The sequence below is a fragment of the Micromonospora yasonensis genome (assembly GCF_026013475.1).
Lineage (GTDB): Bacteria > Actinomycetota > Actinomycetes > Mycobacteriales > Micromonosporaceae > Micromonospora > Micromonospora yasonensis.
This window is the reverse complement of the sequence record NZ_JAPDPH010000031.1, coordinates 1-47,563: the sequence shown is the minus strand read 5'-3', so window position 1 is coordinate 47,563 and position 47,563 is coordinate 1. Positions and strand designations below refer to the sequence as shown.

Below are 47,563 nucleotides of genomic sequence, written 5' to 3'. Positions count from 1 at the left end.
GCGCCCCCCCCCCCCGGCCGCGACGGCCGCCCGCCGGTCCGTGGCCTGCAGCAGCTCCGCCACCACGGACGCGAGCTCGACCGCCTGCCGGTGGTTCAATCGGGGATCGCAGGCCGTCTCGTACCGGCTGGGCAGGTCGCTCTCGCGGATGTCCTGCGCCCCACCGAGGCACTCGGTGACCTCGTCCCCGGTCAGCTCCAGGTGCAGACCGCCCGGGTGGGTGCCCAGCGCCCGGTGTACCTCGAAGAAGCCGACCACCTCGTCCACCAGGTCGTCGAACCGGCGGGTCTTGTAGCCGCCGGCCGTCTGCACCGTGTTGCCGTGCATGGGGTCGCACTGCCACACCACCTGGCGCCCGGTGGCGGCGACCGCCTGGACGAGCTCCGGCAGCACGTCGCGTACCCGCTTGCTGCCCATCCGGCTGATCAGCGTGATCCGCCCGGGCACCCGGTGCGGGTCGAGCCGCTCGACGTACGCCACGGCGGTGGCCGGGTCGGTGCCGGGCCCCAACTTCACCCCGATCGGGTTGGCCAGCAGCTCGGCGAAGGCAATGTGAGCGCCGTCGAGGTCCCGGGTCCGCTCCCCGATCCACAGGAAGTGGCCGGACAGGCCGTAGAGCAGCGACTCTCCCCCGGAGTCGTCCAAGCGCAGCATGGCCCGCTCGTAGTCCAGCAGCAGCGCCTCATGGCTGGCGAAGACCTCGGGGGCCTGCCAGGCCAGGTCGTGCGGGTCGGCGTCGGGCCGTCCCCGCAGCCTGCGGGCGCTGATCGCCCGCACCAGGTTCATCGTGGAGCTGGCATTGGCGTACGCGCGCAGCATCCGGCTCGGGTCGGCCATCCGGGCCCGCGTCGTCTGCGCCGGTGAGTTGACCATGTCGCCGCGGTAGACCGGGAACCCGCTCTCGTCGGTCGCCGCCGAACGGGGCTTCGCGCACTGCCCGGCGAACCGCCCGACGGTGACGACGGGCCGCCCCGACTCCCCGGTCAGCACCGCGCCCATGTGCAGCAGCGCCTGGATGTTGCCCCGCACGTGGGCCTCGGTGTTGCCGATGAAGGTCTCCGCGCAGTCCCCGCCCTGGAGCACGAACGCCTCACCGGCGGCGGCCCGGGCGAAGTAGTCCCGCAGCCGGTCCACCTCGTCGGGGAAGGCGATCGGCGGGACCTCCCCGAGCATCCACCGAATCGTCGCGGCCAGCTCGGGATCGGGCCAGGACGGCTGTTGTTTGGCGGGGCGGGCCAGCGCGGTATCCAGCCGCGACCGCACCTCGGCGGGCCATTTGCCGTAGGCGTGCTGCGCCCCCGGCACCCCCGCGAGGTTCAGAAGGCCCTCCGCGTCCGACGACGGTTCCGCGGCGGGCGGGTGGTTCGAGACCTTAACCATGGATATGCACCTCGTCTGTCAGCTGATCGACGGCATCGTTTGGGGTGACCCGCCCTAGGCGCCGGATCAGCGCCCGTTGCGACCACGGCGCCGGCGGCCCGCCCTGGGCCGCCGGCGCCGTCGGCCAGGGTCAGACCCGGACCCGGATGTGGTAGTTGTCCAACCAGGCGTTGAACTGCAGGAGCATCTCGATGTTGGACCGGGCGGCGAAGGCCGCCGAACCGCCGGAGAGCTTCTCCGGGTGCCGGATGATCTCCCGCACCGCCTCGACGTTCATCAGCGGCGTCACCGGGGCGTCCGGGTCGGCCAACAGCTCGGTCAGCTCGACACAGAGCGCCTCGCCGTACTCGGGGTTGTGGGTAACCGGGAACGGCGACTTGTGCCGGTTGAGGATCGACTGCGGCAGCAGGTCCGCCGCGGCCGCCCGGAGCAGCCCCTTGCCGCGCTCGTCGGTGTCCTTCATCGCCCACGGGACGTTGAAGGCGTACTCCACCAGCTGGTGCGCCGCGTACGGCCAGCGCACCTCGAGCCCGACCGCGCCGCTCATCGTCTCGCTCTGCCCGAGCAGCACCTCCAGCCACCGGGTCAGGTGCAGGTAGGTGACCTCGCGCATCTTCCGGTCCAGCCCGGTCTCCCCCTCCAGGTACGGGACCTTGGCCAGCGCCTGGTGGTACATGTCCACGCAGTAGTTCGCCAGGTCCAGCTCCTTGAGCAGGGTGGTGTCCAGCAGGTCGGCGCCGAAGCCGACCCGGCCGCCCGCGGCGTGCGCCCTGGCCACCCAGGGCAGCGTGTCGGCCTCCATGATCTGCGGCTGGAAGACCCACGGGAAGCCGCCGAAGATGGCGTCCGACGGGTCGCCGTGCAGTACCACCCCGGCCTGGTGGCGTACCGCACGGCAGAGCAGGTAGAGCGAGGTGTTCATGTTGCCCAGCGGGCTCGGCAGGTCCTTGGCGTACAGGGTGGCCAGCCGGGGCAGCGGGTCCATCAACTCGGCGGTGTCCAGGGTGACCGTGGTCAGCTCGATCCCGGCGTGCGCCACCAGGTCGGCGACGAAAGGATCGTCCCGGGTGGCCCAGGTGGCGTCCGGCTTGAAGGTCTCGTCCTGCTTGGCGAAGCTCACCGTGAACGCCCGCGGCGACCGGCCGCCCCGCTCGGCCTGCTTGCGGGCGGCCAACGCGGTGACGGTGCTGGAGTCCAGGCCACCGGAGAGCATGGTACCCAGCGGGGCCTCGTCGGTGAGGTGCCGGTCGACCGACTCCTCCAGCAGCTCCCGGATGGTGGCGACCGTGGTGGGCAGGTCATCGGTGTGCGGCCGGCTGGTCAGCTCCCAGTACAGCTGGGTCCGGACGCCGCCCAGGGAGACCCGGACCAGGTGGCCCGGCGGGACCTGGCGCATGCCCTGGAAGACGGCCTCGCCGGGGGTCGCGGCCAGCGAGAAGAGCTCGCGCAGGCCGCCCGCGTCGACCGCCGCGGTGACCGACGGGTGGGCCAGCACCGCCTTGCGTTCGGAGCCGAACACCACCCCGGCGTCGGTCTCGACGTAGAACAGCGTGCGCATGCCGATCCGGTCGCGCACCAGCACCAGCTCCCGGGCCTGCTCGTCCCAGACCGCCACCGCGAACATGCCGTCCAGCCGCTCGGCGAAACCGGCGCCCCATTCCAGGTACGCGTGCCCGATGACCTCGGCGTCCTCGCCGCCACGGAACGCGTGCCCACGGCTGACCAGGTCACCGCGGAGCGACCCGGCGTTGTAGACCTGCCCGGCGTACGCGACGACCACGCGCCGGCCGTCCCGGCCCTCGACCACCAGCGGCTGCACGCCCCGGTCCCGTTCGCCGAGGTGCAGGCCCCGGCGACCGATGACGGCGTCTCGGCCGGTCCACACGCGTTCCTCGTGCGGACCCCGGTTCGCCATGGTGGCCGTCATGGCCCGCACGACGACGTCCTGGCCCGACAGGTCCCGGTCGAAGTCCACCCAACCCGCGATGCCCGACATTGCATCCCTTCCTTCCTGACAGGGTCAGTTCGTACGTTCCAGAGGCGCAGCCAGCCGGGGCCACGACGGGTTCCGGCCGGCTGCGCTGGCGCCGGCGGCGCCTCAGGGGTTCACCAGCTCCACCACGCCGGAGCTGCCGTCGACTGTGACGACCTGGCCGTCGTGCAGCCGGCTGGTGGCGTTCCCGGTGGCAAGCACGGCGGGTACGCGGTACTCGCGGGCGATGATCGCCGGGTGGGACAGCAGGCCCCCGTGGTCGGTGACCAGCGCGCCGACGCTGGGGAAGAGCATCGCCCACTGTGGGTTGGTCTCGGGGCAGACCAGCACGTCGCCGGGGCGCAGCCGGTCGAAGTCCGCCTCGGTGCGGATGACGCGTACCGGGCCGGTGTAGCGGCCCCGGGAGCCGGCGATGCCGCGTAGCACCGAGCCGTCGCCCTCGGTCGCGGTGCCGTGGGCGCGCTCCCCGGAGACCTCCCGCCACGCCCAGAGGCCGATCTCCAGGATCCGCCGGGCCTCCGGCGGCAGGCTCGCCATTCGGGCGGCGATGTCGCCGCCGCCGTGCGAGGCGTCGCCGTACCCCTTCGGGCCGGGGTGCGTCAGCGCCCAGGCCCGCTCGGCGCGCCGGTCCCCGGCCAGGCCCCGCTGGTCGGCGCCGTCGCGCAGGGCCGCCTCGACCTCCGCGCGTTCGAGCAGGAAGACGTCGTCGCGGTCGGCGATCAGGCCGCGGTCGACCAGGCGCGCGCCGAACTCCAGCACGGCCTGGCGGACCAGTGCTCCGGCCAGCTGGGTCAGGTAGTGGCTGTCGTCCCGGGCCGGCGCCGCCCACTGGGCCCGGCCGAGCAGCCGCTCGAACCGGTCCCGGTCCTCGTCTGGGTGGTCGGCCAGCGCGGTCCGCGCCGCCGCCTCGGCCCGGGTACGCTCGCGCACCAGCGCCACCCGGTCGGCGGCGGGGTCGAAGTGCTGGTCGAGCTGGCCGCGGATCAGGTTCAACACCAGCGCCGGCCGCTCCGCCACGGTCGGCTCGGTGATGTCCATGCCGAGCGTGCGGTGGCCGTACTCCCGCTGGTAGGTAACGAAGGCCGTGGCGAAACCGGGGTCCACGGCCGCCAGCCGCTCGACCAGGTCGTCGCCGGGCTCCTCGTCGGCGAGCCGCTCGACCAGTTCCCGCAGCTCCGCCCGTTCCCGGACCAGCCCCACCAGCTCGGCCAGGCGGTACGACGGCTCAGTGGTCTTGCCCTGCAGACCGAGCAGCAGGTTCAACGTCTCCGGCGCGTCCCAGCCGAGCAGGTCGCGGGCGGCGATGCCCAACTCGCCCAGCACGAAGGTGCCGGAGCCGCCGGTCTGGAAGTGCGCGGTGAGTGACGCCCGCCAGACGGCCATCGTCTCGTCCAGGTGCTCGGCCAGCTCGCCGTCGGTCATCACCGGCAGCTGGCGGTTGTCGCGCAGCTCGGCGATCGAGAGGGTGAGCTTCGGCTCGACGGTTCCGTAATAGCGGCGGTAGAAGGTGGACGGTTCGTCGGCCCGGGCCGCGGCGACCGCCCGACCCAGCTTCGCCTTGATCCGCTCCGGGTCCTTCAGCGGCACGAACTGCGCGTAGAGCCAGCCGCCCAGTTCACAGAACTCGATCTTGTCGCCGATGCTGTACGGAAACAGGTTCGAGGTCAGTTCGTGCAGGTCGGACAGCATCAGTGAGCGAAACATCGGCGACAGCGGCTCAGGGGCGTAGTTGCTGCGCTCCCACACGCCCGGCGGCGGCTCGACCCGCGCCGGGGCCGCATCCGCCAGGTACTCGGGCAGCGCGGTGATCGGCCGGGCCTGCACCAGCCAGGGCACCCCGCCGGCGAGCGCCCACTCCACGTCCTGCGGCGCGCCGAAGTACGCCTCCACCCGCCGGGCCAACTCGGCCACGGCCAGCGCCTGTTCGGCGGTGATCGCGTCGTCAGCGGTGTGCGTACGGGTGGCCACCCCGCCCCGCACCGACCACTGGTCAGGGGTTGCCTCGCCAGCGACCAGCCGGTCGCCGAGGCCGGGCACCACGTTGATCAGCACCTCGTCGCGGTCTCCGGTGACCGGGTTGGCAGTGAACGCGACGCCCGCCGCCTCGGCGGGCACGAGCTGCTGAATCAGCACGCTCATCCGGGTCTGCGCGTGGTTGCCCTTCGCCTCCGCGTACACGCCGACCCGCTCGGCGAAGGCGGAGTCGACGCAGAACAGTACGGCTTGGACCAGCTCGTCGGCGCCGACCACGCCGAGCACCGACTCGTACTGGCCGGCGTACGAGGCGTCGGCGGTGTCCTCGGCGGCGGCGGAGGACCGCACCGCCCAGGGCCCGGGGTTCGCCGCGGCCAGCCCGACGAGCTCGTCGACGAGCTCGTCGGGCAGCCGCGACCCGCCGTCCGCCGTCGGGGAGATCCCCCGCAGCTGATCGGCCTCGATCACGACACCGTCGGGCACCGGGAAGCGGGCGCGCAGCAACTCGCCGAGCACAGCCGCCTTCCGACCCACGCGGTCGGTGTCCTCCTGACCGACCGCGACGAGCGGCCGCACGACGTGTGTGGGGGCAGTCATCTGAAGATCTCCCTCGGAATTGGTGGCTACGAGCCGCCCGGCCGCTACCGCTCGGCAGTGGACAGCTGCGAGATGCAGGTCAGCAGGCTCTTCGCGAAGTGCTCGCGGAACTTTTCCGGCGAGCTGGTGTCCCGCGGCGTGGCGAGGTACGGCTGGAGCTTCTCCTCGAGGATGTGCACCCCGCGCTGCTGGCCCATGTGCCGGCCGACGTCGGCGAGCTCGCCCTCGTAGTGGATGAACCGGACCAGGGTGGCGTCCTTGATGAACACCGCGGTGCCCAGCAGCCGGCCGACCTCGTTGCCCTCGTCGTCGGTGAAGACGGGGGTCTCCGCCCGCTTGAAGTTGCTGAACAGCTCGGTGATTTCCTTCTCGTATCCCGGTAGGACGTCGTAGGTGATGGCCGCGTACGGCATGGCTTTCCTCCCTTGTCAGTAGCTGGCGACGACTTCGTAGAGGCCGAACGGGTTGCCCCGGCGGCGGTCCTGGTAGGGGCGCAGCGGTGCGGTGGTGTCCCGGTGGTTCGGCCCCTCCTCCCAGGCATGGAAGGCGGTGAGGCTCTCCCACTCGCTCATCACGATGTAGCCGGCGGGTTCGGTGACCGACCGCATGAGCTGGTTGGCGACCAGGCCCGGGGTGCCCGCGAGGTCGCCGCTGATCCGGTGGTACGCCTCGTTGACGGCGTCGGGCTCGGTCTCCGACGGCGCCAGGTAGAGCAGCACCTTGACCCGTGGCTCGGTCACCCCCGGGCTCCCGTCCCGGTCAGCCCGTGGAGCAGGTGCATCGTGGTCATCGAGCCCTTCGCCCGGTACGGGTGCAGCTTCTGCCGGTGGACCAGGTGCTCCTCGCTCTCCTCGTAGGTGCGGAAGCCCGGCTCGTCGGTCCAGTCGCTGACGATGTAGTAGACGTCCTGCTCCTCGGCGCTGCGGGACAGCCACTGGCCGAGGTTGGCCGGCTGGTCGGTGATGACCGACGCGCCGTCGCGCCACGCCTGCTCGAACTCCGGTCCCATGCCGGGGCGGATCTCCATCCGGAGGGTCACCCGGAAGGCGCTCTGCTCGGTCATGATCAGATTCCTCCGTCCACATTCAGCGTTTCGCCGGTGATGTAGCTGGAAAGGTCGCTGGCCAGGAAGAGCGCGGCGCCGGCGATCTCGTGCGGCCGGCCCAGGCGGCTCAGCGAGGTCTTCTCCTCGTACCGGGCCCGGATGGTCTCGGGCAGCGGCGCGTTCTCCGGCTCGATGACGCCCGGTGCCAGCACGTTGACCCGGATGCCCTTCGGGCCGAGCTCCTTGGCCAGGGATCGGGCCAGGCCGACCAGGCCGGCCTTGGAGGCGGTGTAGTGGGCGCGCAGCGGGATGCCGATGAGGGCCGAGCGCGAGCCGATGACGATCACCGAGGCGCCCGGGGCGAGCAGCGGCAGGGCGCTCTGGATCAGCAGGTAGTTGGCGGTCAGGTTGGTGGTGAGCACCCGGGTCCAGTCCTCGGCGCTCAGCTGTGCGAAGGGCACGTGCGAGATGGCGCCGGCGTTGCCGATGATCACATCCAGCCCGCCGAGGCGGGTCCGGGCGATCTCGATCAGCTCGTCGACGCCGGCCTGGGTGCTGATGTCGGCGGCCACCACGTGGTGGTCGCCGCCGATCTCCTTCAGCTCGGTGGCCAGGCTCACCGCCGCCTCGTCCTGGCTACGCGAGCAGGTGAGCACCTGCGCGCCCGCCTTGGCGAAGGCGAGGGCGATACCCCGGCCGATACCCTTGGTGCCGCCGGTCAGCAGCACCCGCTTGCCGGTCAAGCCGATGTCCATGACGTCTCCTTGGCTTCGTGGTGGAAGGTTGTGGGGGCCCCGCCGGCGCCGGCTCGGGGGGTGACCGGCGGCCGGCGGGTCCGGTCCGAGTGGCGGTCAGGCGGAGGTGAGCGCGGCGGCCTCGGCCTCCAGCAGCCCCTTGATCCGCTCCATCTGGATGGCCGTGTTGCGGTTGAGCCGGTCCTGCATGGCGTCGTCGCCGATCGGCGCGGTCGGCTTCATCTCGAAGTCCTGCACCCAGCGCATCCGCACGCCGTCGCCCTCCGGCAGGTACTCCCAGAACAGAAACATGTACTTGAACGGGCCGGGCTCGACCCGCTGGGAGCGGGTGGTCCGGGTGGCCAGGTCGGCGGTGCGCTCGGAGACCCAGCTCCACATGATCCCGTTCTCGTCCGGGTGCATGGTCAGCCGGAACCGGACCGTCGCGCCGTCCCGGGCGATGACCTCGGCGGCGGCGTACTCGCTGAACAATTGCGGCCAGCCGGCGATGTCGTTGGTCCGCTCCCAGACCAGGTCCATGGGCGCGGCGATGAAGACCGAGTTGTCGGTGTGGCCAGCCATGTCAGGCCACCCCGACCGGTGCGTTGACGAAGTCCAGCAGCTCGCGCGGTGTCTCCAGCTCAAGGACCTTGTCGTCGGCGATGGCCACCGCGGTCCGGTCCTTGATCAGCGCCGCGATCTGGAGCCGGGCCAGCGAGTCGTAGCCGAGATCCTCCATCGGGACGTCGGTGATGTCGGCGTACAGGTCGACGCCGTCCTCCACCCCGCAGGTCGTCATGATCTCCCGTAGGTCGTCCAGGGTCAGCATGTGCTCCTCCTTCGTGTGCTCACGGGGCCGTGACGACGACCGCCGAGTTGAATCCACCGAAGCCGCGGGCGAGCACCAGCACCGTCCGCAGCCGGGCCGGCCGGGGCTGCTCGCCGACCAGGTCGAGCCCGTGCTCCGCAGCCGGGTGCACGCGCGGGGTGGGCGGGATGACCTGGTCGCGGATCGCCAGCAGGGCGGTCACCAGGTCGAGGGCGCCGCCGCCGGCGTACAACCGGCCGGTGGTGACCTTGGGGGCGGTGACCGGCACGCCGCGCGGGCCGAACAGCTCCCGCAGCGCCGCCGACTCGGCCGCGTCGAGCTCCGGCGTGCCACCGGCGTCCGCGAAGACCGCGTCCACCTCGGTCACGTCGACGCCTGCGTCGGCCAGGGCCAGCCGGGCCGCCCGGCCCAGGGTGGGACCGCGACCGCTGTCCGGACGCGGGTCGAACGTCGCCGCGTAGCCGGCGATCCGCCCGTACACCCGGGACACGCCGCGCGACCGGGCGCTCTCCTCGTCCTCCAGGATCGCCATCCCGGCGCCCTCGCCGGGCACGTAGCCGGACGCGTCGGCGGCGAACGGTAGGTAGCCGGTGGCCGGGTCCGCGCCGGTGCTGAGCAGGCCGTTGGCCTGCTGGCAGACCACCGCGTACGGGGACAGCGGCGCCTCGCCGCCGCCGGCGACCACCAGCCGCGCCCCGGCGCGCAGCACCCGGCGGGCGTGGCCCACCGCGTCCAGCCCGCCGGCCTGCTCGCTGACGAGCACGCCGCACGGTCCCCGCATCCCGTGCCGGATCGAGATCTGGCCGGTGGTCGCCGCGTAGAACCAGGCGATCGACTGGAACGTGGTGACGTGCTGCGGTCCCCGGCTCCACAGGCTGCCCAGCTCGCCCTGGCCGAACTCGTTGCCGGCGCTGGAGCTGGCTGTCACCACGGCGAGCTCGTAGTCGGAGATCCCGGTGTCGGCCAGCGGCAGCGCCGCCGCGTCCTTCAACGCCTCCTCGGCGGCGACCATGCCGAAATGCGTCCACCGGTCGGTCTGCACCGTCAGGCGGCTGGACATGTGATCGGTGGCGGTGAAGCCGACCACCTCACCGGCCAGCCGCAGCTGGTAGGTGCTGGCGTCGAACCGGGAGATCGGCCGGATGCCGGAGACGCCACGTAGGGTGTTGGCCCAGTACTCCTCGACATCCGCGCCGGTCGGCGCCACCACGCCGAGCCCGGTGACCACTACCGTCATCTCGCCCTCCCCGGATGGGTCAGAACCATCGCGGTCTGGAAGCCGCCGAACCCGCTGCCGACGCTGAGCACCGCGTCGACCGGGACGTCCCGGGCGGTCAGCGGCACGTAGTCCAGGTCGCACTCCGGGTCCGGCGTGTGCAGGTTGGCCGTCGGCGGGACGACCTGGTTGTCCAGGGCGAGCGCGCAGGCGGCGAGTTCGATCGAACCGATCGCACCGAGCGAGTGGCCGACCATCGACTTGATGGAGCTCACCGGCACCCGGTACGCGTGCTGGCCGAGGCTGGCCTTGAACGCGGCGGTCTCGTGCCGGTCGTTCTGCCGGGTGCCCGAGCCGTGCGCGTTGACATAGTTGATGTCCTCGGCGCGCAGCCCGCCCTGCCGCAGGGCGATGCGGATGGCCTCGGCCATCTCCCGCCCGTCCGGCTTGAGCCCGGTCATGTGGTACGCGTTGCTGCGGCTGGCGAACCCGGCGATCTCGCCGTAGATGTGCGCGCCGCGCTTGCGGGCCTGCTCGTACTCCTCCAGCACCAGCACCGCCGAGCCCTCACCGATGACGAAGCCGTCCCGGCGCAGGTCGAACGGGCGGGAGGCGTGCTCTGGGTCGTCGTTGTTGGGAGTGGTGGCCCGGATCGCGTCGAAGCTGGCGAGCGAGATCGGGGAGATCGGCGCCTCGGTCGCGCCGGTCACCACCACGTCCGCGGAGCCCTCCCGGATCAGCTCCGCCGCGTAGCCGACGGAGTCCAGGCCGGAGGTGCAGCCGGTGGAGATGGTGGCGACCGGCCCCTCCGCCCCGCACAGCCACGCCACCTCGGCGGCGAAGGTGCTGGGGACCAGGTACTCGTACAGCTGGGGCACCCTCGGCGTGGGGTCGACCACCCAGTCCCGGCCCGAGGAGCTCGCCACGACGAACTCGGTCTCCAAGCCGATGGTGCAGCCGACCGCGCTACCGATGGCCACCCCGGTACGCTCCGGCACCAGCGAGCCGAACTCCAGGCCGCTGTCCGCGATCGCCTCCCGGGCGCTCACCACGACGAACTGGGTGGCCCGGTCCATCCGGCGCGCCTCGTCCGGGGTCAGTCCCTCCTTGACCGGGTCGAAGTCGCACTCGGCCGCGACCCGGGAACGGAAGGCGGAGGCGTCGAAGCTGCTGATGGCCCGGGTAGCCGTGCGGCCCTCGGTGAGCAGGTTCCAGAACGCCTTGGTACCCACCCCACCCGGCGCGGTGACGCCGATCCCGGTGATCACCGCTCGGCGGTCGGTCATCTCTCGCCTCCGACCAGCACCTGCGGCTGTTCGGTGTCCAGCACCGACTCCGTGTCGACGTGGCCGAGCTCCGGCTTGGGCGCCAGCGGGCACAGGTGGAAGACCACCTCCGCCGGCTCCTGGCCGTGGTTCTCCACCCGGTGCCGGGCGTTGATCGGCACCAGCAGCCCCTCGCCGGCGGAAACCTCCACCGGCTCGTCGTCGACCCGCACCACGATGGCGCCCTTGACGACGTAGAGGAACTCCTCGGAATAGGGGTGGTAGTGCTCGGTCACGTATTCACCCGGCTGCAAGGACAGGCAACCGAGGAATCCGGTGGTGGCGCCGGCGGTGGCGGGGCCGAGCACGACACGGATTTCGCCACCCCGCCGCCGGTTCACCGCAACGTCGGCTGCGGCGACCTTGGCAACCTTGACTCCGGACATTGCGTTGCTCCTTATCTGACGAGAAGACATGGACGGGGAAACGGCGTCCATCAGGATGCCTGCCACGAATAGAAACGGTTCGCCATCGCGTCCCGCGGCCCGCGCCAGGTCGCCGGGTCGTACGGCTTGATGTGGTCCGCCAACTTCTGGTTGACGTCCTGCCAGAGCGGGTTGCCCCGGACCGCGTCGATCCGTGGGTTGAGGTCCTGCTCCGCCTCGATGAGTTGGAAGTACAGACCTTGGAAGTGGAACAGCGAGCGACGTTGCACGCCGACGAGATGGGGCAGCTCCGTGGCGTCGGATTCCCCCCAGATCTGTGCCACCGTATCGATGTCCGACTCTTTCATCCTGGCGACGATAAGCACACGCTCCACTTGCGCTCCTTAGGGCCCGGCGCGCTCAGCTCAGCGCACGATGTGGTTTCACCGAACAGTGCCCAAGGCCTCTCGGGGGCCGATGGAACACATATAGGGCCGCCCCTCATCGGGCTCCTGCCCGGAATTCAGCCGGCCTCGGTCGACCCCGTACAGGATCGGGAGCCGAAGCTGCCAGCCGGCAGACGAGTTCGCGTCGGAATACTCGGCGGAGGAACGAGATGACTCAATTCCTGTTACCCATCGTGCTGGTGTCGAACGGCATGGCCGCCGGTGGTCTGATGATCGCGGTGCTCGGTGGCGCCCCGCTGATGTTCGTGCTGCCGGTCGGGCAGTACATCACCGTCGAGCAGTTCCTCACGACCCGGTTCGATCCGTTCATGCCGATCTGCCTGGTCACCACGATCCTGCTCGACGGCAGCCTCGCGTTCGTGGCACCGGACGCCCCGTCCCGTCGGTTGTTCGCCCTCGCCTCGCTGCTCACCGCGTGCGCGATCACCGTCTCGATCACCCGGAACTTCCCGATCAACCGCTGGGTTCGCACTCTCGACCCTGAGCGGATTCCGGAGAACTGGGACGAGGTGGACCCCCGCAAGCGGTGGCGGAACTGGAATTTCGTGCGCGCGACGCTCACCATCCTCGCGCTGCTGGTCAACGTCACCGCCGTCAGCGTCCTGGTCTGACCGCCGGCCAAACGGAAGGAGTGTGTGCAGATGCAGATCGACCTGTCGGGCCGTAACGCGCTGGTCACCGGCGGCAGTCGCCGGGTGGGCCGGGAGATCGTGCTGGCGCTGGCCGGCGCCGGCGCGAACGTGCTGGCCTGCTACCGCAGTGACGAGGACGCCGCCCAGGCGGTGCTCGCCGAACTGGACGGCACCGACGGCAAGCACCGGATGGTGCGGGCCGACGTGACCGACCCTGGGGATGTGGCCGCGCTGATCGGCGAGTGCCGCTCGCACCTCGGCACCCTCGACATCGTGGTCAACAACGCGGGCAGCTTCGGCTTCGCCCCGTTCGACCGGCTGCCGCTGGCCGAGTGGAACCGGATGCTGGAGATCGGCCTCAACGCCGCGTACCGGGTCACCCAGGGAGCGCTCCCGCTGCTCAACCCGGGCGCCTCGGTGGTCAACATCGGGTCCGCCGCGGCGCTGTACGGCGGGGCGATGCGCACCCACTACACGGCCGCGAAGGCCGGGCTGATCGGGCTGACCCGCTCACTGGCCAAGGAGCTCGGCGGCACCGGCGTACGGGTGAACCTGGTCGCGCCGGGGGCGATCGCCGCCGACGACCTGGCGCAGACCGATCCCGGGCAGTACCGGATGCTCATGGAGAACTACGGCAAGCTGACCGCCCTGGGCCGGATCACCCGGCCCGCCGACGTGGTCGGCGCGGTGCTGTTCCTCGCCAGCGACCTGTCCAGCTACGTCTCCGGGGAGACGGTCAACGTGGACGGAGGGCTGTGACCATGCTGGTCGGCACCCTCAGCGTGGCCGTGCTGGTGACCACCGGGCTGATCGCCGGCGTCTTCTTCGACGTCGCCATCGCGCTGGTCCCGGCGTTCTTCAAGATGCCTCGCAGCCGGTTTGTCTACGTGAACAACAAGCTCGTCGATGGCTACCACCCGACCATGCCGATCCTCTGTTCCAGCACGGTGCTGGTGAACCTGGGGCTGGCCGTGCTCACCCCGGCGCCCTCCCGCTGGCTGTTCCTCGCCGGGACGCTGCTGATCGTCGGCACGATGTTCGTCTCCGAGTTCGGCAACATGCGGATCAACCGCCGGCTGCTCAAGGACGACCCGGAGAACCTGCCCCGGGGCTGGTCCGATCCGCGCCGCCGGTGGCGCGGCTTCCACCTGGCACGCACCGCCCTCGCCCTGCTCGCCGTCGTGGTGAACGCCACCGCGGTCGCGCTGGTCGGCTGATTGCCCGCCACCCCCCACGCTTTCCGCAAACCCTGTCGTACGACCAAGAAGGAGACATCATGTCCGAGCGCACCGAGTACGTCGACGGCGCCCCCGCCTGGGTCGAGCTCTCCGTGACCGACCTGGACGCCGCCAAGGAGTTCTACGGGCGGCTGTTCGGCTGGGAGTTCAAGACCGACGAGGACTCCGAGCGGAAGTACACCTACGCCCTGCACCAAGGGGCCAAGGTGGCCGGCCTGTCGCAGATCCCGGCCGGCTCCGGCCAGCCGACCGTGTGGGCCACCTACCTCGCGGCGGCGGACCTGAAGTCCATGGTGGACGGCGCGGTCCGGCGCGGCGCGACCCTGCTGGTCCCGCCGTTCGAGGTGGCGGGCCGGGGCCGGGCCGCGGTGCTCCGCGACCCCTCCGGCGCGGTGGTCGGCCTCTGGCAGGCCGGCGCCCACATCGGCGCCGAGCGGATCAACGAGATCAACACCACCTGTTGGCACGAGGTGCTGACCAACGACGCCGAGGCGGCGGACGCCTTCTACACCGGCCTGTTCGCCATGCACCGCCGGGAGATCGACGACCAGACGGCGATCCTCAGCATCAACGGCGAGCGGGTCGGCGGCCGGCGCAAGATCGGCCAGAACCTCCAGGGTGTCGTCCCGCCGCACTGGCAGACGTACTTCTGGGTCGCCGACGTCGACCAGGCCGTGGAGCGGATCCGCGAGCTCGGCGGCAAGGTGCGCTTCGGTCCGGTCAACACCCCGCACGGCCCCCTGGCCGGCGTGACCGATCCGTTCGGCGCCCACTTCACGGTCATCTTCTCCACCGAGCGCTGACCCGGACCGCCGGGGAACGGAGGCTGCCATGTGTGGCATCACGGGTTGGGTCAACTGGGAACGGGACCTCACGGCGGAGGGTGACACCGTCCGGGCCATGACGAGCCCGATGGCGTGCCGCGGCCCGGACGCCGAGGGGATCTGGCTGTCCCCGCGGGCGGCGCTCGGCCACCGGCGGCTCGCCATCATCGACCTCGAGGGCGGCGCACAGCCGATGGGCGCGCCGTCCCCGGACCAGCCGGTCGCGGTTGTCACCTTCGCCGGCGAGATCTACAACTTCCAGGAGCTGCGGGCGACCCTGGTCGCCCGTGGCCACAGCCTACGCACCCGCTCCGACACCGAGGTCCTGGTGACCGCGTACCTGGAGTGGGGACCGGAGTTCGTCAGCCGGCTCAACGGAATGTTCTCCTTCGCCATCTGGGACACCCGGACCGAGGAGCTGCTCCTCGTCCGGGACCGGCTGGGCGTCAAGCCGCTCTACTACGCCGAACTGCCCGACGGGGTGCTGTTCGGCTCCGAGCCGAAGGCCATCCTGGCGAACCCGGCGTTCACCCCGGAGCTGGACGAGGAGGGCATCGCGGAGGTCTTCGCGGTGCCCGGCGCGCCCACTCCCTGGCACGGCACCTACCGCGGCATGCGGGCCGTCCGGCCGGGCACCACCATCCGGTTCGGGCGGTCCGGCAGCCGGGAGTCCCGCTACTGGGAGCTGGAGAGCCACGAGCACACCGACGACCTGCCGACCACCATCGGCACCGTCCGGGAACTGCTGGCGGACATCGTCGAGCGGCAACTGGTCAGCGACGTGCCGCTGGGGGTGCTGCTCTCCGGCGGCATCGACTCCAGCGCGCTGACCGCGCTGGCCGTCGGGATCGTCAGCCGGCAGGGCGGCGGGAAGGTCCGCAGCTTCTCGGTGGACTTCCAGGAGAGCGAGGAGCACTTCCGGCCGGACATGCTCCACCCCACCCTCGACGCGCCGTACGTGCGGATGGTCGCCGACCACGTGGGCACCGTGCACTCGCCGATCGTGGTCGACAACGAGGACCTGATCCGGGAGCGGATGGTCGGCTTGGCCGCCCGTGACCTGCCCAGCTGGGGCGAGATGGACCTCTCGCTCTACCTGCTGTGCCGGGGAGTGGCGCGGCACTCGACGGTCGCTCTCTCCGGCGAGTCGGCCGACGAGGTGTTCGGCGGCTACCCGTACTTCTACCGACCGGAGAGCCTGGCCGCGGAGACCTTCCCGTGGATGGTCGACGACCGGCTGGGGCCGGCGGGCCTGCTCCGGCCCGAGGTCGCGGACCGGGTCCGGCCCGGCGACTACATCGCCGACCGGTACGCCCAGGCGCTGGCCGAGGTGCCGCACCTGGCCGGCGAGCAGGGCCGCGACCGTCGGCTGCGCGAGGTCTTCTACCTGGCACTCACCCGCTGGCTGCCGGCGCTGCTGGACCGGAAGGACCGGATGAGCATGGCGGCCTCGCTGGAGGTGCGGGTGCCGTACTGCGACCACCGGCTGGTCGAGTACCTGTGGAACGTCCCGTGGGCGATGAAGAATGCCGGCGGGACGCCGAAGGGCCTGCTCCGGCAGGCGGTCGCCGACCTGCTGCCGGACGAGGTGGTCAACAGGCGCAAGAGCGCCTACCCCACCACCCAGGATCGGCGCTACGACGTCGCCCTGACGGCGTGGGCGCGCGAGGTGCTCGCCGACCCGTCGGCGCCGCTGTTCGACCTGGTCGACCGGGCCCGCCTGCGCGAGCTGGTGGACGCCGGACGGCCGGTGCCGGGCCCGTGGATGTCCGGCATGGCCTACCTCCTGTACGTCAACGAGTGGCTCACCCGGTACCGGGTGCGCCTGGTCTGACGCGCGCCGCTCGGCGGCCGAAAGCGACATCGCCGCCGCGCTACTCAGCACTTCCGCTTTCCACGTCGAATAGAAGGGATGTGAACACCGTGGAACACGTCAAGAAATGGTCGCTCCGGGCCTCGGCACTGGTCCTGCTCAGCCTGGTGGGACTGATGGTCGCCGTGGGCGGCGGCATCGCCGGGTGGTTCATCGGCCAGGGCGGCTTCAACGGCCTGCAGCAGAACAAGACCCACGGCGAGCTCCGGCTGGAGGTCGCCGGCCAGCGGCTGTTGAACGACGCCGTGGAGGCAACGGTCGAACTGCCCGCTGGGCTGCTGACTTTCCAAGCCAGCAGCCCGGACCCGGCCGGCTACACCATGCTGCTGGTGAAGATGCCGGCGGGCAAGACCATCACCGACTACCTCAGCGGCCTGGCCGGGATGGCCAACACCGGCGTCCAGGACACCGAGACGGCCAAGCAGTACCACGACGCCAACTACGGCGGGGCTCGGGTCGCGGGCGACAAGTGCAAGGTGAGCTTCACCGTGGTGCTGCAGCCCGGCACCTACTACATCATCGCCTTCTGGGGCGCCGGCGTCAGCGACACCCACCCGCGCACGCAGGAGCTGAAGGTGACCGGGGACGCCGGGAACGTCACCCTCCCCGACACCCCGCACAAGGTCACGCTGGAGGAGGGGAACAACCCGCCGCGCTTCGTCACGGATGACGAGTGGCCGGCCGACGGCCGGATCCTGGTCGACAACGAGACCAGCGTGCCCAGCGAGACGGTCTTCCTGCCGTTGTCGCCCGACGCCACCGACGACGACCTCTACAAGTTCTTCCACCACGACGGCGCCGAGCCGAACTGGCTGAGCACCCCCTTCTCGGAGATCCGGGTCTGCGGGATGGCCCCGACCAGCCCGGGTCACAAGGTATTGGTGCACGTCTCCTCGCCCCCCGGTGAGTACGTGCTCGCCTCGTTCGTCTTCAACCCGAAGTACAACAAGCGGCAGTACCAGCTGGGCATGTACAAGCGGATCAAGCTCAGCCCGATGGCCTGACCGGCAGCGCCGGGATCGGTCATGACCGGTCCCGGCGCATTTGATGCGTTGAGATAGATCGATCCTCCTGCCCGTTCGGCCGACGCGGCCGGTAACGGCACCCACGGGCAGGGTGACCCGCCGACCCACAGGAGGACATGTCATGCGGGTACTCTTCATCGCCACTCCCGGTATCGGGCACGTCTACCCGATGGTCCCGCTGGCCTGGGCCTTCCGCACCGCCGGGCACGAGGTGCTCATCGGAACCAGTGGCCTGGGGCTCCCCGTGACGAGCGCGGGGTTGGACGTCGCGAACATCGCGCCCCAGTTCGAACCCCCCGCCTTCTGGCAGCCGGTCATGATCAAACTCTCCCGTGAGCACCCGGAACTGGCCCCCCAGATGGCCGCCATGCGCAGCGGAAAGGTCGAGGACCAGCGCTTCGTCGCCCCCTTCCTCGCCAAGCTCTCCGGCTTCCTCGCCGACGGCGCGATGAAGGTCGCCGAGGACTGGAAGCCGGACCTGGTGGTGCAGTCCCGCTCCCAGGGCGCCGGGCTGGTCGTGGCGGGGAAGCTCGGCGTGCCGCTGGTGGACCACGGCATCGGCCTCTCCCGTACCCCCGAACTCCACGACATCTTCCACCAACACATGACCGACGTCTTCGAACGGCACGGCGTCACCGGGCTGCCCGAGACCCGGCTCGGTCTCGACCTGGCCCCGGCCAGCATGATCGACGGTGAGCACGAGGGCTGGCCGATGCGCTTCGTCCCGTACAACGGGGGCGTCGTACTGCCGGAGTGGTTGAACTTCCGGCCGGAGCGGCCCCGGATCGCGGTCACCCTCGGCACCGTCTCCACATTGGAGGGAACCGGGATGAGCACCCTGGAAAGGGTCATCAGGGCCGCGGAGAAGGTGGATGCCGAGTTCGTCCTCGCCCTCGGCGAGACCGACCTGTCCGCGCTCGGCACGCTGCCGGAGAACGTCCGGGTCGCCGGTTGGCTCCCGCTCGCCGCGCTCCTCCCCTCCTGCGCCGCGATGATCCACCACGGGGGCGGCAGCACCACGCTGACCACGCTGGCCGCCGGCGTACCCCAGCTCATCGTGCCCGACGGCGCGGACCGGCACATCAACGCGGCCGCCGTCGGGCGGCGGGGCGCGGGCCTGGTCACCGAGCCGGACGCGTTCGACGCCGCGCTGGTGGCGGAGGTGCTCTCCGACGAGCGCTTCCGTACCGCGGCGGCGGAGGTGCACGCCGAGATACGGGCCATGCCCTCCCCCACCGACCTGGTCCGACGGCTGACCGACCAGGTAGCCGGCCGCCGGTCGGCCACCGCCGGCTAGCCGGCCCATCCGAGGAGAAGGAAAGCCGCCATGAACGACAGGTACGAGCCACTCGACCGTGCGGATCGCTGGTTCATCGACATCATGCGTACCGTGGAATCGCCCGGCTTCGTGGCCTTCCAGCAGGTCGACATGACCGCCTCGCAGGAGGTCATCGCGCGGCTGCGGGAGCAGGGCAGCAAGGTGACCTACACCCACCTGGTGACCCGGGCCGTCGCCCTGGCCCTGGCCCGGCAGCCGCACCTCAACCGGCTGATCCTCGGCCGGAAGGTGGTGCACCCTGGCACTGTCGACCTCAGCCTCTCCGTCGGCACCGGACTGTCGATGTCGGCCGAGCCGACCATCGTGGTGCAGAACGCGGACCGCAAGGGCCTGGTCGAGCTCTACGACGAGGTGACCCGCCGGGCCGCCGAGGTACGCGCCACCGCGGCGGAGGCGCTGGAGCAGAACCGGCGACTCACCCGGATCATCCCGGTCGGCTTCGTCCGGCGCTGGCTGATCCGCCTGATGAAGAACCGGATGTCGATGGTGCGGGAGCGGCTGGGCGCCTTCCACGTCACCAGCAGCCCCGGCCTGCAACAGGCGGTACCGCTGGTCTTCGGCGGGATCGGCCTGCTGGCGATCTGCCGGGTGGAGGACGCCGTCGTGGCCCGGGACGGGCAGCCGGTCGTACGGCCCGTCTGCCGGCTCTGCCTGGTCGGCTCGCACCGGATCTGGAAGGCCGCCGAGGTGGGCCAGTTCATGACCGAGGTCCAACGCGTCCTCGAATCGGGCGAGCTGGCCACCGAGGTCCCCGCCCCGGAGGCCGTACCCGTCTGACCTGGTCCTCGTTCGGCCCGGCCCCGGCTCCCCCGCCGACGCCGGGCCGAACGGCGTCCCGCCCCCGCTCCGGGTCGGGGCGAGGGCGGCTGCGGGTCAGGAGATGGCGGTGAGGACGCACTCGCCGACGCCGACCTCGGCCGGCCAGTGCAGGCCGAGCACTCGCTCGGCGACGCCGTTGGCGTCCACCCGCACGGCGTACGCGCGCAGGCCCATCGCCCCGGCCAGCAGGCAGATCAGCTGCTGAAACGCGCCGACGTGCAACAGCGTGGCGGCGTAGCCCGCACCACTCGAGCCGGCCATCCGGCCGACCCGCGCGGTCAGCGTGACCAGCACCGGCGGCCGGGCCGGCGAGCCGGCGGCCACCCGGGCCATCTCGACCAGCTCGAACAGGTCCTCGTCACGGTCGTTCACCGGCACCAGCGCGTGCGTGGCGGGCTGGTAGTGGTAGATGCCGCGCGGCAGCCCGGCGCAGCGCTCGATGCTCAGGTAGATCTCCAGCTCGTCGAGGTGGGTGGGCCCACCGAGGGGCCGGGACAGGGCGGCAGCCACCCCCGCGGTGGCCGCCGCGCCGGACGCTCCCCCCGGAAGCGGAGACCGCGACGGAGGAGCTGGCACCGGCGGGCCGGGCCACCGGGTACGCGCGCAACGGAACAGCAGTTCGCCCAGCTGCGCGGCGGTCAGTGGCCGGGGCGAGATCCGCGGTGTGTCCAGCTCGGTTTCCAGCAGCGCGGTGAGCGGAACGTCGCGGGTCAGCGGCGCGGCGCTGTCCGGCCCGGGCAGCGCGATGGGCGGCCCGATCAGGCGGCCCACCTCCCGCGCCGGCCCGGCTGCCGGGGCTGACGCGACGTCGTCGCCGTACGTCGACCGGCTGCGTACGTGGAACATCAGCTCGTGCGGGCTCCACCGGCCCAGGTCCGGGTCGTCCTCCTCGGTGAACCCGCCGGCGGCGTCGGCGAGCAGCGCCACCCCGGCGGCGACCAGGTAGCCCACCACCCAGACGACGACCGCCTCCGACACGTTGAGCTCGGCGTGGAGTTCGGCCGTGGTCCGGGCGGTGACCAACGCGGCGGCGACGTGTCGGGCCAGCGGACGGTGCAGGACGACCCGGAACCCAGCCGGGGCCGACTCGACCACCAGCACCCCCTGGGACGGCCGCATGACCGCGAAGCGGGACAGCCGCACCGCGCGGGTCGAGGCCACCTCGGGCGGCCGGAACGCCACCGCCGGGGCCACCGGCACGACAGAGAGCAGCGGGCCCTGGACGTCGTCGACGACGCCGAGCGAGTGCACCACCGACCCGCTCAGCACCCCGAGCACCTCGTCGAGCACGCCGGACTCCGAACCGTCGGCCCCGTCCGGCGCGCCCGAGGTGACGTTGGCCAGCGACACCGGCCCGAGGCTCATCCGGCGCAACGACTCCCGGACCAGTGCGTCGGCCTGCGCGAAGGTGAACTCCCCCCACCGGGTGACCACGGTCAGCGGCCCGTCGTCTGGGCCGCTCTCCACGAGAGCGTCCTCCGCGAGCGAGCAGAGGTGAACGGTTCGGGGTCTTGCGCGCACAGCTGGGCCAGCCTCTCAAACGAACAGCGGCAAAGGGTTGAGGTCCTCGTACCGGGTGGGGACGAGGAGGTGGCCGCGGTCGACCGGCACGTCGTAGAGCCGCCCCGGAGCGAACCGGGACCAGATGTGCCGCAGCCCCGGCACGACCACCTTGACCACGGGCAGCCCGACATCCGGGCGGGTCTGGTCGAGCACGAGCGTGTCCAGCCCCCGGGCGGCGAGCCACGCGGTGAGCTGGACGACGTCCGCGACGATGTCGTCGCCGGGCTGGTAGGCGAAGTCCGCGCGGGTACGCTCGCGGTGGCCCGGGTCGGGCAGCACGTACGGCTGATTCTCCCCGGTGGCATCGCGCCACCACCCGGCCGCGTCCGGGTCGTCGAAGACCTCCGGACCGGCGTCGTGCAGGCCGGGCACGCCCTGGTTGAGCTCGGTGAGCGCGCGGCGCAGCGCCACCGCCGGGTCCAGGTGGGCGCCGAAGCCGAACAGCAGCCTGCCGCCGTCACCGGCCCGGCAGGACACCGCCGCCAGCACCGGTACGCCCAGGTCGGAGGTGAGGTCCAGCGCCCACACCCCACGCCCGAGGTCGGCGTACTGCCGGCGCAGCTCGTCGATCCACGGGTCGCCGAAGGAGGCGAGGTCGACCCCGGGGACCCGGAGCCGGTTGTACCACCAGATCGCCACGGCATCCCGCTCAATCAGCTCCAGCACGCCCTGCAGGACGGCGTCGGAGAGGCAGCTGCCGGCGGCGTTGCCGTTGGAGTCGGCGCGCAGCCCGCGAGTGTCCAGTGCGCCGGGCGGCACGTAGTAGAGCAGGCCGGTGGGGAGCAGGCGGTGCCGCCGCTCGGTCAGCGACCAGACCCCTGTCCAGTCGGTCACCGCGGCCTCGTCGAAGGGCTCGGGCACCTGCTGGAACGGCCCGTGCGCGGCGTTCCAGCCGGCCCGCGTCGCGTACTGGCGCTCGTCGAAGAGCATGCAGTCGTTGGGGTGCAAGGCCTGCTCGCCCAGCGACCGCAGGCTGCCCCGGATCCGCTCCTCGTCACCGTGGAACGTGCCGCTGTGCCGTTCCAGGGCCTCGCACAGCGCGCTCACCCGGGCGTCCAGCTCGGTCACGCCCTTGCCGCCGCTGTGCGCGCGCATCCCGCCGGCCAGCGCGGCCGGGTCCAGGCCGAGCGCGGCCGCGTTCGGCCCGGAACGGTACGCGTGGAAGAACGCCGGCGCCCGGTCGTCCCGGACGAGATCCTTGACAATTCCGGTGACCGGGCTGACCAGGTGCTGGTAAGCCGAGAGCACCTCGCCCGGGGTGCGCGACCGGTGGCCGCCCCCGGTCCGGCTGGCCTTGCGCGCGGGCGGGAGCACGACCGGCCGCCGGGCGCGGGTGGCCACCAGGGTGGGATCGCCGCAGTGCGGGCACTGCGGGCGGGCGCGCAGCTCGTGTCGCCGGCCCTGCAGGTCGACGCTGTCCAGCGTCCAGACGCAGTCCTGGCCGGCGTACCGGTGGCCGGCGGTCCACTTCGTCGCCTCGAGCGAGACCAGGTTGACCGCGACGGCGGTCAGCGCCGGCAGGGTGACCGAGGGGCGTTCGGCCGGCCCGGTGCACCCCAGCGACCGCTGCGCGCACTCCTCCGCGTGCCGGTGCCGCCACAGCCGGCCGGCGAGGCAGTGCCAACAGGCCGACCGGCCCGGCACGAAGACCGGACCGATCCAGACCTGCGTACCCACCGGCCGGGCCAGCAGCCACGGGGTGCCGGTCGCCCGGTGGGCCGCGTCGACCCCGGCGAGGGCCGGGTCGAGGTAGTCGTCGCAGAGCACCACGGACAGGCCGGTGTCGCCGGGGAGGGGCGTGTCCCCGGGACGGACGGTGAGCCCGGCCGCGGCCAGGGCGGCGTGCGCCGCCTCCCGTACCGCGGTCGCGCCCGTCGTGATCAGCCGGGCCTCGTCGGCGGCCCGGCCGTTGGCGTCCGGGTCCACGCCGCACGCGTCCCAATACGCGGAGGCGGGGCCGGCCGGTCCGTCAGCGGAGTGGTAGGTGACCAGACCGGCCTGCCGCAGCCGCGCGACGAGCTCCGCGACCTGCTCCGGATCCATGCCCTCAGGCAGGTCGCGGAGCAGGTCGGCGAGATCCCGGGTCCCGTCGAGCAACGCCACCAGGGGGCCGATCTGCGGCGAGCGCAGGATGGTCACCCCATGGTCGGAGAAGACGTAGGCGCACCCATCCTGGCTCACCTCAACCCTCAGGTGACGCTTGAAGCCGACCAGCCGACCGGTCACGGTGTCACACCGCCGAGGCCTGGGTCCGGTCGAGCTGCGCGGCGGGGGCCCAGCACCACTTGACCGGGGCGGTGGGCGCGGCGTGGTTCCACTGGTCGTACTGGTCGATGGTGAGTTCGATCCGCGCGGCCGGCCGGATCGCATCCGCTTCGAGAAGTGCCTGGGAAGTCATCGGTTTGGCTCCTATCGAATGGGGTAACTGCGATGCGACCAGTCTGTAACCGGCGGGGACGGCCAGCCAGTGCCGGTGTCACGCCACCCGATGTGTGTTCCTCACGCGGCCCGCATTCCAATTCACGGCGGGACTGCTGCCCGCGTCACTGGGATTCGATGCCCTTCACTACGACACTTGGCCGGACTGGCGTGCCCGCGCCCCTCGCGTTTGCGGGCTCAGCCGCAGTCCGCGGATTGGAGGGTTCAGGGTGACACCCGAAACAACAACCTCGGGCAGCCTTCCGCACCTGTCGAACGACGGCGGCCTGCCGACGGCCGCGACCGCCGTGACATACAAGCTGCTCGGACCGTTGGAGATCTGGAAGGACGGGCGAGACCACGCCCCGACCGCCCCGAAGATCCTGCAGCTGCTCGCCATGCTGCTGCTGCAACCCGGCAAGGTCGTGCACATCGAGTCGATCATCGGAGAGCTGTGGCCGGGTGGTCCGCCGCGCAGCGTCCGCACCACGATGCAGACGTACGTCTACCAGCTGCGCAAGTGCATCGAGTGGAACCGGCTGGCGCCGGACGCGGACGACCTGCTCATCACCCGGCCCCCCGGGTACCTGCTGAAAGCCGCGCCGGCGCAGGTCGACGTCTTCGCCTTCCAGCAGCTCTGCCAGCAGGGGCGGGCCGTGCTGGACAACGACGACCACCAGGAGGCGGTCCGCTGCTTCCGGGAGGCGCTCGCGCTGTGGTCCGGGCCGCCGCTGGCCAACGTGCCGTGCGGTCCGGCGCTGTCGGCCTACGTGGTGGACCTGCAGGAGCAGCGGCGCAACACACTGCACCTGTGCATCCAGAGCGAACTGGAACGCGGCATGCACCGCGACCTGATCGGCGAGCTGCGCTCGCTGGTGACCACCAATCCGCTCGACGAGGGCCTGCACGGGCTGCTGATGCGGGCGCTCAGCGCCAGCGGTCGCCGGTCGGACGCGCTGGCCGCGTACCGGCACCTGCGCTCGGTGCTCAACGGCGAACTCGGGGTGGAGCCCTGCGAGGAGTTGCAGCGCCTGCACCGTGAGTTGCTCTCGTTCGGCGAGCCGACCGCGCTGGTGACCCGGCCGCCGATCCGGCCCGGCCGGGCCTTCGAGCCGTCCAGCGACGCGATGGCGGTCTGACCGGCGGACCCGTCCTATTCGAGGCCTCGGAGGATGTGCAGCTCGTCCAAGAGCTCGTCCTCGTCAGCGCCCGCCCGCCCGAGCAGTGCCGCGTGGGCCCAGATCGACAAGGAGGTGGGAGTCCCGGTCGTGCCACTGACCTGCTGACCTTCACTGTTCCGACCCCACTCGGTCCGGAGTCCGGTGTTGAGATCCTCCATGGCCCTGCCCCCTCGTCACGCGTCCGCCGGTCGGTTGTTCGGCATCATCGGGAACCATCCGATGTCACCATGCGGCGAAACCCTCAAGCCTCGATAGAGCGGCGGTGAAGGCCGCTGTCAGGGTGAACCTCCGTCGGGGTGCCGAAGAGGCGCTTCAGCTGTGCGGTGTGCTGCGGCAGGGTGCGCAGCCGGGCAAGGAACAAGGATTCCGCGAGCTCGTCCAGGGCCGCGTCGATGACCTCCAGGTCCTTCGGACGCAACGACGGGGCCCTGCGGGCCAGCCTGCGCAGCTCCGCTTCGATGACGGTGCGGCTGTAGTTGTGCCATTGCGCAACGAGATTCGAGGTGGGCTTGTCCGGGCACGGGGCCGGGCGACGAGCAGCCGGCGGCGGGTCAGTGGACATGGCTTCGGCTCCTGGCCATACCGGCCCCATGGGCGGTGTGCGAGCCGTGGAATGGCGCGGTGACGCCGTCGTAGCGCAGCCGCAGCATCATTCCCTGATGGGCGTGGGGCAGGTTGTGGCAGTGGTTCATCCAGATCCCGGGGTTCGTCGCCTTGAACGCGACCTCCCACACCTCCCCTGGGCGGACATCGAAGGTGTCCATCCACAACGGGCTGCCCGACGGCCGCGTGCCGTTCCGGCGGAGGACGAGCACGGGATGGCCGTGCAGATGCCAGGGGTGAGTTTCCAGGCTCCGGTTGACCACGGTGAACCGGACGAGATCGCCCTCGGCGACGAGCTGATCCGGGATCGACGGGTGGCCACGGCCGTTGACCGTCTGCGCGTACGCCGGTCGGCCGTCGAGCATGGCCACACCACGGTCCAGCACCATGGTGAAGTGCCGGTCGGCGCGGCTGCCGGCATCGAACGGCACGGCGGCCGGCGTTCCGTAGCTCAGCAGGTCGAGCTCAGGCCAGCCGGAGGTGTCCTCGTCGGCGGCATCGGCGTGGTCATCCGGACGCAGCCGGAGGCCGACGGCGTGATCGTTGTCGACGACGAGCGCTACGGGAGTGTCTGGCATGACGAAGACCAGGTCGTGCCGTCCGCCCCCGGGCAGGCGCAGTCCGATGTCGCTGACCTCGCCCGGTTGGTGGAGATCGCGGCCGTCGACGGCCGCCACCCGGAAGGGTGCTCCGGCGAGCGCGAATCGGTGTGGATCCGAGTCGGTGTTGATCAGCCGCAACCGCACCTTGGTACCGGCCGGCGCGGTGTGCTCGATGCGCCCGTCCTGATCGGCGATCACCACAGCGCCGTCGAATGTGTGTACGGGAAGCGTCAGTTCCAGCTGCCCGAGGGAAGCATCGGCGCTGTCCGTCTGCTGGTCGCGTGGGGTCACGACGAGGGTCCCGTACAGCCCTCGGCGCACGCCACGGTGAGACGCCTGGTGGGTGTGGTACCAGTAGGTTCCCACCTGTTCGGCGCGGAACCGGTAGACGAACTCCCCGCCGGGTGCCACCACGTCCTGCGTCACGCCCGGTGCGCCGTCCTCACCGCACGGCACGTCGTAGCCGTGCCAGTGCAGGGTCACGCCGTCCTCGATGTCGGTGTTGCGCAGCGTCACCTCGATCAGATCGCCTGCGGTGGCGGTGATCGGCGGGCCGGGTATCCGGCCGTTGAAGGTCCACGCCTGGATCTCACGTCCGGACGGGAGCCGGACGGTGGCGGTCTGCGCGGTGAGGAGGTACTGCCGCCTGGTGCCGCCCGGTGCCGGTGTGCCGGCCCCCCGCAGGTCGGCCACGGACACGGCCGATCCGGTGCCGGACGACTGGCCGGGGCCGCCTCCGGTAGCGATGGACTCAGCCGGCATGAACAGCAGGCCGACGCCGGTCGTGCCGGTACTCGCCACGACCGCACCCCCGGCCAGGCCGATGAACCGGCGGCGCGAGACCGCGGGCTTTCCGTGCGCGGGCGCCATGTCGGCGTCGCCGGTGGGGTCGGCCGGCGCCGCCACGACGCGCGCGGTCAGCAGCGCGCCCGCGCCGACGAGGGAGCTGGCGATCAACGCGCTGCTCCAGTCCAGGGGGTAACCGACCAGGAAGGTCACCACCAGCCCGGCCAGGGCCGCGTATCCGGCGGTGAGCAGCAGGACCACGCCGCTCGCCGCTATCCCGGCCTCCGGCGCGCGCCGCGCCGCGAGCAGCCGCGGGCCGGCGATCAGGACGGCGGCCAACCCGGCGGCTGCGAGCATCGGCAGACCCAACAGCACCTTCTCCTGCGCGAACCACCAGCCCCGAGCGGCCAGCATCGCCACCGTGGCCACGCGGGCCAGGGTCACCAGCACCGCCGCCGCCAGGAGCCCGAATGCGAGCTGGGCGCGCCGGGCGGCCGCCGCGGCGCCGGCCGAGGACCACGCGGCAACGCTCAGCAGCGCGACCGCGTGGTCCGCGATGATCAACTGACCCGTGGTCATGACGCGGGCTGGGCCGGTCCGGTCACCCGCACGTCGTTGTCCACGCCGGCTTGCCGATGCGGAACGGCGGGCCTCGACAGCGCTCGCGCCTGCCGGGCGACGTTCCCGGCCACGGCCAGGATGGCCAGGCCGTTGACCGCGTGCAGGCCGAAGATGAGCTGGCCGGTCGTCGTGCTGGTGTCGCCCGTGTCGTTGAACGCCTTGGCGAGCACCGCGATCACCACCTGGACAACGGCCAGCCCAGCGACCAGGCCGGTCATTCCGATGAGCCGGCCGGGCATCCGGGCCACCGCGGCGACAATTGCCATCAGGACCGGCAAGAGGAAGATCACGTACCCCAGCGCGCGATGCGGCCGGAAGGACTCGTCGTTGGGCGCGGTGCTGAACGCGCCGCTCGCGGCAAAATAGAACTGTGCTACGACGACCAGCATGAGCAGGCCGGCGAGGCCGGCGAACACTTTCCGCACAGTAGGCTCCTTCAGGTTGGTTGGTCACGACATGTGATTCGGACGCCGTCCGTCGTACGGCGGCGGCTGCCCCCCGTTTTTTGGCAGCCGCCGCCTGCCCTATCGGGACGGGACCGGCTCCGCGTCTGTGACGGGGCGCAGGAACGTGTCCGGCGCTCCTTCGACGTGCAGCTGGGGCAAGCGCCGCTCCAGGGCGCGAGGAAGCCACCAGTTGCTGCGGCCGAGCAGGTGCATGACCGCCGGCACGAGCAGCATCCGGATGACGGTCGCGTCCACCAGGATGGCCGCGACCATGCCCAGCCCGAAGACCTTGATGAAGACCTGGTCACTCGGGACGATCGACGCGAAAACCACGACCATGATGGCGGCGGCGGCGGTGATCACGCGGCCGGTGCTGGCCAGTCCGGTGACGATGGCCCGGCTGTTGTCCTGGGTACGCACCCACGACTCGCGCACCCGGCTGATCAGGAAGACCTCGTAGTCCATGGAGAGGCCGAACAACAGCGCGAACATGATGACCGGCACGAACGCGGCCATCGGGGTGGCGGTATCGATGCCGACCAGCCTGCCGGCCCAGCCGCCGTCGAGGACGAAGGCCACCACGCCGTACGCCGCCGCCACGGACAGCAGATTCATCACGGCAGCCGTGACCGCGATGACGACGCTGCGGAACGCCACCAGCAGGAGGAGCATCGACACGACGACGACACCGCCGATGAGCAGCGCGAGCCGGTTGGCGATCAACGCGTTGACGTCGATCGTCGCCGCGGTTGCGCCGCCGACGTGTACCTCTGTGCTGGTACCCCTGGTCGCGGCCGGGATCACGTCGTCGCGCAGGGTCTGGACGAGGTCTTCGGTGGCGGCCTCCTGCGGTCCGGTGCCGGGCACGACGGTGATCAGCGCCGTGTCACCGGCAGGGTTGAGCCGTGGCGGCGATACCGCTGCGACTCCCGCCGTTCGGCCGATCTCGGCTTGTAGCCGCTGGAGGGGCGCGGCGCCGTCGGCCGGCGGCACCTCCGCCACCACAAGCAACGGCCCGTTCTCGCCGGGGCCGAAGCCCTCGGCCAGCATGTCGTACGCCTGCCGATTCGACGTGTCCTCGGGGTCGTTGCCCGCGTCGGGAAGACCGAAGTGCACGCCGAGGAACGGCGCGGCCAGCACCAGCAGCAGAGCGACACTCGTCACGACGGCGAGCACGTTGTGCCGCTGCACCAGCCCGCTCCAGCGCGACCAGCCGGCCGCCGGCACCAGGTGGCCGTCGGCCGAGATCCGGGCGGCACGACGCCGTCCCAGCGGCACCCGGAGCCGGTCGATCCGCCGCCCCAGGTAGCCAAGCAACGCGGGAAACAGCGTGAGGGCGGCGACCATCACGATCAGGGTCGCCACCATGGTGACGACGGCGGTGCCGTTCATGATGGACAGGCCGACCGCGAACAGCCCGGACATGCTCACCATGACCGTGCCCCCGGCCACGAGGACCGCCCGGCCGGCGGTGTCGAGCGTCGCCACGGTCGCCGCTTCGGGGTCGAGTCCGACCGCCCGCCATTCACGGAACCGGGTCACCAGCAGCAGCGCGTAGTCGATGCCCAGGGCGATGCCCAACGTCATGCCGATGATGGGCGCGAAGTCAGGCACGGTCGCCACGGCCGCCGCGATGCCGACCAGGCTGGCGCTCACCGCCAGCGCGCCGATCGCCATGACCAGGGGCAGTCCGGCCGCCACCACCGACCCGAACATGATCAGCAGGATCACCGCGGCCGCGAGCAGCCCGATCAGCTCGGATCCCGACTGGGTCGCCTCGGCGAGTTGCACGGCCCGTCCGCCGAGCGCGATCTCCAGCCCGTCGCGCTCGGCCGCCCCGGCGGCGGCCAGCAGCCGTTCGGTGTCTTCGACCGGCATGTCGTTGGGGTTGGTGACATCGAGATAGACGCGTGCGGCGAGTGTTCGGCCGTCCGGCGCGATGGAGCCTTTGGCGGTGTACGGGTCCTCGACCGACGCTACGTGCGGGATGCGTCCCAGCTCACCGAGCAGCGTGCTGACGTCGTGTCGCACCTCGGTGCTGGTGACGTCGTCCGCGCGTACCACCACTCGCACCGTGTCGCCGGACTGGGCCGGGAACCGCGCCCCCAGCAGGAGCTGCGCCTGCTCGGAATCCGAGCCCGGCGCGGAGGATCCGTTGGCGGTCTCGCCCCCGAAGGCCGTCGACAGCCCGAAGGCGATGACGAGGCCCACGGCCCAGGCGACCAACACCCTTCCCCGCCGGCGAAAGGCCAGGCCCCCGAGCCTGCCCAGCGGCCCCGGCCGCGGCGCGTCGGGAGAGCGTTGGCGACTGTCCCGCGCCGTTGCCGCATCGGTCATCGGAACTGCAGTTGGTTGAGTCACGAAAGCGATCGTCGCGTCGCCGACCTGCCCGCGTCGTCGTGCAGCGGATGACAGTTCCCTACGCAGATTTGCGTAGGCGGCCCGTCCCTGGTCGCGCCCGTCGTCGTAGCCGGTCACCCGGACGCGGCCATTATCATCACAGGATGAAACGCCGAGCGGTGCCGTTCCGACTGCCGGTCCTGGCGCAGGACGTCCTGCTCGGACTCTTCGTCGCCGTGATGCAGGTCCAGGGCAACGCCGCGAAACCCCCGGAGGTGGGATCGCGGCCGCTGACCGACCTCGGACACCTGGGCTACGTCCTGCTGATCGTGAGCGGCCTGGTGCTGGCCGTGCGCCGCCGCTGGCCGGCGCCGGTGTTCATCACGACCGCGCTCGCCAGCCTGGTGTACTTCACCGTCGGCTTTTCGGACGGGCCCGTATGGATCGGGCTCTTCGTCGCCCTGTACACGCTGACCGCCTACGGCGACGGGCGCAGGTCGCTGGTGATCGCCGGCGTGGGTATCGCCGTGCTGGCCACCGGCTGGCTCATCGCCGCGGCCGACATCGAGCCGACGGCCGCCATCGGGTGGGTGTTCTTCCGGATCGCGGCGTCGGTCATGGCCACCGCCCTGGGTGAGTCGGTGCGGTCTCGGCGCGTCATCGCAGCCGAAGCCCTGGAGCGTGCGCGACAGGCCGAACGGACCCGCGAGGAGGAAGCCCGTTCCCGCGTCGACGCCGAGCGGCTCCGGATCGCGCGCGAGGTCCACGACACCGTCGCGCACGCCATCGCGATCATCAACGTGCAGGCCGGCGTCACCGCGTACCTGCTCGACAGACGGCCGGAACGGGCGCGCGACGCGCTGGTGATCATCGAGCAGACGAGCGCGCAGGCGCTTCACGAGATGCGGGCAATCCTCGGGGTACTTCGTTCGTCGGACAACGGGCGAGTGCCGCACCCCGGCCTGGGCCAGATCAACGAGCTCGCCGCGGTGGCGCGGGAGGCCGGACTCGACATCAAACTCGAGGTGAGCTCGCCGGCGGCGCCACTGCCGAGCGCAGTGGACAACACGGCCTACCGGATCCTGCAAGAGTCGATCACCAACGTGATCCGCCACGTCGGCCCGACCCAGGTGACGGTCGCACTCGACTACGGAACCGACAGCCTGGAGGTCCGAGTGGCCGATGACGGCGGCCGGGACGCCTCGGGTGACAGCGCCGCGGATCCGGGCGCGCCGGCCGAAAACCGGGCCGCCCCCGGCAGCTCGGCCGATCCGGGACGTGGCATCCTCGGCATGCGCGAGCGCTGCGGGCTCCTGGGCGGAGAGCTGACCGCCGGGCCGCGGCCGTGCGGCGGGTTCGAAGTCAAGGCGCGGCTGCCGCTGGTTCCGGCCGGAACGGTGCACCCATGAGCACGACGGCAACGTCGTCCGGCAGTGGCCCGATCAAGGTGCTGCTCGCCGACGACCAGGTGCTGGTGCGGTCCGGGTTCAAGGGGCTGCTCGAGGTCGAAGACGACATCACGGTGGTAGGTGAGGCCGCCAACGGCGCCGAGGCCGTGGACCGGGCGCGGGCCACCCGGCCCGACGTCGTCCTCATGGACATCCGCATGCCCCAGCTGGACGGGATCAAGGCCACCGGCCAGATCGCCAGGACGCGCGGCCTCGAGCAGGTGCGGGTCCTGATCCTGACCACGTACGACACCGACGCGTACGTCTTCGAGGCGCTGCAAGCCGGCGCGAGCGGCTTCCTGCTCAAAGACGCCGGGCCGGCCGAGCTGTTGCACGCCATCCGGGTGATCGCCGCCGGAGAGGCGTTGCTCGCGCCGCGGATCACCCGACGCCTCATCGCCCAGTTCACCGCGGAACGGATCGCCACCAGGGCCGGCGAAGAACGACTGGCGGTGCTGACGCAACGCGAGCGTGAAGTACTGGCCCTGGTCGGGCAGGGGCTGAGCAACGACGAGATCGGTGCCGCGCTGTTCCTCAGTCCGGCTACCGCCCGCACCCATGTCAGTCACGCGATGGCGAAGCTGGGTGCGCGCGACCGCGCGCAGCTGGTCGTCATCGCCTACCAGACCGGGTTGGTCCGCCCCCGGCCATGACCCGGCCACCCCAGTACCCTCGCACCATGATCGAAAACGTGAAGGTCGCGGTCGTCGAGGTAGGCAACAACACGTCAGCGCTGGTGCAGGGGATCTCCTTCTATCGCAAGACCGGCAGTCTGGTGGGCATCCACCGGCCGGAGATAGCGGGACTGGGCGTCGGCGACATCGACGTCGTCGCCGCCTTCGCCATCTCCGACGCCAAGGTGGGCGACGACCTCCACGAGGCGATTTTCGCGCCGCCGAACAACTTTCCCCGGCTCGACGTGGAGCTGCCACCTTCGGGCGTGACGGTGCAGCGCGGTCTCGTCGACTCGACGGAAATCGAGCGGGTGGCACGCGCGCTGAAGGGTGCCGAGGTGCTGCTCTACTCGGCACCGAGCGGCAGGCCGGAAACAGCTCAGGCATACGCCGAGGCGGCCCTCATGGCGGGCCTGGCGTTCGTCAACACCACGTCGGACGCGATCGCCCGGGAACCATCCTGGATCAGGCGTTTTGCGGACGCCGGCCTGCCGCTGCTCGGCGATGACCTGGCCAGCCAGTTCGGCACCTCCGTGGTGCATCACGCACTGCTGCGGCTGCTCCAGGAGCGGGGCCTCACCCTGGTCAGCTCCTATCAGGTCAATCTCGGCGGTACGGAAGACTTCCGCAATCTGGTCGAGAACTCCAACACCAAGAAGCAGTCCAAGCTGAACGCCCTGGGATCGGAGAAAGTTCAGCTGGCTCCCCTCGGGTACCTCCCGCACCTGGGGTCTCAGAAGATCGCTCACCTCAACATCGAGGCGCAGGGCTGGGGCGAAACGGCGGTGAGCCTGGATGTTCGGCTGAAGGTGCATGACCCCAGTGGCGCCGCCGGCGTCAACATCGACCTGATTCGCATTGCGGCCACCGCGTTGCGGTCGGGGCGTGGCGGCTACCCGGCCGAGGCGACGCCGCTGCTGAAGTCGCCACCCGGGACGGCGATCTGAGAACCGACGAGCCGATGCCGGCGAGAACGTCGCCGTGGCTGGCCACGGCGATCGGGTTGTCCAGTTGCTGGCCGAAGCGGCCGATCGTGCGAGACGCCTTCGCCACCCGCTGGCTGCGTGGGCGGCGTTGCCGGTCGTAGGCGGCCAGGCCGTCCGGCCGGTCGGCGACGGCGGCGAGGACGACGGCGTCCTCGAGTGCCTGGTTGGCACCCTGCCCGAGGTTGGGTGTCATCGCGTGAGCGGCGTCGCCGAGCAGGGCGACCCGACCCTTGACGTAGGTGGTGAGCGGCTCGTCGAGACACGCGAGGTCGTCGCGCAGGACGGTGTCGGTCGCGCTGATGAGGGCGGGGATCGGGTCGTGCCAGCTGCCGAACCGGGCGCGAACCTGGGCCAGCTCGTCGACGGCCGAATCGGCGGGCTCGGTGTTGACGGCTGCGAACCAGTACACGCGTCCGTCGGCGAGCGGCACCATGCCGAACTCGGCGCCACGGTCCCAGCTGATCGCGACGATGATGTCTTCGTCCCAGGCCGGCGTCACGCCGCGCCATGCCGTCACGCCGATGCGTACCGGGCCGGCGGCATCCGGCCACAGCAGTCTCCGCACGGTGCTGCGAATCCCGTCCGCCCCGACCACCAGATCGGCTCGTATCCGGACGAGTCCGCTTCGACCGGCTGATCGGTGCGGGCGCCCGCACCGCCCCACCACCCGGAACAGCCGCAAACCGAGCGGACCTGGCCACCGCGATCACGACATTGCTCCGGGCGTTCGCCGGCCAGAGTCCCGAGGCGGAGCGATCCGGCGCGTAACCATGCGTGTGTTTCCCGAGGGCACCGCGGTGTGATGTGATCTTCAGCCATGAAGGCCAGGGTCATCGGCGCCGGCGTGGTGGGCTTGACCAGCGCGCTTCGGCTGGCGCGAGCCGGGCATGCGGTCGACGTCGTCGCCGCGGAGATGGGCAACGCCACCACGTCGTCGGTCGCCGCCGCGCTCTGGTATCCCTACCGTGCGTACCCGGAGGCGGACGTGACCCGATGGTCGGCGACCACCTACCAGGTGCTGCGCGGCCTGGCCTCCGACCCGTCCGCCGGCGTTCGGATACGCCTCGGGCGGGAGTTGTTCCGGTGTATCCAGCTCGTACCCGCGCTCGGCCAGGCCCGCATCCTCGGCCACCGCGTCGGTCTGCGCCCGGGGCGCCCCACCGTGCGGCTGGAAACCGAGTTCACCGACCGCGGTCCGGTCGTGCACTGCTACGGCCACGGTGGCGCCGGAGTCACCCTCTCCTACGGCTGCGCCGAGGACGTCGCCGAACTCGTATCCGGGCTGTCCTGACCCGGCCTTGCGGCCCATGGAGCAGCCCGCGAGTGCCGTTTTCTCCTCGCGTCACCGTCATCGAAATTCGCGTCCTCAGGATTCCCGGCGGACGTGCACCTTGCGGCACATTCATCTCGGCCCAGGGCCGACCAAATTTCGCAGTCCCATCTACTAGCGTCAATGTAAATCGCATAGTTTAGCCGCTAGGTTACGTTTTCCTTCATGTGCCTACTTGATCTCCAAATAGGAACGGTTAACTGCGGGCGGCAGTATCTTATGCCTCCCCGTCCGCTATCCGAGAGGCAGGAACATGTCCTCAAGACTGCTCCGCGGCCTGGCGACCGTCGCGGTGATGACCGCGGCGACGCTGGTCGCGGCGGGCCAGGCCGGCGCCGCCCCCACCACCCGCGCCCCGTCGACCAGCGCTGCCATCGGCAGCCCCGCACAGCTCAGCCCGGACGTCGCCCGCACCGTCACGGGTGACGGCACCGACGCCCGGCAGCGAGCCCTGGCCGCCTACTGGACCCCGACCCGAATGAAGGCGGCCAAGCCGGACACGGAGATTCCCGCGGTGAAGGCGGCGCTCGTCGCCCGCGACAGGGCGCGAGACCTGGCGAAGATCGCGACCCGGCCACAGGGGCCGGCTGGCAGCATCGCGCCGGCCGCGCCCGCGGTGGAGCCGAAGGCGAGCGGATCCACCTCCTCCGACATCTCGACGCAGGCCTACTACCCCAACTACCCGGTCGGGCACCCGGTGGCCCGCACCTCCGGCAAGGTCTACTTCACCCTCAACGGCGGCAACTACGTCTGCTCGGCCACGATCGTGAACACCGAGGGCAAGTCGGAGGTGTGGACCGCGGGTCACTGCCTTACCGGCAACCGGGCGTGGGCCACCAACTGGACCTTCGTCCCTAACTACAACAACGGGTCGGCCCCCTACGGCTACTGGTACGCCATCCAACTCTGGACCACCACGGCCTGGTTCAACAACAACGGCGACTTCGCCAACGACGTCGGCTCGGCGGTAATGGCCCGCAGCAACGGCTGGCGGATCACCGACTACCTCGGCGGCCAGGGGATCGCCTGGAACTACCCGATCGGCCAGTACGTCTACGCCTTCGGTTACCCTGCAGCGTACCCGTTCAACGGGGAGGTGCTCACCGCGGAGAACGGCCCCACCTACGACGGGGGTGGCGGCACCATCTACATGACCAACTACATGACCGGTGGCTCCTCCGGCGGCGGCTGGCTGATGTCGTTCGATGGCAACTGGGGCTACCTCAACGGACACAATGACTTCAAGTACAACGCGCTGCCGCAGTACATGTACTCACCGTACTACGGCAACCAGGTGGCGGACCTGTACAACACCGTCCGGAACATCTCCAGCTAGGCGGAAGTGATGGTGCCGGGTCCATTCCGGACCCGGCACCACGTCTTACCGTGCGGCGTCTCTACGGCGCCGGCTCCCGCAGCGCAGGTTCGCTGCCCCTGACTACCCCGGACCGGACCGGACCGGACCGGCACCGCCGATCGCGATCGGCTCGAATGGCGATGTCCTGGCCGGGAAGGAATATCGGTCGCCCCGCCGGACGTTCGGGGCTAGCGTGATCGCCATGTTCGGCACCGTCGGCTCTGTGCGGCCCGCAGGTTTTCACCTGCCGGGCGCCGCCGGCGTGTGCGCGTGGCTGGCTGATACCCGAGGCTGACCCTCCTCCCGCTGCGGCAGAACCACGGAGGAGGGTGGCCCGGTGCTCCGGCGCTGCCCGCACAGGCGCGCCGCGACGTGCGGTTCTGGCGCGGTTTCCGCGGATTGGCACCCGCCCGCGTTCGTCGTTCGCCAGTTTGTTCCACTGTGGAGTGTCATCATGGCCAAGAGCCAGTTCGTGCGCACGAAGCCGCACCTCAACATCGGCACGATGGGTCACGTCGACCACGGCAAGACGACCCTGACGGCCGCCATCACCAAGGTCCTCGCCGACCGTGACCCCGCCGTCAACCGGTTCGTGTCCTTCGACGGCATCGACCGGGCGCCGGAGGAGGTGGCGCGGGGCATCACGATCAACATCGCGCACGTCGAGTACGAGACCGCGACCCGGCACTACGCCCACGTGGACATGCCCGGCCACGCCGACTTCGTGAAGAACATGATCACGGGGGCGGCGCAGGTCGACGGCGCGATCCTGGTCGTCTCCGCGCTTGACGGGGCGATGCCGCAAACCCGCGAGCACGTGCTGCTGGCTCGGCGGGTCGGCGTGCCCTACCTGGTGGTGGCGATGAACAAGGCCGACGCGGTCGAGGACCCGGAGCTGCTCGACCTGGTCGAGCTCGAGGTCCGGGAGCTGGTGTCCGAGTACGGGTTCCCCGGCGACGACGTCCCGGTCGTACGGGTGTCGGCGCTGCGGGCCCTCGAGGGCGACCCTCGCTGGGTGTCGTCCGTCGTGGAGCTGCTCGACGCTGTCGACCGGTACGTCCCGGTGCCACCCCGCGAGCTCGGCGAGCCGTTCCTGATGCCGATCGAGAACGTGCTGACGATCTCCGGGCGGGGGACCGTGGTGACCGGCGCGATCGAGCGGGGCATCCTGCGGGTCGGCGACCCGGTGGAGGTGGTCGGCCTCGGTCCGACGCTGTCGACCGTGGCGACGGGGCTGGAGACCTTCGGCAAGTCGCTGGCGACCGCCGAGGCCGGGGACAACGCCGCCGTACTGCTGCGCGGGGTCAAGCGCGACCAGGTGCAGCGGGGTCAGGTGGTGGCGCTGCCCGGCAGCGTCACGCCGCACCAGCGGTTCCGGGCCAGGCTCTACGCGCTGACCACCGCCGAAGGCGGGCGGCACACGCCGTTCTTCGCCAACTACCGGCCGCAGTTCTACTTCCGCACCACGGATGTGGTCGGGTCGGTAGACCTCGGTGACGTGACGATGGTCCTGCCGGGCGACACCGTTGACCTGTCGGTGGAGCTGGGCAGGCCGATCGCGATGGATGTCGGGCTCGGCTTCGCGGTCCGGGAGGGTGGCCGTACCGTGGCCGCCGGCACCGTGACCGAACTGCTCGACTAGGTACGTGGGAAGGGCCCCTCACCAGGGGCCCTTCCCGTACCGCCTGGCATCTCGGCGAGCAGCCCTCTGTCACAGGTCCGGTGGCTTATGGTGAGAGGCCGGAGCGGCCACCGTCGCCGCACGGTGGTGCGAGGCGGACGCCCCGATGAACCGATAGGGACATTCACGTTATCCGGCCGGAAGGTGAACCGATGACCGAGAGGACGTCTCCGTGCCGTTTGCCCGTCGACCACTGCTGAGATGGACTGGGCCGGATGGGCGTTGTTCGGGTTGGTCGCCACCGCGGCGCTCACCGCGGCGCTGATCGCTGCTCAACTCGCCGGCCTCACTCGCCTCGACCTTCCCCTGGTGCTCGGAACTCTCGTCACCGAGGATCCCGACCGGGCGCGGGTCATCGGGTTCTTCATCCACCTCTGCGCCGGTCAGGGCTTCGCCCTCGGCTACGCGGCCACGTTCGCCCTGCTGAACCGCGCCACGTGGTGGATCGGGGCGCTGTTCGGGATACTCCACGTCGCGATCGCGCTCACGGTGCTCCTGCCGCTACTTCCGGGTGTCCACCCACGAATGGCCTCGCTGCGGGCGGGCCCGGCCAGCACCGCCGTACTGGAGCCGCCCGGCCTGTTCGCCCTCAACTACGGCGTCCAGACTCCCGCCGTCACGGCCGTCGTCCACGTCATGTACGGGGTCGTTCTCGGATTGCTCCTGAGCGCCGATTGACCCGCGCCGTACGACCAGGGCGATCCCCATGACCGGTGGATCGGGTGGGACCTGTCCTCGGCCCCCGGCGTCGATCAGCGACTACGGGCTGCTGGGTGACACCCGCACCGCTGCCCTGGTCGCCGCTGACGGCGGGATCGACTGGCTCTGCGTGCCCCGCTTCGACGGCGAGCCCCTGTTCGGCCGGTTGGTCGGGGGTCCGGACGCGGGAACGTTCCGGGTCGGCCCGGGCCGGCCGGCGACGGTCGTCGAACGGCGTTACCGGCAGCACACCACCACACTGGAGACGACCTGGGCGGTCGGCAGCGGCCGGCTGACGCTCACCGAGGCCATGGTGGCCGAGATCAGCGGCCGCCTCCTGCCCACGACACTGATCGTGCGGCGGCTGTCGGCCGAGGAGGAGGCGGTCGACATCGTCGTCGAGTTCGACCCCCGCCTCGGCGCACGGCACTCGCGGCCCCGAGTCCACCGCCGACGCCACGCCCTGGTGTGCGAGTGGGGGTCGCTCGCGGTGTCGCTGGCCAGCACACCCGAACTCACCGTCGAACCGGGCCGGCCTACCTCGATCACGGTCCGGCCGGGCCATGCGGTCACCCTGGTACTGGCCGTGGCCCACCGCGAACCGCTGATCCACGTCGAGCCGGCAGCAGCCTGGGAACTGCTCCGCGCCGACGAGAACCGGTGGCGGGCCTGGGCCGCCGAGATCGACGGATCGTTGCCCTTCCGGGAGCACGTCGTACGAAGCCTGCTGACCCTGCGGCTGCTCACCTACTCGCCGTCGCAGGCCCCGGTCGCCGCACCCACAACGTCACTGCCCGAGGATCCCGGCGGGGTACGGAACTGGGACTACCGCTATGTCTGGCCCCGGGACGCCAGCATCGGCGTCAGCGCCTTCCTCAGCGTCGGCAAACCGGAGGAGGCCCACGGCTTCCTCGCGTGGCTGTTGCACGCCAGCCGGCTGCAGCGGCCACGCCTGCCAGCACTACTCACCCTGCACGGCCGCCACGTACCGGCGGAACGGGCGTTGCCCGGCTGGCCCGGCTATCTCGGTAGCGTCCCGGTGCGGATCGGCAACGACGCCGCCGGCCAACACCAACTCGACGGCTACGGCTGGGTGGTCGACGCCGCCTGGGCGTTCGCCCAGAAGGGGCACCTGCTCTACAACGAGACGTGGCGGGCGGTGCGCGGCTTCGCCGACCTGGTCGCCCGTCACTGGCAGCAGCCCGACGCCGGCATCTGGGAGGTCCGCACACCCGGCCAACACGTCCATTCCAAGCTCATGGGCTGGCTCGCCCTGGACCGGGCACTGCGCATCGCCGACACTCACCCGCTCTCAGACCGCCAACGTCGACGCTGGCAGATGGCACGAGACGCGATCGCCACCGAGATCCGGACCCGCGGCTTCGACCCGACGGCGGGCAGCTACGTCCGCAGCTACGGCTCCCCGGACCTCGACGCGGCCCTGCTCGTGCTGCCGCTGCTGGACATGGACAGCATCGAATCACCCCGGGTGCGGGGCACCATCAACGCCATCCGGGACAGGCTCTCCGCCGGCGGTCCTCTCTTATACCGCTACCCGCCGGGGAGTGACGGCTTCCCCGGCGCGGAAGGGGCCTTCCTGCCCTGCTCCTTCTGGCTGGTTCAGGCCCTCGCCCGCACCGGACGCCGCGCCGAGGCGGTCGACCTGTTCCAGGCCATGCTCGAGCACGCCAACCCACTCGGCCTCTACGCCGAAGAACTGGACCCCGCCACCGGCGCTCACCTCGGCAACTACCCGCAGACGCTGACCCACGCCGCGCTCATCCAGGCCGCACTCGCCATTCGAGACGCCCCCGCCATTGATCCTGAGCCTGCCTGACCGCCGGTAGAACGACCTCGGCAGGCGCCAGCAAATGATCTTGGTTGACTGCCTTCGACCGTGGCCGTGAGGTCAGAATCCGATGGCTTCGCGGAGCAGCAGGACGGTGCCGCGCCCCGGCTGGAGCTCTGCGTTGAGGATGAGCAGGCGGTTGATGGCGCTGGGTCGCCCGTAGGCCAGCTGGGCGCGGGCGCTTTCCAGCGGGAGGGCGTGGTCTTCGACGCGCCGCAGCGCGGCGCTGAGGTCCGGTACCACCTTCTGCGCCCCGACGATCCAGATCGCGCGGGCGGCGCCGCCGGCGTAGGCGGGTAGTTGGCTTCCGCTGGCCGAGGCGGCGACGAGGGTGCCCGTTTCGGTGAGCGCGGCGACGCTGCCCACGACGACGTCGGGGCTGGCGGCCACCCGGCGGATGTCGTCGGCACCGGTGACGCGGTCCATGGCCAGCAGGCGTGGCTTGAGGGCCCGGTACCGCCCGCTGGTGTTGATGTCCGCATCGATGCCGGACAGGCGGAGGGTCTCGCTGGCCGCGGTGAATACGCTGGCGCCGTAGCCATGGTGCCTCCTGGGCTGGTCCTATGGTGGCGGGGGGTCAGGAGCGGGTCGTGCTGGACGGGTTGGCCGGCGCCTCCGCCGGGCCGGGCGCCGAGCCCGCCAGTGGAGTGGTGTCGAGATACCTGACCTCGTAGACCCGCTCGGTGAACTTCCAGCCGTCCGCGGTGCGCTGGTAGCGGTCGTGGTAGATGGCGTAGTTCAGCCCTTGGCGGCCGTCGCGGGTGCGCACGAGCTCCTGGAGGTAGGCCCGGCCGGTGGCGGTGTCGCCGTCCAGCTGGATCGTGCCCGGGTGCGTGGTCTGCACGAAGAACTCCCACTGGTCCTGCAGCCGCTCGCCCCCGGCGCGGATCTCCTCACGGCCGACCAGCTCGACGGGGATGTTGGGCATTCGCAGCGCGCCGTCCGGCGTGAACAGCGACGCGAGGCGGGCGCGGTCGCGCATCATCGCCGCGTCGGTGAACTCGCCGCGCAGCGCCTCGATCTCGACGCGATCGGCGATGGCCTGAAAGTCACTCATCGGTTTCCTCCCTTGTCACATCGGAGCCGCGGTTCGCGGGGATGGTTTGCTCATCCGAGCAGTCCGACGAAACAGCTCCCCGGAATGTGAGGCGAACCGCCCACCTCACATTCCGGTGCGCTGCCTCGTCGGACTGGTGAGACAGATGCGAGCAAGGGAGCCGGCGGCGCCATGACCACCCGATCCGAGCCAGAACCCGGCCGGCCCGATCCCGGCCTGAGCGCGCTCGTGAGCGAACGACGTCAGCTGATCAATCTCGCGTACCGGCTCCTCGGCTCGCTGGCCGAGGCTGAGGACGCGGTGCAAGAAACGTACGCCCGCTGGTACGCCCTGTCCGAGCATCAGCAGCAAGCCATCGAGTCTCCCGGCGCCTGGCTGACGACGGTTGCCAGCCGCATCTGCCTCGACCTGCTCGGCTCGGCACGGGTCCGGCGAGAGCGCTACGTCGGCGAATGGATTCCCGAACCGCTGCCCGAACCCACCGAGTGGATCAACGGGCGGCCAGGTGGCGCCACGGCCGACCCGGCCGACCGGGTCACCCTCGACGAGTCGATCAACATGGCCTTCCTCGTCGTACTCGAATCGATGACCCCGGCCGAACGCGTCGCGTTCATCCTGCACGACGTCTTCCGCTACTCCTTCGCCGAAGTGGCCGAGATCGTCGGCCGCACCCCGGCGGCATGCCGCCAGCTGGCCTCCTCGGCCCGCCGCCGCATCCGCACATCGCAGGCTCCCGCGGCCCCGACAGCGCACCGCGCCGGCATCGTCCGAGACTTCAAGCAGGCCTGGGAAGCCCAGGACATCGAGGCCCTCGTCGGCCTCCTCGACCCGGACGCCACGGCGACCGGTGACGGCGGCGGCCTGGTCCGCGCCGAGCTCCGCCCGGTGGAAGGCGCCGAGCTGATCGCGCGCTTCTTCGCCGGCCTCGCGCCCAGGGCAGCCGACGTGACGATCCTGGAGCGTACGGTCAACGGTCAGCCCGGCCTGGTCGCCGAGCAGGACGGCGTCACTGTGGCGGTGTACGCGTTCCAGGTCGCGGGCGACCGGATCACCCACATCTGGGCGGTACTCAACCCCGACAAGATCCGGCCCTGGACGACCGACTGACGTCGCTACCCGCAGGGTCGCCGGGTCCGGAGCCGTCCTGCAGTGCCTGGACGGGCGTTCAAGCGGAGTGGGCTGTCACAACCGCGACCGCGCCCTGTCGCAGATCCCGCGGCTGCCCTGTCTCGGCTAGGTGACGAGACAGCGATCGGGGGCCACCTGCGCGCCCAAGAACACCAGCATGGTCGACTATTGCCGCTTCGCGATCGCGGCGCTGTCGGCTGGCATCGCTCGTTGAAGACGGCGCTCATGGGACGTGCGAAGCGGGAACCGAGGATCAGAAGGAGAAGGGGCGGTGGCGCCGTGAGGACCAGTCGACTGGAGGCGTTCAGTGACGGGGTGCTTGCCATCATCATCACGATCATGGTGCTGGAGCTGAGGGTGCCGAAGGGGCACGATTTCTCCGACCTCGTCCACACGAGCGGCGTCGGGCTGCTGACCTATCTCCTCAGCTTTGTCTATGTGGGCATCTACTGGAACAACCACCACCACATGTTCCACCTGGTTCGGCGGATTGGCGGCGGCGTGCTGTGGGCGAACCTGGCGCTGCTGTTCTGCCTGTCGCTGTTCCCGTTCACGACAGCCTGGGTGGACGACTCGAGGTTCGAGCAGACGCCGGTCGTCATCTACGGTCTGAACCTGCTCAGCGCCGCCATCGCCTACTTCGTGCTCCAGACGGTGATCATCCGACGGGAAGGACCGGATTCGCCGCTGCGCCAGGCCATCGGCAACGACTTCAAGGGCAAGGCCTCCCCGGTGTTCTACATCGCCGGGATCCTCAGCGCCCTGACGATCGACCGGAGCGGGCATATCGGAGTCTGGATAGCCCTGGCGTGCTTCGTCAGCGTCGCGATCATGTGGATCGTGCCGGACCGGCGCATCGACCGGGTGGTCCGCCAGCACGAAACTACGGACTGAGCCGGCGCACGCCTACCTGACACCGCACTACTGGCGGCTGGCAGCGTCTGGCAGTCCCTTTCCCCCGTACCGGGCGCTGGCGTGGGGTGCCCGCCGGGCGAGGAGATAGACCGCGCCGGCCACGACCGCCAGGGCGAGCACCTCACCGAGGAGCGACCCGAGGCCGGTCTCGATCCGCTCGTTCAACCAGAGCAGCCCGACCGCGATGGCCACCAGCGGGTCGGTGACGGTGATGGTGGCCAGGGCAGGTGCTCCTACCGGACCGGCTTGGTAGGCGTTCTGGCTCAGCAGCACGCCGAATGGACCGAGCACGATGAGGGCGTAGGTCTGCCATTGCCCGAACACGGCTAGCGGGGCCTCATGAAGGTGGGTCAAGCTGCTGATCAGTCCGGCGGTCACGCCGTAGCAGACGCCGGCCGCGAGGGCCAACGGCAGGGGACGCCACCGTCGATCCAGCCGCAACGCCGCCAGCAGGCAGAGCCCGACGGTAACCGCCACGGCGGCAAGCAGCAGCGCCGCGGACCAGAGCGAGCCGAATCCCCCGCCCTGGCCGGGGGCTGGCCGGGCGATCAGCAGGAAGGCACTGAGCCCGAGCAGACACAACGCCGATTCGACCAGCAGCGGCCGGTCGGGCCGAACGTGTCTGCTTGCGGCGAACAACAGGACGTACCAGATCAGCCCGCTCACCAGCAGTGGTTGCACCAAGATCAGTGGGATCCGGCTCAACGCCGCGACCTGGCAGGCGAACGCCAATATCGCGAGCACCACCGACCAGCGCCAACTGGGCACGCCGAGCAGGTGTACCAGCAGCCGCGGCCGGCCGGCGCGTTCCTGCGGTACCTGCCAGGAGGCGCGGAACTGCAGCACCGACGACGCCCCGAACGCCGCAGCGGCACCGAGAGCCAGTGGTACTCCGAACGCCAACTGCCCCGCACTACTCACCATGCGCCAACCGGCCAGATCATCGTGCAAAGCGGCCGGGGCGGGCGGTTCAGCTGGGCCAACGGCGGCAGCATGGACACCCTGACCCCTCCCCCGCCCCGTCATCCGACAAGCCCCGGCACAAGAACCAAAATACCGGAGATAGTACGAGGCGACCGATATATGCCTTCGATCCTGATCTGCTCAACCCGGTCACGGGTTCCCGTCGGCTCTTCGTGGCTCCGTTCGGCTGATTCGCCTGATCCAGTGAGTGCGGCCGTCCGCTACCGGCGGCGCGCACTTACGGCCACCCGGCGCGACGGGTTAGACCAGGGTGACCGCTCGTTGGAGCGGGTTCTGCGTGTCCGGAAGGGGGTCGCCCGGTGCGGACCGATCGTCCCAGCCCACGCCTCGACAACGTTGAGGCGACCGTCCGCCGGCGAGGTAGCTCGATGAACAGCACGGAAGCTCAGGTGCGCTCGGGACCGCCGCCTGGCTATGCGGCGGAGCTCGGGCGCGAGCTGCGCCGCGTCGTGCACGGCGAGGTCCGCTTCGGGTCGGGCGACCGGGCCATGTACGGCTTCGACGCCTCGATCTACCGGCAGCTGCCGATCGGGGTGGTGCTGCCCCGGCATGCCGAAGACGTCGAGGCGGCGCTCGCGATCTGCCGGCGGTACGGGGCGCCGGTGTTCGGCCGCGGGTGCGGTACGGCTCTGGCCGGGCAGGCGGTGAACGCCGCCGTGTGCTTCGACTTCTCGAAGTACATGACCCGGCTTGTCTGGCTGGATCCGCACCAGCGCCGCGCGCGGGTACAACCGGGCCTGATCTGCTCCCACCTCAGCGGTGCGGTGCAGCAGCATCGCCTGACCTTCGCTCCGGACCCGGCGACGCAGGACCACGCCACGCTGGGCGGGATGATCGGCAACAACTCCTGCGGCACGCATTCGGTGATGGGCGGCAAGACCGTGGACAACGTCCACGAGCTGGAGGTCATCACCTACGACGGGGTTCGTATGCGGGTCGGCGCCACCGGCGAGGACGAGATCGAGCGGATCATCGGGCTCGGTGGGCGCCGCGGTGCGATCTACGCCGGCATGCGGCACATCCGGGACACCTACGCCGACACAATCCGGTCCGGGATGCCGGACATCCCACGCCGGGTGTCCGGCTACAACCTCGAACAATTGCTGCCCGAGAACGGCTTCCACGTTGCCCGCGCGCTGGTCGGCTCCGAGTCGACGCTCGCGCTGACGCTGGAAGCGGACTGCCGGCTGGTCCCCTCGCCACCGGCACGAACACTCGTCGTTCTCGGCTATCCCGACATTCCCAGTTCGGGAGACGACGCGACGTGGCTGATGGGATTCGGGCCGATCGGGGTCGAGTTCTTCAGCCGGCACGTGGTGCAGAACCTGCAGGCGAAGCACATGGCATACGGCGATCCGCGGCTGTTGCCCGCCGGCGTGGCCTGGGTGCTGGTCGAGTTCGGCGGCGACACCCAGGCGGAGACCAACGACCGAGCCGAGCAGCTGATGGCTGCGCTGCGTCAGCGCCCCGGCGCGCCCGAGCACCAGTGCTACGAGGACCCGCGGCAGCAGGAAGCGGTCTGGGAGATCCGCAAGCACTCGGCAGGGACCACCCGCATGCCGATCGGGCTCGGTGGTCACGGCGGATGGCCGAACTGGGAGGACGCCGCCGTGCCGCCCGACCGCCTGGGCGACTACCTGCGGGCGTACACCGCTCTGCTCGACCGGTACGGCTACGACGGCGTGTTGTTCGGCCACTGGGGGCAGGGGTGCATCCACTGCCGGCTGGACTTCGACCTACGCAGCGCCGAGGGGGTTCGCGCGTTCCGCGGGTTCATGGAGGAGGCCGCCGACCTGGTGGTGTCGTTCGGTGGCTCGCTGTCCGGCGAGCACGGAGACGGGCACGGCCGCGCCGAGCTGTGGCCGAAGATGTTCCCACCCCGGCTGATGGAGGCGTTCGCCGAGTTCAAGCGGGTGTGGGATCCACAGGGGCGGATGAACCCGCACAAGCTCATCGACCCGTACCCACTCGATTCGCACCTGCGGGAGGGCGCGAGCTTCCGGCCACGCCAACTGGAGACGGCGTTCCGGTACCCGCAGGACGGCGGCAGCTTCGCCGAGGCCGTCGGCCGCTGCTTCGGCGTCGGGGTCTGCCGCCACACCGAGGGTGGCGTCATGTGCCCCAGCTTCATGGTGACCCGGGAGGAGAAGCACACCACGCGCGGTCGGGCGCGGCTGCTGCAGGAGATGGCCGACTCCTCGGGCAGCATCACCAGCGGATGGCGCAGTCCCGAGGTCAAGGAGGCGCTCGACCTGTGCCTGGCGTGCAAGGGATGCAAGGGCGACTGCCCGGTCAGGGTCGACGTCGCCACCTACAAGGCCGAGTTCCTGCACCATCACTACGCCGGCAGGCTGCGACCACGGCAGGCGTACGCCCTCGGGCTGATCAACGTGTGGGCGAGGCTGGCCTCACGTGTGCCGCGGCTCGCCAATCTCGCCACGCACTCCCCGGTGCTCGGCACCGCGGTCAAGGCCGTCGGGGGGATCGCCCGCGACCGGACCGCACCGGTGTTCGCGGCACGGACCTTCACCTCCTGGTTCGCCGAACACCGCCCGCGGCACCCCGACGGGCCCACCGTACTGTTGTGGCCCGACACCTTCACGAACTTCTTCGACCCTCGGGTCGGCGTCGCGGCGGTCGAGGTCCTCGAATCGGCGGGGTTCCGGGTCAAGGTGCCCAGCCGGGGGTTGTGCTGCGGCCGACCGCTCTACGACTACGGCATGCTGAACCTCGCCCGGCGGTATCTGCTCCGCATCCTCGACACCCTCTCCGACGACATCGAGCGTGGGGTGCCGCTGGTCGGACTGGAGCCGAGCTGCCTGGCCGTGTTCCGCGACGAGCTGACCACGATGTTCCCCGACGACGACCGCGCGCAGCGACTGCGGGCACAGGCGTTCAGCCTCGCCGAGTTCCTCCAACGGCACGCGCCTGATTGGACGCCGCCGCGGCTGCACCGGGACGCCCTCGTCCAGACCCACTGCCACCAGCACGCCGTCATCGGCTTCGACCCGGACCGCGAGCTGCTCACGGCGATGGGCCTGAACGTGGCGATGGCTGAGCCCGGGTGCTGCGGCATGGCCGGCAGCTTCGGCTACGAGGCCGGCGAGAAGTTCGAGGTGTCGATGGCGGCCGGGGAACGCGTCCTGCTGCCCGCCGTCCGGGACCGCAGCGCCGCCACGGTGATCGTCGCGGATGGGTTCAGCTGCCGCGGTCAGACACA

General features: G+C 70.9%; 44 protein-coding genes. 20 read left to right on the top strand and 24 right to left on the bottom strand.

Going from position 1 to position 47,563, the window contains the following annotated elements; genetic code table 11:
* From ONA70_RS09815 to ONA70_RS09755, 13 genes are all read right to left on the bottom strand, one after another.
* A partial coding sequence (locus ONA70_RS09815) for a 3-deoxy-7-phosphoheptulonate synthase (protein WP_265006040.1) occupies positions 1–1,380 on the bottom strand: 1,380 nt, incomplete at its 3' end.
* 130 nt (positions 1,381–1,510) lie between these two features.
* A complete protein-coding gene (gene asnB / locus ONA70_RS09810; RefSeq protein WP_265006039.1) occupies positions 1,511–3,376 on the bottom strand; it encodes an asparagine synthase (glutamine-hydrolyzing) in 1,866 nt (621 codons plus the stop codon).
* Between the two features lie 102 nt (positions 3,377–3,478).
* Complete coding sequence (locus ONA70_RS09805) at positions 3,479–5,944, bottom strand: PEP/pyruvate-binding domain-containing protein (protein ID WP_265006038.1); 2,466 nt, start codon at positions 5,942–5,944, stop codon at positions 3,479–3,481.
* A 44-nt stretch (positions 5,945–5,988) separates the two neighbouring features.
* The gene (locus tag ONA70_RS09800) at positions 5,989–6,357 is read right to left on the bottom strand and encodes a SchA/CurD-like domain-containing protein (RefSeq protein ID WP_265006037.1); all 369 of its coding nucleotides are present in this window, start codon (positions 6,355–6,357) and stop codon (positions 5,989–5,991) included.
* Positions 6,358–6,372: 15 nt separating this feature from the next.
* Positions 6,373–6,684 carry an antibiotic biosynthesis monooxygenase family protein gene (locus ONA70_RS09795; RefSeq protein ID WP_265006036.1) on the bottom strand — a complete coding sequence of 104 codons (312 nt, stop codon included), beginning with the start codon at positions 6,682–6,684 and terminating at the stop codon, positions 6,373–6,375.
* Positions 6,681–7,007 (bottom strand): antibiotic biosynthesis monooxygenase family protein, encoded by a 327-nt coding sequence (locus tag ONA70_RS09790; RefSeq protein ID WP_265006035.1) that lies wholly within the window; start codon positions 7,005–7,007, stop codon positions 6,681–6,683. Before ONA70_RS09790 ends, ONA70_RS09795 begins: the two co-directional genes overlap by 4 nt.
* Positions 7,008–7,009: 2 nt before the next feature.
* Entirely contained in the window at positions 7,010–7,744 is a 735-nt protein-coding gene (locus tag ONA70_RS09785) for an SDR family NAD(P)-dependent oxidoreductase (protein WP_265006034.1), read from the bottom strand.
* 96 nt (positions 7,745–7,840) lie between these two features.
* Positions 7,841–8,305: an SRPBCC family protein gene (locus ONA70_RS09780; protein ID WP_265006033.1), complete on the bottom strand. Its 465-nt coding sequence runs from the start codon at positions 8,303–8,305 to the stop codon at positions 7,841–7,843.
* A gap of 1 nt (position 8,306) precedes the next feature.
* Entirely contained in the window at positions 8,307–8,552 is a 246-nt protein-coding gene (locus ONA70_RS09775; RefSeq protein WP_265006032.1) for an acyl carrier protein, read from the bottom strand.
* Between the two features lie 19 nt (positions 8,553–8,571).
* Complete coding sequence (locus ONA70_RS09770; protein WP_265006031.1) at positions 8,572–9,789, bottom strand: ketosynthase chain-length factor; 1,218 nt, start codon at positions 9,787–9,789, stop codon at positions 8,572–8,574.
* The gene (locus tag ONA70_RS09765; RefSeq protein ID WP_265006030.1) at positions 9,786–11,054 is read right to left on the bottom strand and encodes a beta-ketoacyl-[acyl-carrier-protein] synthase family protein; all 1,269 of its coding nucleotides are present in this window, start codon (positions 11,052–11,054) and stop codon (positions 9,786–9,788) included. The genes ONA70_RS09770 and ONA70_RS09765 overlap by 4 nt, the downstream gene beginning before the upstream one ends.
* Complete coding sequence (locus ONA70_RS09760) at positions 11,051–11,479, bottom strand: cupin domain-containing protein (protein WP_265006029.1); 429 nt, start codon at positions 11,477–11,479, stop codon at positions 11,051–11,053. Before ONA70_RS09760 ends, ONA70_RS09765 begins: the two co-directional genes overlap by 4 nt.
* 50 nt (positions 11,480–11,529) lie before the next feature.
* Positions 11,530–11,853: a TcmI family type II polyketide cyclase gene (locus ONA70_RS09755; RefSeq protein ID WP_265006028.1), complete on the bottom strand. Its 324-nt coding sequence runs from the start codon at positions 11,851–11,853 to the stop codon at positions 11,530–11,532.
* A gap of 221 nt (positions 11,854–12,074) precedes the next feature.
* On the opposite strand from ONA70_RS09755, the gene ONA70_RS09750 reads away from it, so the two are divergent.
* From ONA70_RS09750 to ONA70_RS09715, 8 genes are all read left to right on the top strand, one after another.
* Positions 12,075–12,536, top strand: a complete 462-nt coding sequence (locus tag ONA70_RS09750; protein WP_265006027.1) for a DUF1772 domain-containing protein — start codon at positions 12,075–12,077, stop codon at positions 12,534–12,536.
* 30 nt (positions 12,537–12,566) lie between these two features.
* Entirely contained in the window at positions 12,567–13,316 is a 750-nt protein-coding gene (locus ONA70_RS09745; RefSeq protein WP_265006026.1) for an SDR family NAD(P)-dependent oxidoreductase, read from the top strand.
* Between the two features lie 2 nt (positions 13,317–13,318).
* Positions 13,319–13,774 carry a DUF1772 domain-containing protein gene (locus ONA70_RS09740; protein ID WP_265006044.1) on the top strand — a complete coding sequence of 152 codons (456 nt, stop codon included), beginning with the start codon at positions 13,319–13,321 and terminating at the stop codon, positions 13,772–13,774.
* Between the two features lie 59 nt (positions 13,775–13,833).
* Positions 13,834–14,598 carry a VOC family protein gene (locus ONA70_RS09735; RefSeq protein WP_265006025.1) on the top strand — a complete coding sequence of 255 codons (765 nt, stop codon included), beginning with the start codon at positions 13,834–13,836 and terminating at the stop codon, positions 14,596–14,598.
* Positions 14,599–14,626: 28 nt separating this feature from the next.
* Positions 14,627–16,453, top strand: coding sequence for an asparagine synthase (glutamine-hydrolyzing) (asnB, locus tag ONA70_RS09730; RefSeq protein WP_265006024.1), 1,827 nt, complete (start codon positions 14,627–14,629; stop codon positions 16,451–16,453).
* A gap of 80 nt (positions 16,454–16,533) precedes the next feature.
* The gene (locus tag ONA70_RS09725) at positions 16,534–17,496 is read left to right on the top strand and encodes a hypothetical protein (RefSeq protein WP_265006023.1); all 963 of its coding nucleotides are present in this window, start codon (positions 16,534–16,536) and stop codon (positions 17,494–17,496) included.
* A 142-nt stretch (positions 17,497–17,638) separates the two neighbouring features.
* The gene (locus ONA70_RS09720; RefSeq protein WP_265006022.1) at positions 17,639–18,814 is read left to right on the top strand and encodes a nucleotide disphospho-sugar-binding domain-containing protein; all 1,176 of its coding nucleotides are present in this window, start codon (positions 17,639–17,641) and stop codon (positions 18,812–18,814) included.
* A 30-nt stretch (positions 18,815–18,844) separates the two neighbouring features.
* Entirely contained in the window at positions 18,845–19,633 is a 789-nt protein-coding gene (locus ONA70_RS09715; RefSeq protein WP_265006021.1) for a 2-oxo acid dehydrogenase subunit E2, read from the top strand.
* 96 nt (positions 19,634–19,729) lie between these two features.
* Here the strand turns inward: ONA70_RS09715 and ONA70_RS09710 are convergent, their stop codons facing one another.
* The 3 genes from ONA70_RS09710 to ONA70_RS09700 all read right to left on the bottom strand — a co-directional run bounded on the left by ONA70_RS09710 (position 19,730) and on the right by ONA70_RS09700 (position 23,636).
* Positions 19,730–21,142 (bottom strand): SagB family peptide dehydrogenase, encoded by a 1,413-nt coding sequence (locus ONA70_RS09710; protein ID WP_265006020.1) that lies wholly within the window; start codon positions 21,140–21,142, stop codon positions 19,730–19,732.
* A 69-nt stretch (positions 21,143–21,211) separates the two neighbouring features.
* Positions 21,212–23,419 (bottom strand): TOMM precursor leader peptide-binding protein, encoded by a 2,208-nt coding sequence (locus ONA70_RS09705; RefSeq protein ID WP_265006019.1) that lies wholly within the window; start codon positions 23,417–23,419, stop codon positions 21,212–21,214.
* A gap of 49 nt (positions 23,420–23,468) precedes the next feature.
* Complete coding sequence (locus tag ONA70_RS09700) at positions 23,469–23,636, bottom strand: hypothetical protein (RefSeq protein ID WP_265006018.1); 168 nt, start codon at positions 23,634–23,636, stop codon at positions 23,469–23,471.
* Between the two features lie 328 nt (positions 23,637–23,964).
* Between ONA70_RS09700 and ONA70_RS09695 the strand changes: the two genes are divergently transcribed.
* Positions 23,965–24,795 carry an AfsR/SARP family transcriptional regulator gene (locus ONA70_RS09695; RefSeq protein WP_265006017.1) on the top strand — a complete coding sequence of 277 codons (831 nt, stop codon included), beginning with the start codon at positions 23,965–23,967 and terminating at the stop codon, positions 24,793–24,795.
* Positions 24,796–25,078: 283 nt separating this feature from the next.
* Here the strand turns inward: ONA70_RS09695 and ONA70_RS09690 are convergent, their stop codons facing one another.
* The 4 genes from ONA70_RS09690 to ONA70_RS09675 all read right to left on the bottom strand — a co-directional run bounded on the left by ONA70_RS09690 (position 25,079) and on the right by ONA70_RS09675 (position 30,121).
* Positions 25,079–25,399 (bottom strand): hypothetical protein, encoded by a 321-nt coding sequence (locus tag ONA70_RS09690; RefSeq protein WP_265006016.1) that lies wholly within the window; start codon positions 25,397–25,399, stop codon positions 25,079–25,081.
* The gene (locus ONA70_RS09685) at positions 25,389–27,407 is read right to left on the bottom strand and encodes a multicopper oxidase family protein (protein WP_265006015.1); all 2,019 of its coding nucleotides are present in this window, start codon (positions 27,405–27,407) and stop codon (positions 25,389–25,391) included. Before ONA70_RS09685 ends, ONA70_RS09690 begins: the two co-directional genes overlap by 11 nt.
* Positions 27,404–27,874 (bottom strand): DUF6220 domain-containing protein, encoded by a 471-nt coding sequence (locus ONA70_RS09680; protein WP_265006014.1) that lies wholly within the window; start codon positions 27,872–27,874, stop codon positions 27,404–27,406. Before ONA70_RS09680 ends, ONA70_RS09685 begins: the two co-directional genes overlap by 4 nt.
* A gap of 99 nt (positions 27,875–27,973) precedes the next feature.
* Complete coding sequence (locus tag ONA70_RS09675; protein WP_265006013.1) at positions 27,974–30,121, bottom strand: MMPL family transporter; 2,148 nt, start codon at positions 30,119–30,121, stop codon at positions 27,974–27,976.
* A gap of 353 nt (positions 30,122–30,474) precedes the next feature.
* Between ONA70_RS09675 and ONA70_RS09670 the strand changes: the two genes are divergently transcribed.
* Genes ONA70_RS09670 through ONA70_RS09660 form a run of 3 tightly spaced genes read left to right on the top strand, consistent with a single transcriptional unit; the run spans position 30,475 to position 33,304 of the window.
* A complete protein-coding gene (locus ONA70_RS09670) occupies positions 30,475–31,644 on the top strand; it encodes a sensor histidine kinase (protein WP_265006043.1) in 1,170 nt (389 codons plus the stop codon).
* Complete coding sequence (locus tag ONA70_RS09665; protein ID WP_265006012.1) at positions 31,641–32,336, top strand: response regulator transcription factor; 696 nt, start codon at positions 31,641–31,643, stop codon at positions 32,334–32,336. The genes ONA70_RS09670 and ONA70_RS09665 overlap by 4 nt, the downstream gene beginning before the upstream one ends.
* A gap of 26 nt (positions 32,337–32,362) precedes the next feature.
* Positions 32,363–33,304: an inositol-3-phosphate synthase gene (locus tag ONA70_RS09660; protein ID WP_265006011.1), complete on the top strand. Its 942-nt coding sequence runs from the start codon at positions 32,363–32,365 to the stop codon at positions 33,302–33,304.
* On the opposite strand, the gene ONA70_RS09655 is transcribed toward ONA70_RS09660, so the two are convergent.
* Positions 33,195–34,007, bottom strand: coding sequence for an FAD-dependent monooxygenase (locus ONA70_RS09655; RefSeq protein WP_265006042.1), 813 nt, complete (start codon positions 34,005–34,007; stop codon positions 33,195–33,197). The two genes, ONA70_RS09660 and ONA70_RS09655, sit on opposite strands and share 110 nt — an antisense overlap.
* Positions 34,008–34,160: 153 nt before the next feature.
* Here ONA70_RS09655 and ONA70_RS09650 point away from each other — a divergent pair, with 153 nt between their 5' ends.
* The 5 genes from ONA70_RS09650 (at position 34,161) to ONA70_RS09630 (ending at position 40,247) form a co-directional block, all read left to right on the top strand.
* Positions 34,161–34,634, top strand: a complete 474-nt coding sequence (locus ONA70_RS09650; RefSeq protein ID WP_265006010.1) for an FAD-dependent oxidoreductase — start codon at positions 34,161–34,163, stop codon at positions 34,632–34,634.
* A 292-nt stretch (positions 34,635–34,926) separates the two neighbouring features.
* Complete coding sequence (locus ONA70_RS09645; protein ID WP_265006009.1) at positions 34,927–36,009, top strand: ribosomal eL19 family protein; 1,083 nt, start codon at positions 34,927–34,929, stop codon at positions 36,007–36,009.
* Positions 36,010–36,484: 475 nt separating this feature from the next.
* On the top strand, positions 36,485–37,672 hold the full coding sequence (tuf, locus tag ONA70_RS09640; protein WP_265006008.1) for an elongation factor Tu: 1,188 nt from the start codon (positions 36,485–36,487) through the stop codon (positions 37,670–37,672).
* 240 nt (positions 37,673–37,912) lie between these two features.
* Positions 37,913–38,389 carry a hypothetical protein gene (locus ONA70_RS09635; RefSeq protein WP_265006007.1) on the top strand — a complete coding sequence of 159 codons (477 nt, stop codon included), beginning with the start codon at positions 37,913–37,915 and terminating at the stop codon, positions 38,387–38,389.
* Positions 38,390–38,417: 28 nt separating this feature from the next.
* Entirely contained in the window at positions 38,418–40,247 is a 1,830-nt protein-coding gene (locus ONA70_RS09630; RefSeq protein ID WP_265006006.1) for a glycoside hydrolase family 15 protein, read from the top strand.
* Between the two features lie 72 nt (positions 40,248–40,319).
* Here the strand turns inward: ONA70_RS09630 and ONA70_RS09625 are convergent, their stop codons facing one another.
* Both ONA70_RS09625 and ONA70_RS09620 read right to left on the bottom strand, forming a co-directional pair.
* Positions 40,320–40,685, bottom strand: coding sequence for a lactate utilization protein (locus ONA70_RS09625; RefSeq protein WP_265006005.1), 366 nt, complete (start codon positions 40,683–40,685; stop codon positions 40,320–40,322).
* Positions 40,686–40,836: 151 nt separating this feature from the next.
* Positions 40,837–41,316 (bottom strand): nuclear transport factor 2 family protein, encoded by a 480-nt coding sequence (locus ONA70_RS09620; RefSeq protein ID WP_265006004.1) that lies wholly within the window; start codon positions 41,314–41,316, stop codon positions 40,837–40,839.
* 228 nt (positions 41,317–41,544) lie between these two features.
* Here ONA70_RS09620 and sigJ point away from each other — a divergent pair, with 228 nt between their 5' ends.
* Positions 41,545–42,423, top strand: coding sequence for an RNA polymerase sigma factor SigJ (sigJ, locus tag ONA70_RS09615; protein ID WP_265006003.1), 879 nt, complete (start codon positions 41,545–41,547; stop codon positions 42,421–42,423).
* A 246-nt stretch (positions 42,424–42,669) separates the two neighbouring features.
* Positions 42,670–43,338: a TMEM175 family protein gene (locus ONA70_RS09610; RefSeq protein WP_265006041.1), complete on the top strand. Its 669-nt coding sequence runs from the start codon at positions 42,670–42,672 to the stop codon at positions 43,336–43,338.
* Between the two features lie 27 nt (positions 43,339–43,365).
* Here ONA70_RS09610 and ONA70_RS09605 read toward each other — a convergent pair whose 3' ends face one another.
* A complete protein-coding gene (locus tag ONA70_RS09605) occupies positions 43,366–44,283 on the bottom strand; it encodes a DMT family transporter (protein ID WP_265006002.1) in 918 nt (305 codons plus the stop codon).
* Positions 44,284–44,711: 428 nt separating this feature from the next.
* Between ONA70_RS09605 and ONA70_RS09600 the strand changes: the two genes are divergently transcribed.
* Positions 44,712–47,563, top strand: a 2,852-nt coding sequence (locus ONA70_RS09600; protein WP_265006001.1) for an FAD-binding and (Fe-S)-binding domain-containing protein, incomplete at its 3' end; no start/stop codon positions are given.

Coding starts and splice junctions, on each gene's coding strand:
- ONA70_RS09700 (WP_265006018.1), bottom strand. CDS start 23,636: ATGACTTCCCAGGCACTTCTCGAAGCGGATGCGATCCGGCCGGCCGCG.
- tuf (WP_265006008.1), top strand. CDS start 36,485: ATGGCCAAGAGCCAGTTCGTGCGCACGAAGCCGCACCTCAACATCGGC.
- ONA70_RS09740 (WP_265006044.1), top strand. CDS start 13,319: ATGCTGGTCGGCACCCTCAGCGTGGCCGTGCTGGTGACCACCGGGCTG.
- ONA70_RS09685 (WP_265006015.1), bottom strand. CDS start 27,407: ATGACCACGGGTCAGTTGATCATCGCGGACCACGCGGTCGCGCTGCTG.
- ONA70_RS09630 (WP_265006006.1), top strand. CDS start 38,418: ATGACCGGTGGATCGGGTGGGACCTGTCCTCGGCCCCCGGCGTCGATC.
- ONA70_RS09635 (WP_265006007.1), top strand. CDS start 37,913: ATGGACTGGGCCGGATGGGCGTTGTTCGGGTTGGTCGCCACCGCGGCG.
- asnB (WP_265006039.1), bottom strand. CDS start 3,376: ATGTCGGGCATCGCGGGTTGGGTGGACTTCGACCGGGACCTGTCGGGC.
- ONA70_RS09790 (WP_265006035.1), bottom strand. CDS start 7,007: ATGACCGAGCAGAGCGCCTTCCGGGTGACCCTCCGGATGGAGATCCGC.
- ONA70_RS09785 (WP_265006034.1), bottom strand. CDS start 7,744: ATGGACATCGGCTTGACCGGCAAGCGGGTGCTGCTGACCGGCGGCACC.
- ONA70_RS09745 (WP_265006026.1), top strand. CDS start 12,567: ATGCAGATCGACCTGTCGGGCCGTAACGCGCTGGTCACCGGCGGCAGT.
- ONA70_RS09800 (WP_265006037.1), bottom strand. CDS start 6,357: ATGCCGTACGCGGCCATCACCTACGACGTCCTACCGGGATACGAGAAG.
- ONA70_RS09715 (WP_265006021.1), top strand. CDS start 18,845: ATGAACGACAGGTACGAGCCACTCGACCGTGCGGATCGCTGGTTCATC.
- ONA70_RS09760 (WP_265006029.1), bottom strand. CDS start 11,479: ATGTCCGGAGTCAAGGTTGCCAAGGTCGCCGCAGCCGACGTTGCGGTG.
- ONA70_RS09665 (WP_265006012.1), top strand. CDS start 31,641: ATGAGCACGACGGCAACGTCGTCCGGCAGTGGCCCGATCAAGGTGCTG.
- ONA70_RS09735 (WP_265006025.1), top strand. CDS start 13,834: ATGTCCGAGCGCACCGAGTACGTCGACGGCGCCCCCGCCTGGGTCGAG.
- ONA70_RS09775 (WP_265006032.1), bottom strand. CDS start 8,552: ATGCTGACCCTGGACGACCTACGGGAGATCATGACGACCTGCGGGGTG.
- ONA70_RS09650 (WP_265006010.1), top strand. CDS start 34,161: ATGAAGGCCAGGGTCATCGGCGCCGGCGTGGTGGGCTTGACCAGCGCG.
- ONA70_RS09690 (WP_265006016.1), bottom strand. CDS start 25,399: ATGTCCACTGACCCGCCGCCGGCTGCTCGTCGCCCGGCCCCGTGCCCG.
- ONA70_RS09720 (WP_265006022.1), top strand. CDS start 17,639: ATGCGGGTACTCTTCATCGCCACTCCCGGTATCGGGCACGTCTACCCG.
- ONA70_RS09645 (WP_265006009.1), top strand. CDS start 34,927: ATGTCCTCAAGACTGCTCCGCGGCCTGGCGACCGTCGCGGTGATGACC.
- ONA70_RS09765 (WP_265006030.1), bottom strand. CDS start 11,054: ATGACCGACCGCCGAGCGGTGATCACCGGGATCGGCGTCACCGCGCCG.
- ONA70_RS09610 (WP_265006041.1), top strand. CDS start 42,670: ATGGGACGTGCGAAGCGGGAACCGAGGATCAGAAGGAGAAGGGGCGGT.
- ONA70_RS09625 (WP_265006005.1), bottom strand. CDS start 40,685: ATGGACCGCGTCACCGGTGCCGACGACATCCGCCGGGTGGCCGCCAGC.
- ONA70_RS09805 (WP_265006038.1), bottom strand. CDS start 5,944: ATGACTGCCCCCACACACGTCGTGCGGCCGCTCGTCGCGGTCGGTCAG.
- ONA70_RS09780 (WP_265006033.1), bottom strand. CDS start 8,305: ATGGCTGGCCACACCGACAACTCGGTCTTCATCGCCGCGCCCATGGAC.
- ONA70_RS09670 (WP_265006043.1), top strand. CDS start 30,475: ATGCAGGTCCAGGGCAACGCCGCGAAACCCCCGGAGGTGGGATCGCGG.
- ONA70_RS09750 (WP_265006027.1), top strand. CDS start 12,075: ATGACTCAATTCCTGTTACCCATCGTGCTGGTGTCGAACGGCATGGCC.
- ONA70_RS09620 (WP_265006004.1), bottom strand. CDS start 41,316: ATGAGTGACTTTCAGGCCATCGCCGATCGCGTCGAGATCGAGGCGCTG.
- asnB (WP_265006024.1), top strand. CDS start 14,627: ATGTGTGGCATCACGGGTTGGGTCAACTGGGAACGGGACCTCACGGCG.
- ONA70_RS09605 (WP_265006002.1), bottom strand. CDS start 44,283: ATGGTGAGTAGTGCGGGGCAGTTGGCGTTCGGAGTACCACTGGCTCTC.
- ONA70_RS09770 (WP_265006031.1), bottom strand. CDS start 9,789: ATGACGGTAGTGGTCACCGGGCTCGGCGTGGTGGCGCCGACCGGCGCG.
- ONA70_RS09660 (WP_265006011.1), top strand. CDS start 32,363: ATGATCGAAAACGTGAAGGTCGCGGTCGTCGAGGTAGGCAACAACACG.